The sequence below is a fragment of the Pseudofrankia asymbiotica genome (assembly GCF_001983105.1).
In the GTDB taxonomy this organism is placed as follows: domain Bacteria; phylum Actinomycetota; class Actinomycetes; order Frankiales; family Frankiaceae; genus Pseudofrankia; species Pseudofrankia asymbiotica.
Genome location: NZ_MOMC01000003.1, coordinates 115,344 through 158,332 on the forward strand (window position 1 = coordinate 115,344; position 42,989 = coordinate 158,332).

Sequence of the window (42,989 nt, forward strand, 5' to 3'; positions counted from 1 at the left end):
CGTCGCCGAGCTCCTCGCGCAGTTCGGCCGGCTGGGCGTCCTCGATCGCCTGGTAGGCCTCGTAGGCCTCCTCCAGCAGGTATGGCGCGAGCGACGCGTGCGTCTGCTTGGCGTCCCACGGGCAGCCGCCGGGTGAGCGCAGCCGGTCCATGACGGCGACCGCGTCCAGCAGGACACCGCCCGGCACGTCGTGCGTCCCCGCGACGACGCGCACCGCCTCCGGCCCGCCGCCCGCGCCCGCGCGCAGGGCGGCGTCGAGCGCGGCCGCGGGACCGGGCCAGCCGGCGGCCGGCTCGAGCAGCCACACCACCTCGTCCGTGCCGGCCGCCGCCGCGGCGGCGCGCAGCCGCGCCAGCGCCCAGCCGGCCCCCTCGGCCCGGTCGGACGGCTCCGGCGGGGCGAGTGCCTCGACGTCGACGCCGGCCGCGCGCAACGCGGCGAGCTGAGGGTGCGCCGGGTCGGCGCAGAGCACCGGGGCCCGGCGGACCAGGTCCCAGGCCTCGGCGGTGAGCAGGCCCGGCGCGACCCGGGCGCTGGTCGCGAGCAACGTGACCCGGGCCGGGCCGGGACCGGTCACTGCAGGCTCAGCTGCGGAACCGGCGTCGGCGTGGTCGCGATGGAGCCGGACTGTGCCAGCACCTGCAGGTCATCGACGCTCCAGGTCCCGAACCGGGGGCTCACCGAGACCCCCAGCTGGCGGGAGATCTTGACCAGCTCGGGGGTGACCTTGTCCGTCCGGGCGGTCCCCTTGACGATGTCGTGGGCCAGGAACGACCGCAGCTGCTCGAAGCTGAGCGGCAGGGACTTCACCCCGAACTGGGCCAGCAGCGCGTCGTAGGCCGACTTCGCGTCCGCGTCCGAGCCGACCAGGTCCGGCGCGATCCTGTCCGCGATCTTGGACTCGAGCGCGTCGACGTGTACCTGCGACCGCACGTCCTGAGGCGAGAACCCGAGCACCGCGACGGCGTCCTCGAAGGCCGGGATGCTGCCGGCCTGGGTCACCGCGAGCGCCTGGTAGTAGGCGTCGAAGTCCTGCGGAGTGAGCGTGATCCCCAGCTCGTGCGCCTTCGCCTCATCCAGCCTGAGCCGGATGAGGGTGTTCAGCGCGCGGCGCTGCACGAGGTCATGGGTGACCGGGCCCTGCTGGGACTCGCGCTGCGCGACCACATCGGGATGCGCGGCGGCGTACGCCTTGTAGGCGGCCACGCCACGGTCCGCGATGGCGCTCACGGTGGACGTGTCGATCCGCTGGTCGTCGACCTGCGCGGCGGCGCCGGCATGGCTCGTGCAGGCGGTCATCGCCACCGCCACCAGCGCGAGCGCGGCACCCAGCAGTGCCGCCTGAGTTGAGGACCGCCGAGTGCGCGAGGAAACATCATTTTCGCGCGCCCTCTGGCCCAACAGACGTGGTGACTTCACGGACGCAACGTTAGCTTCCGCACCAGGCCCGATGCAGCCGGCCCTGCCCAACACCCCGCCATTCACCGGCCCTTCACACCCGAAGAACCTGGGGCGCCGGCACTCCGGGGGCAACGGAGTCCCACGGAATGTGACGCGGCCGATCCCGCCCCAACGTCCGGCCACCACCGTCCGTCCGGTCTCCGGGCCGGGACTCGAGAGGCTGGGCCCGCGCGGCGCCCCGCCGCCAGCTCCCGCGCCGGGCGCCTACTTCCGGCCGCCTGGCGCTCCACCGGTGGCGACGCCGGCGGCGGTGGCGACGGAGTCACCGATGATCGCGGCGAGCAGGTCGGCGGCCCACGCGAGCAGCGCCCTGTCGCGCAGCGGCGGCGAGCCGATCCGGCCGGTCAGGCTCGGGGCCGGGACCAGCACCGTGCGGGTCGCCGCCTTGACGACGGCGCCCTTGTACAGCCGCTGCAGCCGCAGCGTCTGGCTCTCCCGCAGCTCCAGCGGGCCGAACCGGATCTGCTTGCCCGCCAGCGTGATCTCCGACAGGCCGTAGCCGCGGGCGAGCACCCGCAGCGAGGCGACGGCCAGCAGGTTCTCCACCGGCTCCGGCGGCGCGCCGAAGCGGTCGACGAGCTCGGCACGGACCTCGTCGAGGTCCGCCTCGCTCGCCGCGGCGGCGATCCGGCGGTAGGCGTCCAGGCGCAGCCGCTCGCTGCCGACGTAGTCGTGCGGCAGGCTCGCGTCGACCGGGAGCTCGACCTTGACGTCCGACAGCTCCTCGGGCGCCTGGCCCTTGTAGTCGGCGACCGCCTCGCCGACCATCCGCACGTACAGGTCGAAGCCGATGGCGGCGATGTGCCCGGACTGCTCGCCGCCGAGCAGGTTGCCGGCGCCGCGGATCTCCAGGTCCTTCATCGCGACGGCCATGCCCGCGCCGAGGTCGGTGTTCAGCGCGATGGTCGCGAGCCGGTCGTGCGCGGTCTCGGTCAGCGGCCGGTCCTGCGGGTAGAGGAAGTAGGCGTAGGCCCGCTCGCGCCCGCGCCCGACCCGGCCGCGCAGCTGGTGCAGCTGGGACAGGCCGAAGACGTCGGCCCGCTCGACGATCAGCGTGTTGGCGTTGGAGATGTCCAGGCCCGACTCGACGATCGTCGTGCACACCAGGACGTCGTACCTCTTCTCCCAGAAGGCGACCATCGCCTTCTCGAGCACGTCCTCGTTGAGCTGGCCGTGCGCGGTCGCGATCCGCGCCTCGGGGACCAGCTCGCGCAGCCGGGCCGCGGCCCGGTCGATCGACTCGACCCGGTTGTGGATGTAGAAGACCTGCCCCTCGCGCAGCAGCTCGCGGCGGATCGCGGCGGCCACCTGGCGCTGGTCGTAGGCGCCGACCGAGGTGAGCACCGGGTGGCGCTCCTCCGGCGGGGTGTCGATCGTCGACAGCTCCCGGATGCCCGTGATCGACATCTCGAGCGTCCGCGGGATCGGGGTGGCGCTCATGGTGAGCACGTCCACCGCCGTCCRCATCTTCTTCAGGTGCTCCTTGTGCTCGACGCCGAACCGCTGCTCCTCGTCGACGATCACGAGGCCCAGGTCCTTGAACCTGGTCTCGTTCGACAGCAGCCGGTGGGTACCGATGACGATGTCGACGGAGCCGTCGGCCAGGCCGGCGAGCGCGGCCTTCTGCTCGGTGGCCGAGTTGAACCGGCTCATCGCCTTCACGATCACGGGGAAGGCCGCGTACCGCTCGGAGAAGGTCTGGTAGTGCTGCTGGACGAGCAGCGTCGTGGGGACCAGCACGGCCACCTGCTTGCCGTCCTGCACCGCCTTGAACGCGGCCCGCACGGCGATCTCGGTCTTGCCGTAGCCGACGTCGCCGCAGATCACCCGGTCCATCGGGACCGGGCGCTCCATGTCCCGCTTGACCTCGTCGATCGCGGAGAGCTGGTCGGGGGTCTCCCGGAACGGGAAGGCGTCCTCCAGCTCGCGCTGCCACGGGTTGTCGGGGGCGAACGCGTAGCCGGGAGCGGCCATCCGGGCGCTGTAGAGCCGGATCAGCTCGCCGGCGATCTCCTTGACCGCCTTGCGGGCCCGGCTCTTGCGCTTCGCCCAGTCGGCCCCGCCGATCCGGTCGAGCGTCGGGCCCTCGCCGCCCACGTAGCGGGTGACCTGCTCGAGCTGGTCGGTGGGGACGTAGAGACGGTCGCCCTTGGCGTACTCGAGCACCAGGTACTCGCGCTTCGCGCCGACGACGGTGCGGGTGACCATCTCGACGTACCGGCCGACGCCGTGCGCCTCGTGCACGACCAGGTCGCCGGCGGCCAGCGCCAGCGGGTCGATGCCCTTGCGGCGCCGGCTGGGCAGCCGGCGCATGTCCTTGGTGGTGACGCCGCGGGCGCCGGCGAGGTCGGCCTCGGTGAGCACGGCCAGGCGCAGCAGATCACTGGCGAAGCCCGTGGACAGCTGCCCCTGGGTCACGGTGACGACGGACGGCACGAGCTCGGCGTCCTCGACGACGCGGGCGCCGAGGTCGGCCTCGCGCAGCAGCTCGGCGAGCCGCTGCGCCGGGCCGTGGCCGGCGGTGACCAGCAGGACGCGCCACGAGTCGTTCAGCCAGCCCTTGACGTCGGCGACCAGGCGTGCGGTGTCGCCGTGGTAGGCGGGCGCCGGGCGCAGGCTCGTCGCCACGGCCTCGTCGGGCGGGTCGAAGGCCGCGGCGGCCTCGTCGGCCTCCTCCCCGGCGTTCATCGCGCCGAACTGGCTGACGGTCCACCAGGGCAGGTCCAGCTCGGCGGCGCGGGCTCGCACGTCGGCGAGCGAGCGGTAGGCCGCCGAGCCGAGGTCGATGGGGGTGTCCGAGCCGAGCGCGGCCGAGCTCCAGGAGGCGGCGAGGAACTCCTGGCTGGTCCGGACGAGTTCGGCCGCCCTGGCGCGGATGCGCTCCGGGTCGCACAGCAGCAGCTGGGTGCCGGCCGGCAGCTCGTCGAGGAGCAGAACCAGGCTGTCGACGAGGACCGGCGCGAGCGCTTCCATCCCCTCCACCGGGATACCCGAGGCGATCTTGTCGAGCATCTCGATGAGATCCGGATGCTCGACGGCCAGCCGGGCCGCGCGGGCGCGCACGTCCTCGGTGAGCAGCAGCTCACGGCACGGCGGCGCGAACAGCGCGTACTCGCCGCCGGTCGCGCCCTGCTCGGCGGCCTTCCCGGCGTCGAGGGCGCGCTGGTCGGCCACCGAGAAGGGCCGGACGTCCTCGATCTCGTCGCCGAAGAACTCGACCCGCAGCGGGTGCTCCTCGGTGGGCGGGAAGACGTCGAGGATGCCGCCGCGCACCGCGATCTCGCCGCGCCGCTCCACCAGGTCGACCCGGTGGTAGGCGATCTGGACCAGCCGCTCGACGACGGCCTCGAGGTCGGCGGTGTCGCCGCGGCGCAGCAGCACCGGCTCGAGGTCCCCGAGGCGGGCGACCTGCGGCTGCAGCACGGCGCGCACCGGCGCGACGACGACCGAGAGTGGCCCGGCGGGCGCCGCGCGCCCGCCGGGCGCGTCATGCCCGTCGCCAGCCCAGGTCTCGGGGTGCGCGAGCCGGCGCAGCACCGCCAGGCGCCGCCCGACGGTGTCGGCGCGCGGCGAGAGCCGTTCGTGCGGCAGCGTCTCCCAGCTCGGGTAGACGGCGACGGCGTCCGGCCCGAGCACGCTGCCGAGCGCGTCGGCGAGGTCCTCCGCCTCCCGCCCGGTGGCGGTCACGGCGAGCACCTGACGCCCGGCGCGGGCCAGTGCCGCGACCGCGAACGGGCGCAGCCCTGGCGGCCCCGAGAGGTCTACCGGCACGACCGGGCCACCGGGGCTGCCGGGGCCACCGGCGGTCTCGAGGGCGTCCTGGACACGCAGCAGCGCCGGCTCACCGCCCGGTCGGGCGGTGAGGGCGTCGAGCAGCGGCGCGAGGGTCATCGGATCCGTCCCGGCCTCTTCCATGTCCGGCACGACCGCCGGATCCTGGATGTTGGTGTGCGCCCGCGCGGGCGCACGGTCTGGACTACAACACCGTCTCGGACTACAACGTCAGCCGGGCCGTGGCTTCTGCCGGCCTACGGCACCGGAACTTCGGGCAGCTCTGGGCGCACGGCCAAACGCCCGTCCGGCGGCCCGCTCGCCTGGCGGGCCTGAAGCAGACCGTCGCCCGGCCTGGATAAGGCCGTACCCCGTTCTGGTGCCCACCGCGCCCGCGAACGGCCGTCGGGCTTCCCGTCCGGTCCGCTGACCCAGATCCGCCGAGGCCCCCGCGCGCGACGGCCACCCGCGAGGATCACGAGGCCACGCCCGGCCAGAAGCCCCATAACAGCGAACAACTCCATGGTCAGCGTACGGGAGCCCCCAGCTGGCGGGGGCGGCTCGTCCCCCCACCGAATCCGCCGGGCGCGGCCACCCATCGAATGGGCGCACGCACGCTTGATGGGGTGGGCCGAAAGGTCGACGCGACGTACAGTCATCTGCCATCAGCTGGCCTGCCCGGTAGGGGCCCGCCAGTCTCACCTGACGTAAGGGTAGAGTTGTCCACAACGCGCCGTGGCCAGTCCACRCCAAGAACCGGTCGCGCCGACCTCTACCAGATCGGGGACGTCGCCGAGCGGGTCAACCTGTCGTTGCGCACCGTCCGCTACTACGAGGAGGCCGGTCTGCTGATGCCGGTCGGCCGCACCGCCGGCGGTTTCCGGCTCTACGACGAGGACGCCGTGGAGCGGCTTTTCCTGATCAAGATGATGAAGCCCCTCGGCTTCACCCTTGAGGAGATGCGATCACTACTCACCCTGCGCGACGAGCTCTCGCGTCCGGGCCTTGCCCTGGACGCGCGCGCCGCGCTGGAGGAGCGCCTGCGCACGTGGGTGGTGCTCGCCGAGGAGAAGCTGGCCGCCCTGCGCCAGCAGGTCGGCGTCGCGGAGGCCTTCGTCTCCGGCCTGCAGGACGACGCCGACCGGTCGCGCCGCGGGTAGCCGGCAACCCCAGCCCGGTACCACACGAGAAGAGCGCCGCGCGCCCCGAAGACGGGCGAGCGGCGCTCGTTCTCTTGGGTGGCCGGCTATTGGGTGGCCGACCAGAGCGAGCGGTAGGTCGCCGAGCCATTGGGCTGCTGCACGGGGTTCGTGAGCGACGAGTTCACGTTGTGCGGATCGCTGTCGTTGAAGTAGGCCTCGTAGGCGAGCATTCCGCTGTACTGCCGAAAGAGCCTGGCCATCTGCTGGATGTAGAGCGGGTTGTCGCCGCCCGCCTGGCCCGCCTGGCCCGCCGGGGTTCCCTTGTCGACCAGGCCCCATTCCGGTACCGAGAACAGCTTGTTGTGCAGCTGCGCGAAGTTGATCACGTAGCACGGCCCCGGCAGCAGCGGGCCGTCCTCGCACTTGGCGTTGAACGACGCGGCGTCGAAGCTCGGCGGGTACTGGTCGTAGGTGTCGAYCCCGATCACGTCCACGACGTCGTCACCCGGGTAGGCGGAGAACGGGTCGCCGCCGTTCGGCAGCGTGGTGCGCGCGTTGATCGTCCAGTCGATCCGTACCCGTGGGGCCACCGAGAGCAGGGCGAGGGCCTCGTGGCGGAAGCACTGGACCCACTGCTGGGGGTCGGCGGCCTTCCAGGCGAACCACTTGCCGTTGGCCTCCCAGCCGATGCGGACGAACGAGTMCGACCGTCCCTGCCGGTTCAGCCAGTTGCCGAACTGACGGAAATAGCYGTCGAAGGCGCCGGAGGCGCACTGCGCCATGTGCTGCTGGTTCCAGCCGTCGACGTTCTCACCGTTCTGCGGTTCCGGGAACATCGGCACGGAGACGACCCAGGTGCCGGGGAAGCTGCTGAAGTGGCTGGCACTGTCGCCGATCCACGGTCCGACGATCGATCCCCAGCTGTTACGGGCGGTGAACATGACCACCACGTCGTTGGGCCGGCCGCGGTAGTTCGCGAAGGTGTTCGCCTGACTGGTACTGCCGGCGGACATCCCGGTCGGCCACGGGCCGCTGGTCCTCGCGGGCTGAACTCGGGGCCGGGCGGGCGGCCCCGCGGGGGCGACGGCTGGCGCGGAGGTGGCCGCCGTGGCGGGAGCGGGGGCAGGGGCGGCGGTTGTCGAGGCGGCGGGCGCGAAGCCCGCGTCATCCTCGTGCTTGCCGGACTTGGGTGTCACCGCCCAGGCGGTCAGGCCCAGCACCAGGACGAGGCCGACCGCGATCCCCGGCAGCACGCGGCTCCTGAACCTCGCCCGGCCGCCCGAACGCTCTACCAGCCAGTCGTACCAGTGATGGGCCTCGTCACCGTAGTAACGCAGCTCCTCGCGTGCGTGCTCCCGAGTCGATCCACGACGGCGGGCCACTGACACTCACCTCCGTCGTGGTGTGGCGCCACCCAACTGGGGCAGGGTGAGTCAGTGGCGCCCGAAAGGTACCGAAACGTACTACGTATGCCGGCCGCGCCCCGGGGCGGCATGGCGAGATCAGTGCGCCGCGACACACCCGGACTCGCCGGATCTCGCGACACACCCGGACTCGCCGGATCTGAACGCGAGCACACACTGTGACCATCCCCAGGGCTTCCCTTGTTGCCGCCCAGATTGGTCGAGAGCGACAAGAAGAGGACGCTTCACACGAGCCAGTGGTTGCCAGCCCGGTACCCACACACGAGGCCTGGTGACGGACCAAGAAGGCATATCACCCGTTCCAGGCCAGCCGCGACCCGCCATGCGCCAAGTGAAGGTTCAGGCACGCGCCGTTGCGGATCCACCACTGTGCGATCGCACACACCCTCGGCGGCGGGCGCGTGGCATCCGTCAGGGGACCGCCCCAGCCTGCGCGGACCGAGAATTTCGGTACGGTACGGTTACTCCGGCAGCGTCCCGGACGTCACCGCGGTAGTGGGAGCAGCTGATCTTCCGGACTCGCCAGGACCCGCGGTCCCTGCCAGGGGAGCGGCCTCTGGCTCCCAGTGGCGGTCCGGCGGCCGTCCCGGCCACGACCGGCCAGGGCCGTGGCCACCTCGGCCAGTCAGCCCGACGTTGCCCCGGCCCGCTCGTACGCCGGCAGACCAACGCCCGGGAGCACGCCCGGGTCCGACTCTGGGAGAACAGACAGCCGTGACACCCCCGAGCTCGGCTTCCACGCCGGCCCGCACCGTCCCCGGCGCCGCGGACATCCCGGTCGTCATCCTCTGCGGGGGGATGGGCACCCGGCTGCGCGAGGCCAGCGAGAAGCTGCCGAAGCCGCTGGTCGACATCGGCGGCAAGCCGATCCTCTGGCACATCATGAAGACCTACGGGCACTACGGCTTCCGCCGCTTCGTCCTGTGCCTGGGCTACAAGAGCGACGCGATCAAGAACTACTTCCTGAACTACCGCGAGCAGGTAGCGGACTTCACGCTCCGGCTCTCGGACGACCACACCCCCACGTTCCACAACGCCGCCGGCGACGAGGACTGGGAGGTCACGTTCGCCGAGACCGGYCTGCTCAGCGGCACCGGCGCCCGGCTGGGCCGCGTCCGCGAGTACCTGGACGGCCCCCGGTTCCTGCTCACCTACGGTGACGGCGTCGGCGAGATCGACGTGGCCGCGCTGTACGAGGCGCACGAGCGCGGCGGCCGGATGGGCACCGTGACGGGCGTGCGGCCCTCCAGCCGGTACGGCGAGCTGGAGACCGATGGCGACGGCGTCAGGCTGTTCGCCGAGAAGCCCCCGCAGACGGGCTGGGTCAGCGGCGGCTACTTCGTCTTCGAGCGCGAGTTCGTCGACAAGTACGTCGACGACGACCCGGGGCTGATGCTGGAGCGCTACCCGCTGCAGCAGCTCGCCCGCGACCGGGAGCTCACCCTGTACCCGCACGACGGGTTCTGGATGGGCATGGACACCTTCCGGGACTGGACCGAGCTCAACCAGCTCTGGGACGCGGGCACCGCCCCCTGGCGGGTCTGGGCCGACTGAGCCCATACGTCACGGTGACTACTTCGGAGGCCCAGGGCACCACGCTCGGTGAGCGGCTGCACGGCCTGGTCGCCGCGCTGGGCGCGGCACCGGTGCGCAGCATCACCGGCGACGGCGTCCGGGCGACCCTTGAGATCGTCCAGAAGGCCGTCGCCGAGGGCCGGGGGACCGCCGAGATCCCGTTCGAGGTCCACGAGGTGCCCTCGGGCACGCCGGTGCTCGACTGGACGGTGCCCAAGGAGTGGAACGTCCGCGCGGCCTACCTGGTCGGCCCCGACGGGTCACGGGTGGTCGACATCGCCGACCACCCGCTGCACCTGCTGGGCTACAGCGTGCCCACCCGTGCCCGCCTGAGCCTCGACGAGCTGCGCCCGCACCTGTTCTCGATGCCGGACCGGCCGGACTGGATCCCCTACCGGACGTCCTACTGGAACGAGAACTGGGGCTTCTGCCTCACGGACACCGCGCTGCGCGCGCTGCCGGACGGCGAGTACGAGGTGGTCATCGACACCACCCTCACGGACGGCTCGCTCACCTACGCCGAGATCGTCCTGCCCGCGACCGAGCCAGCCCCGGCCGGTGGCGAGCCCACCGAGTTCCTGATCACGACGCACACGTGCCATCCGGCGACGGCGAACGACAACGGGTCCGGCATCGCGATCCTCACGGAGCTGGCCCACCACCTGGCGGCCCTGCCGCGGCGGCGGCACACGTTCCGGCTGCTGTTCATCCCGGGCACGATCGGCTCGATCACCTGGCTCGCCCAGAACCGGGACGTCGTCGGCCGGATAGGGCACGGGCTCGTGCTGACCGGCCTCGGCGACCGTTCCCAGCCCACCTACAAGCGCAGCAGGCGCGGCGACGCCGTCGTCGACCGGGCCGCCGCCGTCGCGCTCGCGGAGACCGGGCGGCCGCACCGGGTGGTCGACTTCTCGCCGTACGGCTACGACGAGCGGCAGTTCTGCTCTCCGGGCTTCGACCTGCCGGTGGGCCGGTTCGGGCGGGGCCAGCACGGCGAGTACCCCGAGTACCACACCTCGGCGGACAACCTGGACTTCGTCAGCCCGGAGAACCTGGCCGAGTCGTTCGGCCTGCTCACGCGGATCATCGAGATCTGCGAGCGCAACGCGGTCTGGCGCAACACGAGCCCGTACGGCGAGCCGCAGCTCGGCCGGCGCGGGCTGTACCGCGCGATCGGCGCGACGATGAACCGCCAGGCCGTCGAGATGGGCCTGCTCTGGGTTCTCAACCTCGCCGACGGGACACACGACCTGCTCGACATCGCCGCGCGCGCGGGCATCGAGTTCGACTCGGTCACCGCCGCCGTCGACGCGCTGGCCGGCGTCGGCCTCCTGGTTCCGCGGGACGCCGTGTCACCCGAGGGCACCCCATGAGCGTCCACGTCGCGGACGGTCCGGTCTGGACCGTGGTGCTGGCCGGTGGCGGTGGCACCCGGTTCGGCGGGCCGAAGCAGTTCTTCGACCTGGGTGGACGCCCGCTGGTCGAGCATCCGGTGCTGGCCGCGGGCCCCGTGAGCGACGGTGTCGTCGTGGTGCTCCCGCCCGCGCTGCTGGATCGTTGGCGGCCGGAGCCCGGCGCGGGCTCGCCGGAGGCACGGCCGATGGTACGGGTGACCGGCGGTGGCGCGAGCCGGGCCGAGTCGGTGCGGGCGGGTCTCGCGGCGGTGCCGCCGGCCGCGGGCGTCATCGTCATCACCGACGCCGCCCATCCGCTCGCCACCGCCGACCTGTACCGCCGGGTGGTGGACGCGGTACGAGGCGGCGCGGACGCGGCCGTCCCGGGGCTGCCGCTCACCGAGGTCGTCAAGGAGGTCGGCCCGGGCGACGCCGGGCGCGGCCTGGCCGACGCCCTGGTGGCGGGGCGCTCGCTGCCGCGCGAGACCCACCGGCTGGTGCAGACCCCGCACGCGTTCCGGGCGGATCTGCTGCGCGCGGCGCACGCCGACGCGACGGAGGCCGTCGAGGACTCCGCGATGGTCGCCGCGCTGGGCGCGGCCGTCGTCGTGGTGCCGGGCGAACCGATGAACATCCACGTGACGACGCCGGAAGAGCTGACGATGGCCCGGCGCCTGCTCGCGGCCGAGCCCGAACTGGCGGAGCCTGAAGGGGAATGCGATGAGCACGGTACTGGTCGAGTCCACGCTGTCCGATGACGAGCGGCGCGCCCGTCTGTACGCGGGCGACCTGTTCGTCTATGGGCCGAAGCCGGCGACGCTCGCCTTCGCCGAGTTCACCAGGGACCTGGTGCGGGAGGCGTTCGGCGACCTCGACCCCGAGACCGCGCAGTACCACATGGAGGTCGAGGACTACGCCGCGCTGCTCGCCGACCTGAAGCCGCGGTTCATCCACCACCCACGCTGCAAGGAACTGATCCGGGAGGTGCTCGTCGAGCACGGCGCCGACCCGGAGAAGACCTATTTCGACGTGCCCCGGCTGCGCACGTCGACCAGCGACGACTACCTCACCTCGGGCATCGCCTACGCGTTCCACCCGCACCGGGACACCTGGTACTCGGCGCCGTTCTGCCAGCTGAACTGGTGGTTCCCCGTGTTCGACATCGTCCCGGAGAACGGACTGGCCTTCCACCCGAAGTACTTCGGCCAGCCGGTCAAGAACGGTTCTTCCACGTACAACTACTACGAATGGAACGCGACCAACCGGGCGTCGGCCGCGAAGCACATCAAGAGCGACACCCGGGTGCAGCCGAAGCCGGAGGAGGAGGTCGAGCTCTTCCCGCAGACCAGGGTGATCGCCCCGTCCGGCGGAATGCTCATCTTCTCMGCGCAGCAGCTGCACTCCTCCGTGCCGAACACCTCCGGGCGCACCCGGTTCAGCGTCGACTTCCGCACGGTCCACCACGGCGACGTGCTCGGCCACATCGGCGCGCCGAACGCCGACTCGGCGTGCACCGGCACCACCATGCGCGACTACCTGCGCGCGACCGACCTCACCCGGCTGCCCGAGGACCTGTGCCTCGAGTACGACGAGGTCCCCCCGATGGCGGACGCGATCCTGGTCTACGAGGGGACGCGGTGACGTCCGAGCCGGGCCCGGAGCCCCAGCGGCTGGCCGGCCGGGTGGCGGTGGTCACCGGCGCGTCCAGCGGCGTCGGCCGGGCGATCGCGCTGCGGCTGGCCGCCGAGGGCGCGATCGTGACCGCGGTCGGCCGCGACAAGACCCGGCTGGACGCCCTGCCGGCGGCCGCGGCCGCGGCCGCTCAGGCGATGCCGGTCGGCACGGGCGGTGGCCAGCTGAGCCCGGCGCAGGTCGACCTGACCGACGACGAGGCGCGCCGCGCGCTCGTCGCCGGCCTCCTCGCCGGGCCGAGGCCGGACATCCTGGTCCACAGCGCCGGCGGCTACGCGAGCGGGCCGCACGCGGAGGCCCCGGTCGAGGACCTCGACGCGCTGTACGCGGCCAACGTGCGCGCGCCCTACGCGCTCACCCAGGAGCTGCTGCCCGCCCTGTGCGCGGGCGGAGGCGACGTCGTGGTGGTGAACTCGTCCCAGGGCGTGCGGGCGGGCGCGAACGCCGGCCAGTTCGCCGCCACCCAGCACGCGATGCGGGCCATTACGGACAGCCTGCGCCAGGAGGTGAACGCGGACGGGATTCGGGTATRCGGCATCCATCTGGGCCGCACCGCGACCCCTCGGCAGGAGGCCATCTTCGCCAGGGAGGRCCGGCCGTACGCACCGGAGTTGTTGGTCCAGCCACAGGACGTCGCGGCGGTCGTGGCGGGGGTGCTGAGCCTGCCGCCCGGCGCCGAGGTGACTGAGATCCATCTGCGGCCGGCGAAGAAGAGCTACTGATGTCCCCGAAGTCGGACAACAGTAGAGTGACGTTGCCGACTTCGCCCACCGGCGCGGCCAGTGCGCGGTCCATGCGCCAACCATGGGCTGACGCGCCCACGCGTCCGGAAACCGAGGTGTGCGGTGATTCACCGGTGGTCCAACGAAGGGCCGCCAACGGCGGCGGCGGTGGAGGTCGACCGCATGGAGCGTCGGAGCGTAGATGGTGAGCGAAAGTTGCTCATAACATTCCTCTGTGAGCAGTATCCGCCCATTGTCTGGGATGGCGCGGGCATCTACACAGCTGTACTCGCGTCGGCACTCGCCTCTCTCGGTCACGACGTTCATGTCATCTGCGCCCAGGGGCACCGGGTGGTCGACGAGGTGGTGGAGGGCGTCCACGTCCACCGCCGGCCGCTTCTGCGCGTCCCGGTCAGCCGAGCGCTCGGCAAGTACRCCCGCGTCCTGACCGGCCCGAACTACCCGCGTGACTCGATCTCACTGCGGCTGAGCCTGACCGTCTCGTACGCCGCCTACCTGCGCCAGACCGGCCTTCGGCCCGACGTGATCGAGACGCAGGACGGCGAGACCCGCGCGCTGATGCAGGTGGTCACCCGGTCCTGCCCGGTCGTCGTCCACATGCACGCGCCGACCATGCTGACGCTGCGGCTCGCGAGCCCGCACCTGTCCGTCCGCGGCCGGATCGCCGACCGCCTGGACAGGATCACCTCCGATCACGCGGCCGTGGTGACCTCACCCTCCCAGCTGCTGGTCGACACCGTCCGCCCGTACGGCTGGCTGCGCCGCCAGGACGTGACGATCGTGCCGAACCCGTTCGACGCGAGCCCCTGGGCGAACGTGCCGGACGTGGGCCGCACCGGTCCCGTCGTCGCCACGGTCGGCCGGCTCGAGCCGAACAAGGGTGTGGACATCCTGCTCGACGCGCTCGCCATGCTCGCCGCCCGGGACATCGACGCGAAGCTGATCCTCGCCGGCAGCTCGTCCGGCGAAATCGACGGTGTGCCCACCGGGCGCTGGCTGGAGCGACGGGCGCACGAGCTGAACGTGCCCGTCGTGTTCACCGGCCATGTCGGGCAGCGCGAGCTCGCCGACGTCTACGGACAGGCCCGGGTGGTGGCGGTGCCGAGCCGGTTCGAGAGCTTCTCCATCGCGGCGGTCGAGGGCATGGCCGCCGGCCGCCCGGTCGTGACCACCAGCCGGACCGGCATCGCGCCGTTCGTGGAGGAGTGGCGCGCCGGCGACGTCGTCCCGCCGGAGGTCCCGAAGGCGCTCGCCGACGCGCTCGCGCCCTACCTGACCGACCCGGCGCTGGCCAGGACCGTGGGGGCGAACGGCCGCGCCGGCGCCGCCCGTCTCGATCCTCTCCAGATCGCCCGTGACCGGGAGAAGGTCTACCAGGAGGCGGTCGCCCGCTTCCAGCAGGACAAGTCCTCCTCGACCTCCAAGCACTGAACCCGGCTGGCCGACGCCGGGCCTGGCTTGGGGCCGGCCAGCCGGCCCGGGCGAAGCCGGCCGCGCGGCCGGCGATGGGATCGGCGGCCGCGGCCGGCGGCGAGGTCGGCCGGCCGCTGTCGCGGGAGGAGGCCCGCGTCGCCTCGCTAGTCGCCGGGCGTGAAGTTCAGGTGTGAGAGGGCGCCGGATTCCAGGTAGAGCTCGAAGGGGCTGCGCGTGGCCGCGAGAAGCGACCTGGGCAGAGTGGCCCCGCCCGCGCGCGAGCCGCTGACCTGGCTGCTGTGCGCGGCGAGCGCGTACGCCTGGCGCGAGCGGTAGCCCTTCGCGCCGACCAGCAGCGGGCGTACCTCGCGGATCCGGTCCATCGGGTCACGCAGCATGCGCCGAGGGGTGTAGCCCTCCGTGCCGTAGCCACGCGTCCAGGGCCAGTGCGTCCACAGCCAGACGCCGTACTCGAGAACCTGGCCGCTGAACCCGGTCCTCTTCACGGCCTCGACCGCGGCGGCGTTCGTCGCGTCGTGGTCGGGGTGGCCCTCGCAGGACGTCGGGATGAGCAGCTGCTCCGGCTCCAGCTCCTTGATCAGCTCCGCGAGCCGCTCGGCGACCTCCTCGACATGCTCGCCGACCAAGGTGTCGGGCACGTCGAGGAAGCGGATGTCCGCCGCGCGCAGCCCGAGCCTGGTCCCGGCCCGGCGGGCCTCCTCCTTGCGCAGCGCGATGAGCTCGGCTGGCGGGAGGTACGCCGGCTCGGCCGCCGCGCCGTCACTGACGATCACGACGGTGACCTGGGTGCCGGCCTCACGCTTGCGCATGATCGAGACCCCGCATCCCAGCGTCTCGTCGTCCGGATGCGGGGCGACCACCAGGCACGAGGCGCGCGTCATCGCCCGGGTGATGTCCCGGCCGCGGCGCATCCACGCCCGCCGGTAGGCCGTGCGTGCGGGCAGCAGCGCCCCCTCGCGCAGCGCGGCCGGCCGAACCGCGGCCGTGCCTCGCCGGGCCGCCGCGGTCACGCGGCTCACCGTGCCGGCGTCGCCGGGCGGTGCTTCCGCGGAAGCGCCGGGCGGCTGGGTGGAGCCCTCGACGCTGGCGGCCTGGACATCCCGGCCAGGAGCCCCCGCGGCCCCGAGACTGCTCGCCCCGTCCATCACCACACCTCCTGGCGCATATGTGGATGGTCGTCAGCGTACCGAACGAGCATCCCGCTCCCCCGACCGGCCCGCGGACTGGCTGGTCAGGGCATTCCGCTCTCGCTCGGCCAGCCTAGGCGTGTGCGACGAAGTTGAACCGGCGGCCGGCCTCGAACATCCGCCGGAACTGGGAACGGGTGTACGGGCCTTCGCCGGTCATGTCGTAGATGCGCAGGCCGACGTCCCCGTCGAGGAGGTCGTACATCTGGTCGGGCGTCGTGCCGTACTCGCGGGCGGCCGAGCCGAACTCGAACACGACATGCGGCCGGGACCGGGTCAGCATCTTCAGACCGCCCTTCAGCACCGCGTGCTCGCCGCCCTCGACGTCGATCTTGAGGAGGGTGATCAGATGGTCGGCGGRCACGGTCTCGTCGAGGGTCTCGACGTCCACCTGGATCTGCTCGACCTCCTCCGTCCCCTCCGGCAGCCGCTCGCGCAGCCCGCTGTAGGCCGGACGGCTGCGCACGTACGCGAACGAGCTGGTGCCGGCCTCGTCGGACAGCGCCGCGCGGCGCACGACGACGGACGGGAAGTCGGCGCGCAGGCCCTCGTAGAAGTCCGGAATCGGCTCGTACGCGATGTGCTGACCGCGTGGCGCGTTGTGCACCATCACCCGCAGGACGTCGCCGCGGTGCGCGCCGACGTCGATGCAGTTGGCGTCCGCATGCAGCACGAAGGAAAGCAACAACGCGAGGTTCTTGTCGTCCTCCGCGTTTCGGCGCGCGGTGGGCAGGACATTCCGACGTACCACCTTGAGCGCGGGGCCAAGGCCGAGATCGTTCACCACTCGTCTGGCACTGCCCAGGTGTCGGTTGATCTGCTCCCCCATGATTCCGGGCCCTCCAGGTCTGACCGATATGACCAGGCATCGAGCGCCCGCGGGGCCACGAAGGTACCGATCTCAGTACTCTGCCGACTTGATGGTTCAAGCGCTGTCGACACAATCGGCGCACCCATGACCCAGCTGGCACACACGGGGAGGACGTTATCGTTACGGGAGAGATCCCGACATAGCGGGTCGTTCGGACTGGGCCGCCCGACGCTCACGCGCACGGTGCGTGAGCGTCGGCGGCTCGACCGCGGGTGGGCTCCGTCAGAAACCCCAGGTCACGAACTCGGAAAAACCCGGTCAGCCCGCGCCGAAGAGCTGCTGGTAACGCTTCGCAGACTTCGGGTTCAGTACCGGGTTGAGCAGCGCCGAGTGGACGTTGTCGCGCTCGGAGTTGTTCCAGTAGGACTCATAGGCGAGGACATCGGCATTTGCCCGAAATGTCTCGTACATCTTCTCGATGAAGAAGGGGTTGTCACCGCCGCCCTCGCTGGTGCTCACGACCCCCCACTCGGGCACGGAGAACTTCTTGCCGTGCGCGCGGGCCTCCTTGACGATGTTGCACAGGCCCGACGGGTTGTCGCAGAGGTCGTCCCAGATCTTCTCCGTGGGCGCCGGCGGGGACATGTCGTAGTAGTCGACCCYGATGATGTCGACGTAGTCGTCGCCGGGGTAGGCGGCCCAGACGTCGGTCCCGTCCGGCAACGTGTCGCGGTGCATGCTCATGGTCCAGTCGATCTTGACCTGGGGAGCGGTCGAGCGCAGCGCGGTCACCTCGTGCTGGTAGCAGGTCTTCCAGACCTCGACGTCGCGCGGGTACCAGTTGAACCAGTCGCCGTTGAACTCCCAGCCGAGCCGGACGATCGCGTCGGGCCGGCCGTACTTCTGCAGGTTCTGGCCGAGCTGAGCGAAGTACTGGTCGTAGGCGCCCGCGGCGCAGTCGTTCTCGTTCGCGCCGTCGACCGGCGTGCCGGTGCTCTCGTCAACCGGCCACAGCGGCACGGCGACCGAGATCTGGCCCGGCCACTTGTCCTTGGTGTACGCGTCCAGCGGCCAGTGCGGCGAGACCACGCTGCCCCAGCTGTCGCGCGTCACGAACATCATCGCCAGGTCGACGGGCCGCCCGGTCCACTGCGCCCACTGCCTGATGTCCGCCGGGTAGTTGGCGTTCGCGCCGGACGTCCAGCGCACGCCCAGGCCACCGAGCGACGCGATGGCGGGGCTGGGCTTGTCAGGCTTGTCCTTGTCCGAGCCCGAACACGCGGAGAGCCCCGCCACGGCGACCAGCAAGGCCGTGAGCACCACCCCCGCCCTGAGGGTCCGACCACGCGCCCGACGGCGCCCGGCCCCGCCAGCGGGCGGTCTCTCGCTGGCCGCGACCGCCGCGACCGCCGCGGACCGCCCCCCCGACGCCTGACCTGTGTCATGGCGCTCGCCCACGCGTTACCCCTTCACGACGGCAATGCCGCTCGGCAGCCCCCAGGACGCGTCGCGACTTCCACGCCGACGAGCCGGGCATCACAAGGACGCCAGGCCACCGGCAACCCTTACCTTACGTAAGCCTTGCTGACCTGGGTACCTATCTATCACCCAGACCTGACGATGCCCGCCCACCACTCGGTTCCCAACGGAGCGCATCCGTTGTGGGCGGCGCCCCCGCCGCCGGGCCACGGGCCAAGACGGCATAGAGTGAACTGCTTGATGGCGTCGATGCTCGTATTTGTGATGTCTGTCCGGGCAGTAGCCTGGGCGCCACCGTATGGGCCGAAACGCCCACTCAGCGCACCGTAAGTCGCCCGACAGCCGTGGACGCGGCCGCAACGTAGACGCCGCGGCAGCGGCCAGCACCGAGCCGGCCGCGCGGCGGCCGCAAGCGATGGAGTGGTAGTGGCAGACCGCGCAGGGTCGACAGGAGACGGYCGGACATGGTGACGACGCTGACCACCCGGATCCCGCGGACCTGGGTGATCCCGACTCCCGACGCGGCGCAGCGCGAGGCCGAGGCGGACCGGGCGACTCTCCGCGTCCTGACGATCCTGATGTTCTGCGAGCTTTTCCTGCAGCGGATCTCGATCCCCGTCGGGGGAACCGGCGTCTCCGTGGTGCTGCCGATAGTCCTGTTCGGCGTGCTGCTGCTGGTGGCCCGAGGCGGCCTGCGCGTTCACCTGGTTCGCACCCGGGCCTACCTGATCGCCATGGCGGCCTGCTGCACCGTCGCGTTCTTCGCGTTCGCACGTGGCGAGGACAACGTCTCGTTGAACTCGCTGTTGCTTCTGGTGGTCGTCTACCTGCCGTTCTGCCTGGGACTGTCACGCGCGCACAGCAAGGTACTCCTGCCCCGGCTGCTCGACCGGTTCGTCATCATGACCTCCGTGTTCGCCGGCCTCGCGCTGCTGCAGTTCGGGCTCCAGCTGGCCGGCTGGCAGTACTCGGACATCCTCGCCGACATCGTGCCGTCGCAGTTCCTGGCGCAGGACTTCAACACCTCGTATCCCGTGCAGTACGGCTCCACGCTCTACAAGTCGAACGCCTTCCTCGGGCTGGAGGCGTCGTACACCTCGCAGTTCCTGGCCATKGGCCTCGTCGTCGGAGTGCTGCGCAAGATGCGCTGGTGGCGGTACCCGCTGTACCTGCTGGCCATCCTCACCACCGTGTCGGGTACCGGCGTCCTGCTCCTCGGGGTGGCCGGCGTGCTGCTCGCGGTCCACAAGGGCGTCAGGTTCACCGTCACGGCGCTGGCCATCGTGGGGGTGATCGTCGGGGTGCTGTCCTTCACGCCGGCCGCCGACATCTTCGCCTCCCGGGCCACCGAGACCTCCTCCAGCCAGTCCAGCGGCAGCCTCAGGTTCGTCCAGCCGTACACCCGGACATGGGACGATCTCTCCCAGCATGCGGGCAAGGCTCTGGTGGGCCATGGGCCCGGCTGGTCCGACCGTGACTCGGCCGCCTTCTTCTCCAGGACCGGGCTGCCGCTGAACTACGCGCTCGTGCCCAAGCTGATCCTCGAGTACGGGCTGATCGGCGGCATCGCCTTCCTCATCTTCCTCCTCACCGCGTTCGTCCGTGGCTCGCCGTCGTTCGTCATGTCCGGTGCCCTGATGTTCTTCTACTTCGTGCTGTCGAGCAGCCTGCTCAGCCCGGTCGTCGGCTACCTCGTCCTCCTGCTGCTGAGCTGGTTCTGCGAGGACCTGCATCCGCTGGTGGCCCGCAAACCCGCCTATCGACGAGCCGTGATCCCCACGCAGCGGAGCTTCGCCGAGCAGCACTGACGCGCGTTCCTCCGGCTGGCCCCCGCCCACGCGGCGCGGCCCTTGAGCCCCTTCAGGCCCTGGCCTGAAGGGGCTCACTCGTCTTCGCGGGCAGCCCCCGCGAAAGAGATGTGGGCGGAAGGGACAGCCAGCGAGACTCCGCGGGGCCGCACAGTCCGCGTGGTCCGCAGGCATGCCCCCCCGCGGCCCCGAGCCCCAGGCCCCGGGCCCGGCGGTCAGACGGGCTGAAGCGCATGGCCGATGCCGGGGCGCCGCGGAACGAACGCACGTCCGCGTTTCCGTGGCTCGCGCGTCCTCGAGCCCGGCCTCGGCCGTCGCACCCGAGCCCGTGGCCCGTGGCCAGTGGCCAGCCTCGCTACAGGTGCCGTCACCACATGGCCGTCCCAGGACCCTGACGGGACCCTGACACGAAAGAAAAGCCCGGCTCCAGAGGACGTCTCGTCCTCCGGAGCCGGGCTTGGACCCGGGTCCTGGTTCCTAGTACTTGCTGCCGCCGCCGGGGCGGGCGTAGCGGTCGGTGGCCTCGGGATCGCCACCGCCATCGACGAGATCCCGGTCCATGGCGCCGCCGACGGTCAGGCGACCGCCGCCTCGGGCCTCCGACGCTATCGACGAGGGCCGAAAGCCGCCCCTCTCAGCGTGGATGATGCCGACGATCCGCTCGGCGAGCGCCGGCCAGTCCCGCGGGACCGACGCGAGCTCGTCGGTACGGGTGACCGGCGAGGTGATGACGACGACGGCGTCGGCCTGGAGCGCCGACGCGGCGGTCATCGGCAGGTCCGTCAGCGGCGGCGTCAGCAGCAGCACCAGGTCCACCACCGGGGCGCGGTCGGCGAGGATCGGCGCGAGCCCGCCCGGCCGGGACGCCCGCGACGGCGAGACGCGGTTGTAGAGGACGTGGCCACGGCCGCTGCCGGAGGAACGGGCGAGGCAGGTCGGCTCGTGCGCCCACCGGGGCAGTTCCCCGGAGGTCGCCCGCGGCAGCCGCTCCAGCATGGCGCGGACCTCGGAGCTGGGCGAGGCGTCCAGGACGAGCACGACCCCCTGGTCGTCGGACCAGCTGGCGGCGACGCCGGCGACCGTCTCGGCGGTCAGGTCCCCGGTGGCCGCCGGGGTAAGGGCCACGACCTTGACCGTGGGCGAGAGCACCGCCGCCATCGCGGAGACGATCGTGTCGATGCTCGGCGTGACCCCGGAACCGCCGACGATCAGCGGGGCGCCGAGGGAGTCGGCCGCCGCCCGGCCGTCCAGCACGGTGGGCCGGCGCAGGTAGCGAACCCAGATGACGGCGACGGCGACGAAGAGCCCGATCAGCGCGGCGATCAGGACGCTGGTGAACGGCTTGGGCGCGATCTGGCCCGCCTCCTGCGGGTCCTCGGCGAACCCGACGGGGGACGCCGCGACGGCCTGTGCCACCTTCGCGTCGGTAAGCTTCTTGGCCAACCCGTCCACCGTGGTGCTGAGAATGGTGTAGTTCGGGCTTTGCGAGCTGCTGGCCAAGAGCTGCGTCCGTGCGTCGCTCCATGCCTTCTGGAGCGCGTCGACGGTCGCCTKGTCACCGCCGTTGTACTTCAGCACCTGGGTCTTGTAGACGTCTCTGGTGGTGCTGACCAGTCTGTCGGCCCGGACCTGGCTGTCGGCTAGGGCAGTGATCGTGAAGTAGTAGCCGGAGTCGGCGGGGAGCGCGGAGACGTGCGCGGAGACGTAGCCGGGAGTCTGTTTCAGCAGCGTCGCGACCTCCTTCTCCGCCTGCGTCGACGTGGCCAGCTCCGCCTGCGTCTGCACCACCCGGCTGAGGTCGATGTTGCTGCCCGAGTCGGTCACGTTGGTAGAGAGGAAGATCCGGCCGGTCGACTTGTAGGTCGGTGTGACCGCCATGCTGGAGATCAGGCCCAGCGCCCCCGCGACGACCACGGCGATCACGATGTGGAACCAGCGGCGCCCTAGGACCCGCAGCAGTGACAACGCCGGCGCGTTCCCGCCGTCACCCGTCTGAGAACCAGCTGAGCTCACCGCTCCGCCTCACTTCCACTTGACGCGGTCGAGTTCCGCGATCCCGAGGGAGCCACCGAGAGGCTCCACATTGGCGCGCTCTGGCACCTCACGACGGCAGATACCTCACGGCTGTGGGGTACCTCCACGACGACGAACACCTCACGACGGCAGTTCTCTAGACCTTGAGGCCCGGAATGTGAGCATAGCCCAGCCAGCCGGGGCACAAATCGCCAGGGCGGCAACGCCCCGTCAATCCCCGGGAGTTCGCGCGTGGACGCCGGCCTACTTCAACGTGGCGTGCATCCACTCCTCGACGGACCGCGCCTCCGTCTCCCAGTCGGTGCCCGGAGCGAGCTGCCCCTGCTCCATGTGGGTGGCCAGGTCCGGGTCCGGCGCTACCAGGACGCGCCGGCTGTGCTCGGGCCGCGCCAGCGCGACGGCGTTGAGCGTGCTGCGCACCCCGGTCAGGGCGACCCGGCGGGCGAGCCGCTTCACGGCCGGATGCTCCTGCGGGTCGTCGAGCGGCTCCCCGGCCAGTTCCGACAGTCCGAACGGCCGGTAGCCCTGGTAGGTGAGGCAGGTGGCGTGGTCGAAGGCCCCGCCGACGAACGGCGCCGACCGCAGCAGCCGCTCGTCCGCGACGACCGTGTGCACCCAGGCACCGAAGGTGCTCGTGGAGCTGACGGCCCGGTACCAGCGCGACCGGTCGATCGCGACGGCCTCGTCGTCGCCCTCGGCGCGGTAGAAGGCCGCGATCCTCGGGTGGCGGCGGGTCGAGCCGGGAGCGAACCGCAGCCGGCTGTAGACGGTGAAGTAGTCGGCCTCGGGCAGCTTGCCCGCGGCGGCCACGACGCCGGCGAGGGCGTCGGCGGCATAGAGGTAGTCGTCCTCGGCGAACCAGACGAGATCGTTCGGGTCCCAGCCGCGCTCGCGGGGCAGGCGAAGCACGAACCGATAGGACGAACGGTTGCTGCCACACCTGATCGGCAGCACCTCGCCCGCGCCCGACATCATCCCCAGCCGTTCCGGCGGGATCGGCCCGTCGTTCGCGAAGACCACCTGGGTCGGAATATCGACATTCTCCACCGCGCGCAACAACGAGGCCAACGCGAGAGTCTTGTTGTAAAAACTCGGCCGGTTCTTCGCATTCTCAGAACCGACCGATCGGCAGACGACGTACAGCCGCATGTGGCTCACTCCACGCTCTGGTGCTTCGATGCCGGCGCGCCGCGTCCCGGGCCGGAGCGCTGGTCCCGGTCCCGCTCGCCGCGCCGGTCCCGCCGGTCACTGTGCTCCAGCCGGTCGCTCACCTGATCCGGCTGGTTCCCTCCGGTCCCGGTGGCTCTGGCCCCTCGATCTCCGGGGGCGTTCGTCTCGTCCCACTCACGCTCGGCGTCCCTGGCCGCCCGTCTGAGCAGCCGGAACCAGGCCGGCACCATGACCCAGTTGGCCACGATGAAGCCGATCACCGCCCCGGTCCCGCCGCCGAGGTACACCCCGAGGAGCGGGTAGAGCAGCAGCTGGGGGGCCATTATGACGTTCAGGCGGAAGGTGTCCTTGGCGCGGCCCAGGGCGATGAGCATGCAGCTCACCCCGACCGTGGACGCGGCGCCCGCCTGCTGGATGATCGACAGGCCGAGCAGGTGGTGCGTGTTGGCCCAGGTGTCGCCGAGCAGATGCTCGCCGAGCGGTGTCCCGCCGAATTTGATCTGGCCGAAGACGAGGAAGACGAGGCCCCAGATGATGCCCAGGGTCGCCACGGCCGCCGACAGCAGGTAGGCCGCGCGTAGCCGGGCGGCGGCCGTCATGTCCTTGCGTTGGGCGAACTCGGGAATCGCCCAGCTGACGATGCCGATCGCGAAGATCGTCGTCGGGCCGAGCAGGGTCTGCACGCCGCGCAGCGCGCCGACCAGCTCGATCGTGCCGATCGCGCCGATCACCAGCAGGGTCGCGTTCAGCGCGCCCTGCACGGTGACGAACTCGGCCGCCAGGTAGCCGTTGATGTCCCGGTGCTCGCGGACCCAGTCCAGGGCGCGGCCCGGCGCCGGCCAGAACCCGGCCTGCACCACACCTATCAGGGCGGCCACGGCCGCGGCCGCGCCCCAGGCCAGCAGCATCGGCGAGGCGAGCGCGACATGCCGGGTGAGCAGCACGGCGACGCCGGCGATCTGGACCACACCCCAGACGGCGTCGTTGGCCGCCGCGGCCGCCGGGCGGCCCTGCGCGAAGAACACCTGCCGCCACAGGTCCTGCACGAGCAGGCCCGGGAGCACGACCGCGAGGGTCAGCAGCGCCGAGCCGACCGCGCCGCCCATCAGGGTGCCGACCACCGCGCAGCCAAGGCCGACACCCACCCCGAGCACGAGCGCCGAGCCGGTGGCCTTCGCGGCGGCGGCCGAGAACACCGACGCCGGGGCGCCGGCGTACCTGATGCTCAGCGGCTGGCCACCGGTGGACTTGGAGAAGCCGATCACGACGGCGAACACCGCGAACGCGACCGAGAAGGCGCCGAACTCCGCCGGGACCACCTCCCGCGCCACGACGAACATCAGGATCGAGTTGGTGCCACTGGAGATGAGCTGGTCGAGCAGCGTCCACAGCGCCCGGCCGCGGGTCGAGCCCTTGGGCGCGGTGGCCGCCTCGCCGTCGCGCGCCCAGGTCGCGGGCGCCGCCCTGCGCGGCTCCTCGACACGGTCCAGGTCACGCAGGCCCAGCTCGTCCGCGTCGTCCGCCGGCGGGCGGCGCCGGTACCCGGCCGGGTCGCGGTAGAGGAACTGGGTGCCGTCAGCGTCGCGGCCACCGTCAGTGCCGGGCCGGCCTCGCCCGTAGAGCCGCGCCGTGGCGTCGGACCGCCCGGCCGCGTCCTGCTCCTCCAGCCGGCGGCGCAGCGCCGTGAGGTCGATCGTCTGGGTGAAGCTGTTCATGAAGCTGCTCTGGAAGGGCTGCGGCAGGCCGCGGTCCTCCCGCGAGCGGGCGCGGGGCTGTTCGCCCTCCCGCGCTCTGCTGGCCCCTGGCTGGCGGTGAGGCTCCTGACCGTCCCGCGGGCGACCCGCGGCGGGTCCCGACGGCGGGCGTCCCGCGGCCGGTCCGGCCGGCGAGCCGGGCTCCCCCGGGCGCCCGCCCGGCCCCCGCGCTGGCCTGGGCACGAACGACTCGGCGGGCGGCGGCGCGGAGGTGGGCGCGCCGCGGCGTGGCGGGGCACCGTGATCGCCCCCGGGGCGCGGGACGCGGGTACGCTCCGCCCGCGCGTCGCCGCGGGAGATCACCTCGGTCCGCTCAGTGACGGCCGGTACGTCTGGACGCGCCCGGCCGGTCCGCTCGGTCGCGGCCGGTACGTCGGGACGCGCTCGGCCGGTCCGGTCCGGACGGTCCGGGCGGGCGGGGTGGTCCGGGCGGGCGGGGTGACGAGGAGGAGAAGGCTCGGGCGGGTCGACCTGGGCAGGCCGGCGTGGCTGGCCTGGTCGAGAGGGTCGGTCGGGCCGGCCGGCGCGCGGATCATCGCCGCGGGCGTCGTTCCCGCGGGCAGGCGGCGGCTCCACCGGGCCGGCGGGCGGCGGCGGGCGGTGCCCCGCATGGCGCCTGGGCGCCGCCGCTCCTGGCGGTTCCGCCTCGGGCGTCCGGGGACGGTCCGCGGGAGCGGCCCGCCGGGAGTCGTCCGGCGGGGGGCGCCGGGACCGCTCCCGGTCGTCCTCGATGTCCAGGTCGGTCACGGGAAGGCACCGCGCACGGCGACAACCGGCCGGAGCGCGGGTGCCTTCGCCTTCGCCGACGCCTGGCCACGGGGGTGGAGGCCTTCCCCGGGCCAGCGCCACGGGCCCTCGGCGGGCCGCTCCTCGAGGCCGGCGAACACGGCGGCCCGCCTCGTCGTCCTCATCCGTGGCCTACAGGACGACCGGGCGCGGCACGGGGACGATGAACTTGCCGCCGCGCGCCGCGTACTCGGCCTGCTGCGCCATGATCTCGTTCTTCACGTTCCAGGCGAGCAGGAGCAGGTAGTCGGGCTGCCGCTCCTGGAGCGCCTCGGCCGGCAGGATCGGCAGCCGGGCGCCCGGCATGTACTTGCCCTGCTTGTGCACGTTGCGGTCGACCACGAAGTCGATCAGCTCGGTGTTGATGCCGGTCGAGTTGAGCAGCGTGGCGCCCTTCGCGGCGGCGCCGTAGGCCGCGATCGTCTTGCCCTGCGCCTTCAGGTCCGTCAGCAGCGCGCGCAGCTCACCCTGCAGCTCGCTGACCTCGGCACCGAAGCTGCCGTAGCGCTCGAACGAGTCCAGCCCCGCGGCGCGTTCCGCGGCCAGCACCCGCGCCACCGAGTCGTCCGGCGCCGCGGCGCCCGCCCGCCCCATCCGCCAGCGCAGCGTCCCGCCGTGCAGCTCGGGGAACTCGGTGACGCCGACGAGCTCGAGGCCGTGGCGGCGCATCAGCGCCTCGACCGCGATCGTCGAGAAGTAGCAGAAGTGCTCGTGGTAGACGGTGTCGAACTCGTTGTGCGCGAGCAGTGCGCCCACGCCGGGGTTCTCCACGCTGACGACGCCGTCGTCCTTGAGCAGGAGCGAGAATCCCTCGACGAAGCTGTTCAGGTCCGGCACGTGCGCCATCACGTTGTTCGCGATGATCACATCGGCGCGCAGGCCCTCGTCGACGAGGCGCTGGGCGAGCTCGGCGCCGAAGAACTCCTCGCGCGTCGGCACGCCGATCTCCCGGGCCGCCGCCGCCGGGCCTGGCGTCGGCTCGACGCCGAGCACCGGGATTCCACGCTCGACGAACGCCTTGAGCAGGTAGCCGTCGTTGCTCGCGACCTCGACCACCAGGCTGTCGGGGCCGAGGTTGCGGCTCTCGATCAGGTCGATGACGTGCTTCTCGGCGTGCCGGACGAGCATGTCGGAGAACGACGAGAAGTACGGATAGTCCTCGTCGAAGATCTGGTCGGCCGGCAGCACATGGGTGAGCTGGACAAGCGCGCAGCTCTCACAGAAGCCGACCTCGAGCGGGAAGCTCGGGTCGACGGCGTCCAGCGCGTCCGCGCGGACCAGCCGATTGGCGATCGGCGTCGCGCCCAGCGACAGGAACGGCCTCGGCCGCTCGCCCCCGCACGACCGGCACGACGTCACCTCGGTGGCCAGGCTCATCGGGGGCCTCCGGTCGCGCGACGGAGAGTCATGATCGCACAACCTTCGGCCGTGGCCGCTTCCCCTGCCATGCGTTCCCCTGCCTTGTGGATCCGGCCCGGTGGCCGGGCCGGACATACGGTCTCGCTGCTCGTCGTCGTGCGGCTCGACGCCAGCCGGAGCTGGTGTGTGAGCCTTATGGTCCCCATGCCCGGTGAGCGGGGCGACGCACCTGCCAGATATCCGACCAGACAGATGTGACGATCCCGCTAACTGACGGGCACAGGCAGCCAGCCATGCACATCAGCCACGCGTGTGGTCTGGACCCGCTCGCGCCGTCATGGTATCGCCCGCCTCGCGCTGGCCTGGGAAGGCACATGCCGGGGCACGCGGTCGAATCGCCCGGCGCGAGCCGCGACGAGGCGCCTACGCCCGCCCGACGCCCACTCCCGGCTGGGTGGCGTCACCCGTCAGCAAGGGCCACGCGCGGTCCTTGTCCGAGATCACGGCGACGGGCAGCGGCCAGTCGATGCCGAGCGCGGGATCGTCGTGTCGCAGACCCCGGTCGTGCCCTGGCTGGAACGGCACGTTCATCTGGTACGTGGCCTCGGTGTCGTCCGTCAGGGTCTGGTAACCGTGCGCGAGGCCCGCGTCGATGAACAGCGCGCGCCGGTTGTCCGCCGTCAGCTCAACGGCGACATGGCGCAGCCAGGTCGGCGAGCCCGGCCGGGTGTCGACAATCACATCGAGCAGCGCGCCCCTGGTCACCCGGACCAGCTTCGTCTCGCGCACCGGCTCGCCAGCCCAGTGCATGCCACGGACCGTACCGGCGCGCCGGTTGTAGGCGACGCTGCACTGGGCGACGTCGACCGCGAGCCCGGCGGCGGCGAACTCATCCCGGCAGAACGTCCGGGCGAACAGGCCGCGTTCGTCGGTGAACGCCTCGACGTCGACGACGAACACCCCGTCGATCTCAGTCGGCGTAATGATCATGATTTAGTAGGTCCAGAAGAGGTCGGCGTCGAGCTGCTTGGTGGCGATGAGGTACTGCAGCTGCTTGAGCCGGGTGTGGCCGCGGCCGGTGAACGTCGCCTCGTCGAGGTCGATCCTCGAGAACACGTCATGCAGCTGCTGGGCGCCGCGCAGCGCGTTCCAGTCGCACGAGAAGCCGGGCAGCTGGTCATGGATCTTGTCGAAGTTCACCCGGTAGCTGCGGTTGTCCCCGCCGCTGTCACCGAAGCTGAGCTTGCAGCCGGTGAACACCGTCGCCACGGCGTCGGCGATCTCCCTGACCTGGTAGTTCTGCGAGCTGTCGYCCACGTTGAAGACCGCGTTGTGCACGGCGTCGCGCGGGGCGTCGAGCACGCACCTGATCGCCTTGGCGATGTCCAGGCCGTGGACCAGCGGCCGCCACGGGGTGCCGTCGGAGGTCATCGCGATCTCGCCTGTCGTCCAGGCGASAYCGGAGAGGTTGTTCAGCACGATGTCGAACCGCATCCGCGGCGAGGCGCCGTAGGCGGTGGCGTTGCGTAGGAAGGTCGGCGAGAAGGTGTCGTCCGCCAGCGGGGTGACGTCGCGCTCGACCAGCACCTTGCACTCGGCGTACGGCGTCTGCGGGTTCACCTCGGACTTCTCGGTGACGTCCTCGCCGGTGGCGACGCCGTAGACGCTGCACGAGGACATGTACACGAAGCGCTCGACGCCGGCCTGCTTGGCCAGCGTCGCCAGGCGCACCGAGCCCTGGTGGTTCACCTTGTAGGTGACGTCGGGCGCCAGCGCGCCGAGCGGGTCGTTGGACAGCTCGGCCATGTGCACGACCGCGTCCACCCCGGCGAAGTCGTCGACGGTGAGGCTGCGCAGGTCCTTGTCCAGGGTGAGCGCGGTCCGGTCGGTGCCCCGGTAGAGCCAGCCGTACTTGTAGTAGCCGGTGTCGACACCGATGACGTCGTGGCCGGCGCGAAGCAGCTCGGGCGCCAGCAGGTTGCCGAGGTATCCCTCCGTGCCCGTGACGAGCACCTTCATGCGCGAGTCCTCCCGCTACTCCAGGGCGCCGCGGCTCGTGACCCGCCAGCCGCGCGGCCGGGTGACCACGGCCCTCTGGTCCGCTTTTCCCATCGACCGGATGCCCGGACACGCACCATCGCGGTCGCGCGCCGCTGGCTCAGGGCAGGGCCGATGCTCCGCTCAGAACGGTACCGACCACCGGCCCGGCCATCGCGACCGCCGCCCCGAAACGGGGCACAGGTCGCGAGGCCATCACGCTGCGCGGGCACCGACAGCCGCCCGTGTCCCACGCCGCTCGGCTCAGGAGAACCGGACCACGCGCCACTCGCGGCGGCCGCGGCGGACGAGGATCACCGAGCCGTGCAGCAGGTCGGTCGTGACGACCGTCGCCGCGCTGTCGGTCACCTTGGTGCCGTTGAGGAGGACGGCGCCGTTACCCACGTGCTCGCGAGCGTCTCGCTTGCTGCTCGCGAGACCGACGGCGATCAGCAGGTCGACGACCGGCCAGCCGTCACCCTCGAGCCTGGAAGCCGGCTCGGTGACGCTGGGCACGTCGGCGAACACGTCATCGAGCATCTCCGCGCCGATGGCGCGCACGTCGCCCCGGAACAGCGCCTCCGAGGCCGCCTCGGCCGCCTCCATCGCCGCCTCGCCATGCACCAGCGTCGTCATCTCGCGGGCCAGGTGACGCTGCAGCGCCCGGCGCGCGGGGGTCTCCGCGTGCTGGGCGAACAGCTTCTCCAGCGGCTCCCGCTCGGTGAGCGAGAAGAACAGCGCGAACCGGCGGGCGTCCTCGTCCGAGAGATTGATCACAAACTGGTAGAACGTGTACGGCGACGTGCGGTCGCCGGAGATCCAGACCGCGCCCTGCTCGGACTTGCCGAACTTGGTGCCGTCAGAACGCAGCAGCAGCGGGCAGGTGACGCCGTACACCGGGGTACGCAGCACGCGGCGCACGTAGTCGATGCCGGCCACGATGTTGCCCCACTGGTCGGACGCGCCCATCTGCAGCGTGACCCCGTGGTCCTCGCACAGCCGGCGGAAGTCGTACGCCTGTAGCAGCGCGTAGCTGAACTCGGTGTAGGACAGGCCGACGTTCGGGTCCTCCAGCCGGCGGCGGACCGTGTCCCGCCTGGTCATCTCGCCGACCGGGAAGTGCTTGCCGACGTCCCGCAGGAACTCGACCATGCCGAGCCGGCCGAGCCAGGCCGCGTTGTCGACGAACTGCGGCATCTGCTCCGGCTCGAGGGCGCGCGCGAAGATTTCGCGCATCAGCTCCTGATGAAGCGCCACGTTCGCGGCGACGTCCTCGGCGGACAGCAGTGTGCGTTCGACGGATTTCCCGGACGGGTCACCGATGAGGCCGGTACCGCCGCCGAAGAGCACCACCGGCGCCACGCCGGCCCGCGCGGCCCGGATCAGCAGCGTCATCGGCAACAGGTTGCCGATCGTCAGCGACGGCGCCGTCGGGTCGAAGCCGATGTAGACGCGTCGCGCACCGCTGTCGAGATGTTCCCGCAGCTCAGCGGGATCGGTGCTGTCGTGGATCAGCCCACGCCAGGACAGCTCATCCAGTAGTGATCCTGGGGACGACGGCCGCCGGACGTGCGAAGAAGAAGCATTTTCGCACGCCTTTTGGCCATCCAGCGCGCTCGTCATTCCCCCATGCTACCGAGCCACCACCGGCAAGATCACCGCGTCAGGGCCAGGCCGGCCCGCCGGGCGGGACCGGCGCCCCGCGGCGGCGCGACGCCGTTCTGGCCACGAAGGCGGCGATGCCGGCCGCGATGCCGGCGAGCACCGCGGCGGCGAGGCCGCCCACCCAGGCCAGGACTCCGGGAGCCGTCTCCCCGCCCGCCGCGGCCACGTCCGGAGGAACGCCGGCCGGGGCGCCGGGGGCCGGCGGCGTGGGTTCCGCGGCGCCGGTCCGGCCCTCGCCGGCCGTGCCGGCACCAGCGCCCAGCAGAGCGTCCTCGTCGGTATCCAGGGAACCAGGCTCGGGCGGCGACGGCGTGACCAGCAGCGGGTTGCTGGCGACGGGGAGCGGCACCGCGCGCAGCGCGGCCACCGGGTCGACGACGCCGTACCCGAACCACTCGTCACGCCCCGACGGGCCGTTGTCGTCCGCGGTCCTGACCAGCAGGTCGATCACGCTCGGCGCGTTGAGCTCCGGATGCTCGGCCCTGACCAGCGCGACCACTCCGGCGACGATCGCGGTCGAGTTGCTGGTCCCGTCGGCTGTCTGGGCGCCGGTCGGGGACAGCGCCACCGGGACCGGCGCGCGGATGCTGGGTGCCGGCGCCGCCAGCACCGCCAGCGGGCCGCTCGCGGAGCCGTCCCAGAACTCGCCGCGCGGGTTCGAGCCGGTCACCGCGATGACGCCGGGGATGTTCGCCGGCGAGTTGATCGCGTGGTCGGCCGGGTCGTGGTCGTCGGACTCGACGTTGCCCGCCGCGGCGACCACGACGACGTCGCGCGCGAGGGCGTAGCGCACGGCCGTCCGCTCGCCAGAGTCTGGGGGGCCGGAGGAACCGAGCGAGAGGCTGATCACCTTGGCGCCCCGGTCCGCCGCCAGCCGGATCGACTCGGCCACCTCGTCCGAGTCCGTCTCGCGGCCGGTGGAGATCGGGAGGATCTTCGCGTCGGGTGCCACGCCGGCGAACCCGGTCGGCTGGCCGTCCGGCCCGACGGGGCGGGCGGCGACGATGCCGGCCATTGAGGTGCCGTGACCGTCCGGATCGTCGTCGCGCAGCCCGTCCGGCGCCGCGTCGTCACCGATGCCCGCGCCCGGCAGGAGCTGACCGGCGAGCGCGGGCACGGTCGGGTCGACGCCGCCGTCGATGATGGCCACCACGACGCCGGCACCGGTGGAGATCTGGTGCGCCTCGTCGAGCCGCAGCGCGGCCACGTACCACGGGCCGGCCCCGCGCTGCGAGGCCAGCGCGGCCCCGCCGAGCCCCGGGGCCAGCAGCAGCCCGCCGGCCAGCGCCGCCGCCAGCAGCCCCGGCAGGGCTACCCGCCGGGACCGGCCGCCAAGGGAGGGCCCGTCTGGCGCGGGGGACGCGAGGAGAGATGCGTGAGCCGGGGGCCGGCCTGGAGGCCACGTGGGCGCGGGTGACACGGGCGCGCCCCCTTCGGCTAGCGGCGACGGCGCACCGCGAGCCGCGGACACCTCCTGGATTCCGGCAGTTTTCCACAACGCGGGCACTCAGGAGACGACTGGTCTGGAAGGTGACATCCCGCCCGGCAACGGACCACCGAAGCTTCGCCATCAGAGCTCACGCGAACACTCGGAAGCGACGTCCCCGCCGGATGGGCGGAGCCGATCCGGCACCCAGATCCGGTGCCCGAGGGCCGCGCCGTGACGAGGCGCGACGTGATGTGACGTGACGTGACGTGACGTGACGTGACGAGGCGAGGCGAGGCGCTCCGCGCCCAGGCCTTAGGGCTTCGGCGGGCCGACCAGCAGGCCCTTGATGTACGCCGCGTGCTCCTGCGCGGTCGCGTCGCGGCCGCGGGCACGGGACAGCATGGTCCGGCCGGCGTACCCCGCGACCAGCAGGGAACGCATCGCGTTCACCCGGCCCGGGGCGTTGTGCTTGCGCATGTAGCGGATCATCGACGCGCCACGCATCTGCAGCATCCACGTCTTGGCCGCGCCGGACCCGCCGGCGCCGTGCGGGACCAGGAGGTCGGTGCGCAGCTTCTGGTGCAGCCCGGCCTCCCGGATCGCCCGACCGAGCGCCATGTCCTCGTTGTAGACGTAGAACGTCTCGTCGAAGGCACCCAGGTCGAGGAAGGTCTGCCGGCGCACGGCCATGCAGGCGCCGGTCAGCCAGTCGGGCTCCATCGCCTTGCCGGGGACGGGCTTCGCGAACAGCGCCGACGACGGCGCGAGCTTGTGAGCGCCGAGGACGTGCAGCAGCACCCTGCGTGGGGTGGGCTCCCAGCCGCCGTTGCCGAGCTCCGGCTTGCCGTCGAGCCCCTTCATCGTCGCCGCGCTGGTGACCAGGGTGGGGTCCACGCGCAGGTCACCCACCAGCGCCTCGATGATCTCGACGGTCGGCCGGCTGTCGGGGTTGCCAAGGATGACGTACTCGTAGGTCGACGACCTGATGCCCATGTTGGCGGCCTTGGCGAAGCCCTTGCCACCGCCGGAGTCGAGGTAGCGGCCGTTCGGCCGGTCCGCCACCAGCTCGTGGACCCGGTCGGCGCCCTTGGCGTTGTCGATGATGACGACCGGCATGTCCAGGGGGAGGCCGGCGAGCATCTGCTCGAGCTGCCCACGGCTGTGGAAGCTGACGATGACGACCTCGTACGCCCACCGTGGATCGGCCACGGGCTCAGTCTGCCAGGCCGCCTTGGCGAACCCGTCGACGGCCGGGCCGTGCTCGCCCTTGGCCGCCAGGTCGTCGCTGACCCATGACGGCCGCAGGCCCGGCTCATCGCCCGGCGTCTCCTGGTACCTCGCCGCCGCTGGTCTGGCCCCGGCGGCCCCGGCGGCCTCGGCGCCGTGATCTCCCGCGGTGGTCCACTGGTCGGTCACCGTCACAACTCCCTAGTGCGCCTTCTGGCCGCCTGTCCCGCCACCGGCCTACTGCGCCGGCCCGTAGGTCCGTGCCTGTCCCTGAGACTGCTGAGACTGCGTGGAACCAAAGCCATCCCCGTATTCGTCCTGTTCTATCGCCTTGGGGTCGTAGATCCGGCCGGATCCGAAGCCCGGCGGCAGGAGGATCGGACCCGTCGCCGCCGCCTCGGGGCCGATGACCGGCTCGCCAGCGTCGAGGGCGCCTCGAGCGGCGGGCGCGGCGCCGCCTCCCGGCGCGGGCCGTTCGCCCGGCGTGGTCAGGGCCGGTGTCGCCGCCGGTGCCAGCCGCTCCGGCTTCGGCCAGACTGCCGGCCGGTCGTGCGCCAGGAAGCGGCGCACCCCGCCCAGCGCCACCGCCTGCAGGAAGAACACCTGCGCGGCGAGCCTCGTCGGGCCCGGTGGCGTCCTGCCCACCGCGAGCGCCCCGGCGCTGCCCGCGCCGACGAGGTTGCCAGCGAGGAAAAGCCGCGCGGCCCAGCTGTGCCGCGCCGCTGGCACGCTCATCGCGACCAGCGCGACGTGCGCCATCGGGCCGAACGACGAGCGCACCACCCGGTGCCCCCACAGCTGCGGGGTGACCAGCAGCGCGCCCGGCGTCATGGCCGCGCGCCGCCGCCACATCATGTCGAGGTTGCCGGCGACGATCCGCGTCCGCCGCTCCCATTCCTCGGCGTACGTCGGGCTCGACGTCTCGATCGAGTAGGCCTCGGGCTCGTAGATCACCCGCAGGCCGCTCTCGAGGACATCCAGGGCGAGCCAGGCGTCGTCGACCGCGGTGTCCCCTGGCAGCTGACGGAACGCCTCCCGGCGGAACGCCAGGAACTCGCCGACGACCCCGATCGTCGCGCCCGTCGCCGACTCACAGCGCTTGAGCCAGGACTCGAACTTCCAGTAGAAGCCCTGCGCTCCCTGCGGGTCGTCGACCTGCTTCTCGCCGGCGACGGCGCCCACGGTCGGGTCGCCGAAGTGCCGCATGCCGGCGCGCATCGCCCCGGGCGCGAGCGACGCGTTGGCGTCGGTGAGCAGCACGATGTCGTTGGTGGCCGCCGAGACGCCGCGGTTGACGGCGCGCGCCTTGCCCAGCCGCTCGCCGGAGGAGAGGACCCGCACCCCGGCGCGGCGCGCGGCGGTCGCGGTGTCCTCGTCGTCGGCGACTACGATGATCTCCATCGGGCCGGGGTAGTCGGCGGCCAGCAGCTCGTCGAGCTTGGTGCCGATGACCGCGGCCTCTCGGTAGGCCGCGACGACGACACTCACCGATGGCCATTCGTCCGGATCCGTCGGCGTCACCGGGGTAAGGCCCCGGCTTTTCAGCCCGATATAGACCGGATACAGAACGTGACCATAGAGGGTGGTCACCCCGAGAAGGGCGACGGTGGCGCCACGGCCGAGGGCCCGCACTCCTGCCATGACAAGTAACCGTAGCTGCCTTGGGTTACCAGGGATCGATGGGGGCGTCGCGCGTCGCGCCGCATACGGACAGATGTGTTTCGTGACACTCACGCCGGTCACCACGGCCCGACAACCGCCTGCGCGACCCTCGGCAAACGGCGAGATCATGACACTTCACCCAGCTCGCCCGCGCCCCACCTACAAGCGGCCATCTAGAACACTCCCAAAAGACAACAGACCGAGGAGGATGGGGCTGGCGGGTACCACCGGCCCGCGGGCTACAGTGAGCGCCGTGAGCGACGCCGAACGCTGGATCGTGGTCGTCGAGGAGCCGTTCCTGCCAGCCGACGCGGGTGGCCGGGTCGAGACCTTCGGCTTTCTGACCGCGGCCTCGAACGCGGGTATCCGCATGCAGCTGCTGGTTCCGACCCGAGACGAGCTCGACGTCGAGGCCTACGAGGCCGCCGTCCCCGGTGCCGCCGTCATCCGGCTGCCGCGGGACCCCAGCCCGTTGGCGCACCTGCGGGCGCAGCCGTACATGTACGCCTCCCGGCCGGTCGGGCCGCTGCGCAAGGCACTCCAGGCCACTCCGCCCCGAGCGGAAGCTGTGATCAGCTACAGCTACCGAGGGTCGCATCTCGGCGAGGAGATCGCCCGGATCTGGCGCCTCCCGCACCTCGTGCGGGCGCACAACATCGAGTCGGAGTTCTTCAAGGCCTTGGCGCGCAGCTCGTCCGGCCCACGCGCCGCCGCCTATGAGATGGAGTACCGCAAGCTCCAGCTGGCCGAGCGGACGCTGTACCACTCGCCACTGGTGACGGCGATCGGCGACATCTCGATCGAGGACCACCTGTGGCGCAGCGAGCGGGCCAGCGTGGCGACATTCCACCTGCCGCCGTTCATGCCGCTCGACGTGCTGACCCCGGGTGGCGTGTCCRCCGCCGCCGAAGCGGACGCGCCCCGACGGGCGCCCGCGACGCTGGTGTTCGTCGGCTCGCTCGACACGCCACCGAACATCGAGGCGTTGCACTGGTTCGTCGACAACTGCTGGGCCGCCATTCGGGCGCGCTACCCGGAGGCGGTGTTCCAGGTGGTGGGCCGCCGGCCGGAGCCTGGGCTCGCGGACTGGCTGGGCGGGATCGCCGGCGTCGAGCTCTATACCGACGTTCCGAGCACCGATGAGTACGTCTCGGGAGCGACGGTGTCCGTGAACCCGATGCGGTCCGGTTCCGGGGTGAACATCAAGGCCGTCGCGGCGATGRCTCTCGGCACGCCGGTGGTGAGCACCCGGACGSGCAGCCGGGGACTGAGCTGGGAGGCCGGCACCCATCTGTCCGTCGCCGACGAGCCGGCGTCGTTCGTCGACGCGGTCTGTCTCCTGCTGGCCGACCCTGAACGGGCGCGGCTGCTCGGCCGGTCCGGCCGCGCGTACGTGCTGCGCAACCTGGGCCACGAGGCCCTGCTGCGGCGCATGCGCGACCAACTGCCGGCCCATGCCGGGGCTTCGACGCCAAAGAGCTGAGCCCAGGGGTCCAAACCAGCACAGGGTCCAAGCCAGCCCAGGGGGGCCTAAGCCAGGGGGTGGAAGCGGTTCTGGGCGGGCTCCAGGCCCTCGCCCACCAGCGCCTCGACCGCGTCGGCGGCCCGGTCCACCAGGAACGGCACTTCCTTGCGCTCGGGCACGGCGAAGTCGCGCAGGACGAAGTCGGCCGGGTCCATCCGCCCCGGCGGGCGGCCGATGCCGAAGCGGACCCGCAGGTAGTCACGGGTCCCCAGCGACGAGGTGATGGACTTCAGCCCGTTGTGCCCGTTGTCACCGCCGCCGCGCTTGAGCCGCACCGCGCCGAACGGGATGTCGAGCTCGTCATGTACCACGATCAGCCGCGCCGGGTCGACCTTGAAGAACGCGCGCAACGCGGCGACCGGCGGCCCGGAGACGTTCATGTACGACCGGGTTCGCGCCAGCACGACGGCCTCGCCGCCGAGCCGGATCTGATCGGCGTCCGCGCGGGCCTTGTGGGAGCGCAGCCGGGCGCCGTGCCGCTCGGCGAGCATGTCGACGACCAGGTAGCCGGCGTTGTGCCGGGTGCTGGCGTACTCCGCGCCCGGATTGCCCAGCCCGACGACCAGCCAGGCCCCGCCGTCCTCGCCCGCCATCCCTTTTGCCCGCCGCTATCCGCCGTCGGGGCGCAGAGCGCACCCACGAACTTAGTACCAAGTAATACCGACTTGGACCAGGTAAGCCCGGGGCTGGGCGGCGTCAGCCGCCCAGCCCCGGGCGAGCCTAGGAAGCGGCGATGACCGTCGAGGGAGCCTCGACCGACTCGCCCTCCGCGGACTCGCCGAGCTCCGCGTCGTGCTGGGCCGCGGTCGGCTTGAGCAGCACCTGCACGACGACCATCTCGGCGTCGATCTCCAGGGTCACACCGTCTGGCAGGTCGAGCTGACCGGCGGAGATGCTCGAACCGGGCTCGAGGCCGGCGACGCTGACCTCCAGCGAGTCCGGGATCGAGGTCGCCGGCGCGCTCACCGACACGGTGTTGTTCTGGACGTCGATGATCGCGTCCGGGTGGGGGTCACCGACGACCAGGACCGGTACGTCGACCGTGACCTTCTCGCCGCGGCGGACGAGAACCAGGTCGACGTGCTCGAAGGTTCCCCTGATGGGGTGACGCTGGATGTCCTTCGGGAGCGCGAGCTCCGTGGCATCACCCAGGTCGAGAGTGAGCAGGACGTTGGTGCCCGCGTCGGTCTTGAACGCGTGCAGCAGCTCCCGGTGGGACAGCGCGACGTGGCGCGGCGGTTGGCCGTGACCGTACAGGACGGCCGGAACCTTGCCGGCCCGACGGGTGYGACGAGCGCCGCCCTTCCCGAATTCGGTGCGCGGCTCCGCGACGATGCGGACCTCGGACATGGCGGTGCTCTTCCTCTCACGACTGGCTCAGCTGCTGGCGGGGCCTGGACGACGACAGGATCTCGTGCCATGGGCAGAGCGTCTGTATGTCTGAGTCTGTTGTCTGGAAGCAGAKCCAGACTCAGACGCCGCCGTCGTCATCAGGATCGCGGCTCTTCACAGTACCCGACGCGTGTCTACCTCCCGTCTGTCCCCTCCCCACAACACCGTCGGCGATGCCGAGAGATTTCACCCGGCCCGGCGCGCCGCCCCGGCGCGGTCAGCGCCGGATAGGTTCTGCGGGGAAGGCAGGCCTCTCGGAAGGAGCCCCCGCTGTCCACCGAGCTGTCCCCCGGACCCACCGGACTCGCGCGAGCCGGTGCCGCTGTGACCGTCCGCGCGCCGGCCAAGGTCAACCTGCATCTCGGGGTCGGGCCGCGCCGCGCCGACGGGTACCACGAGGTCATCACCGCCCTGCAGGCCGTCTCGCTGTACGACGAGCTGACGGTGTCCACGCCGCCCGGCGCCCCGGGTGAGGCCCGCGGCCCTGAAGAGGCCTCGGCCGCGGCCGAGGGCACGCCGGCCGTCGCCGCGACCGTCGAGATCGCCGGCGAGGGAACCGCCGCGCCGGGCGGCGCCGGCGCGGCCGACGACGTGTCGGTGGTGCCCACCGACGCCGACAACCTGGCGGTCCGTGCGGCGCTGCTCGTCGCCGAGGCCGCCGGCATCCGCGGCGCACGGATCCATCTGGCGCTGGCGAAGGGCATCCCGGTCGCGGCGGGGATGGCCGGCGGCAGCGCGGACGCCGCCGCCGCGCTGGTCGCCTGCGACGCGCTGTGGGGAGCCGGACTGTCCGCCGGGACGCTGGCGCGGCTCGCCGCCCGCCTCGGCAGCGACGTCCCGTTCCCGCTGACCGGCGGCACGGCGCTCGGCCTCGGCCGCGGCGAGCGGCTTTCCCCGGTCGCGAGCGCCGGCGAGTACCACTGGGTCTTCGCGCTCGCCGACGGCGGCCTGTCGACACCCGCCGTCTACCGCGAGTTCGACCGGATCGACGACGGCCGCACGGAACCGACGCCGGCCGACGCGGTGCTCGCCGCGCTGACCACCGCGGACCCGGCCCAGCTTGGGGCGGCGCTGGTCAACGACCTGCAGGCGCCCGCGATCCGGCTACGCCCGGCGCTCGGCGACGTGCTGGCCGCTGGCCGCGGGCACGGCGCGCTCGGCGCGCTGGTCTCCGGTTCGGGGCCGACCTGCGCCTTCCTCGCCCGCGACGCCGAGCACGGCGCGCTGCTCGCCGCCGGGCTCGAGGCGAGCGGTCTCGCGCGCGCCGTGCGCCGGGCGACCGCCCCGGCCGCCGGCGCGACGATCGTCACTGCGCCGCCGCCGAGCGCCATCCCGCCCCCGGCCGCCCGTTCCTAGCCGGCGGGTGGGGGCGGCGTTGTCCGCTCGGAGAGCTCAAGCCAGCGCTCCTCCAGGGCGGCGATCTCCGCCTCCATCTCGCCGACCTTCCTGGTGATGCGCAGGACGCCGTCGTAGTCCGACGGATCGTGGCCGGCGAGGTCCGCGTGCGCGGCGGCGACCTGACCGGCGAGGCGGTCCAGGCGCCGCTCGGCCGCCGTGAGCTCCTTCTGCGCGGCGCGCAGCTCGGCGCCGGACAGCCCCACCGGCGCGGCCGGGGCGGCCTTCCCTGCGGCCGAGATCGCGGCCGCCGCCGACGCCGCGGGCTGTGCCGGGATCCCACCGCTCTCCCGTAGCCGCAGGTACTCGTCCACGCCGCCGGGCAGGTGCCGCAGCCGGCCGCCGAGAATCGCGTACTGCTGGTCGGTCACCCGCTCCAGGAAATACYGGTCGTGCGAGACGGCGATGAGCGTGCCCGGCCACGAGTCCAGGACGTCCTCCATCGCCGCGAGCATGTCGACGTCCAGGTCGTTCGTGGGCTCGTCGAGCAGGAGGACGTTCGGCTCAGCCAGCAGCACCAGCAGCAGGTGCAGCCGCCGTCGCTGGCCGCCGGACAGGTCCGCGACCCGGGCCGACAGGTGCTCGCGGGCGAACCCGAGGCGCTCCAGCAGCTGCGCCGGGGTCAGTTCCCTGCCATCGATGACGAACGTCGTCCTGGTGCGCGCGAGCACCTCGCGCACCCGGTCACCGGCGATCTCGCGGAGCTGCCCGAACTCCTGGTCGAGCACGCCGACCCGGACGGTCTTGCCGGTCTTCACCACCCCGGAGCCGGGCGTGATGGTCCCGGCGATCAGGCCGAGCAGGGTCGACTTGCCCGATCCGTTCGCCCCGAGGATGCCGGTGCGTTCGCCGGGACCTATGCGCCATTCCACGTCGCGCAGCACGGGACGCCCGTCGAAGGAGACCGACGCGTCCAGCAGGTCGATGACGTCCCTGCCCAGCCGTGCCGTCGCCAGGCGGGAGAGCTCCACCCGGTCGCGCGGCGGCGGGACGTCGGCGATGAGCGTGTTCGCGGCCTCGATGCGGAACTTCGGCTTGGACGTGCGCGCGGGGGCGCCGCGGCGCAGCCAGGCCAGTTCCTTGCGCATCAGGTTCTGCCGTTTGGCCTCGCTGGCCGCGGCCTGCCGGTCCCGCTCGACGCGCTGAAGCACGTAGGCGGCATAGCCGCCCTCGAACGGCTCGACGGTCTGGTCGTGCACCTCCCACGTCATGGTGCAGATCTCGTCCAGGAACCAGCGATCGTGCGTGACCACCAGCAGACCGCCGGTGTTGCGGGCCCAGCGTCGCCTGAGATGGTCGGCGAGCCAGGTGATGCCCTCCACGTCAAGATGGTTGGTCGGCTCGTCCAGGACGATGACGTCCCATTCGCCCACCAGCAGCACGGCCAGCGCGACACGGCGTCGCTGCCCGCCGGAGAGCTCGCCCACCTTGGCTTCCCAGGGGATGTCCGCGATCAGCCCCGCCATGACGTCGCGCACGCCCGCGTCGCCCGCCCACTCGTGCTCCGGCCGGTCACCGACGACCGTCTGGCCGACGGAACACGCGTGGTCGAGCGTGTCGGCCTGGTCGAGCACGCCCACCCGCACGCCGCCGCGGCGGGTCACCCGTCCCAAGTCCGGAGACACCTGGCCCGAGAGCATCCCCAGCAGGCTGGACTTGCCATCGCCGTTGCGCCCCACGACCCCGATCCGGTCGCCCTCGTTCACGCCGAGCGTCACCGAGTCGAAGACGACCCGCGTCGGATACTCCAGGTGTAGGGCTTCCGCTCCGAGAAGATGGGCCACCTTCTCAGCCTATGGTCGAGCCGGTCCGGTGCGGTGAGCGCCCGAACCAGCCCGATGCGCGGAACCGGTCAGTTGGAGGGGGCCGTCGCCGGCGAGGTCGCGGCGATCTTCGTGAGGCGTTCCGAGGTTGGCCAGCGGACGTCGCGGACCAGGCGGGTCAGCTMCATCGCCTTGATGATGTAGAAGCTGGAGTCGATCTGCCAGACCTTCACCCCGTGCCGGGCCGACGTCGGCTCGGCGTGGTGCAGGTTGTGCCACGACTCGCCCATCGACACCAGGCACATCCACCAGACGTTGCCGGACCGGTCGCGCGACTTGTACGGGTGCCGGCCGGCGACGTGGCAGATGCTGTTCACCGACCAGGTGGTGTGGTGCAGCAGCGCGACCCGGACCAGGCCGCCCCAGAAGAACGCCCGCAGGGCCGCCTCGAACGAGCCACCCCACAGGCCGCCGACGAGGGTGGGCAGCGCCAGGCTCAGAAACGCGCAGATCGCGAACGTCCGGCTCACGAGGACGATGTCCCGGTCGTCGAGCAGGTCGGGGGCGTAACGGCGCTGGTCGGTCTGCTCGACGTCGAAGAGCCAGCCGATGTGCGCGTGCCACAGTCCCCTGGTCAGCGCGCGCGGGCCGGGGCCGTAACGCCACGGCGAGTGCGGGTCGCCCTCCTGGTCGCTGTGGGCGTGGTGGCGGCGGTGGTCGGCGACCCAGCGGATGACCGGGCCCTCGATGGCCATGTTGCCGCACACGGCGAGCGCGATACGGACGGGCCGGGAGGTCTTGAATCCGCGGTGGGTGAAATACCGGTGGAAGCCCACCGTGACGCCATGCCCACTGATGGCGTACATCACCGCGCCGATGACCACGTCGTGCCAGGTGATCCATCGGTCCCAGAGCAACGGGACGGCCGCGACCAGCGCCACGAGCGGCACGATGATGATCGTCGCGAGCACCACCTGCTCGGTGCGGGCCTTCGCCATCCACCGCGGAGCACTGGTGTGCTCGCTGCGAGTGGCGCCCGCGTCCTCCCGATCCGGTGGGCTGGAGTCAGTCGGCGGCACCGTCTCGGTCGTCGCGGTCATCGCGGCATCCTGTCTGTCGCGGGAGGTCCACACACCTGGTCCTCTTGGCCTCACGGTAACGGTCGCCCGGGTGCGTCGCCCCCCGCGACGGCAACCGTGACGCAAACTCTTTCGGTCCTCCTGTGGCCTCTTACTACCCGTCCGCCAGACGGTTACCGCTCGCCGAAAGTTTCGTCCGCATCGTGACGTTCTGTGCCCGATCCATGCACCCGACCGGGGCCTGCCGGTCCAGAAACCGGAGCGCTCGTCAACACCTACCCGCAGGTAGCCCAGACAACCAAGCCCCCACGTCACCGTTTAAAGACGCGGAGCGCTCAGCACCTCGCTCCAGAGCCCCAAGCCACCCCACCCGAAGCACCGACAACCAGACCCGAGAAGGCAGACAAGCACAAGCCCTCGCCCAAACACGGCCCCGTCGCAACGGAGGTCCAGAGACGAAGCCTCCGGACCAGACGCTCGACTCCGAGGCAACATCACGACCGCCGCCAAAGTCAACCAAAGGCCGGCAACCCCCACCGCCCAAAAAAACCAGACCCAACCACAACGGGGGCAAGGGGGCGAAGCCCCCATACCACGGATCCAGGCTCCGCCAACGGCAAAGGCCGCCAGGCCCGCAAACAGAAACACCAACCACGGATCAGCATCAGCCACGACGGGGCCCAGGGGGCGAACCCTCCCTGGCGTGGGGTCCGGGGCTCGGCCCCGGGGCAACATCACGTGGGAGCCCGGGAGCAAGCCGCAGGCTTGCGAACAGGAGTCACCCGATCGCG

At 71.9% G+C, this 42,989-nt stretch carries 32 protein-coding genes (1 of these 32 only partly in view); 10 read left to right on the top strand and 22 right to left on the bottom strand.

Annotated features, from left to right (window positions below):
* The 3 genes from BL253_RS01215 to mfd all read right to left on the bottom strand — a co-directional run.
* A protein-coding gene (locus BL253_RS01215) for a nucleoside triphosphate pyrophosphohydrolase (protein ID WP_076812619.1) crosses the window boundary here: on the bottom strand, positions 1-577 show its beginning. The gene continues 662 nt to the left of window position 1, outside the view; only the first 577 of its 1,239 coding nucleotides appear in the window; the start codon lies at positions 575-577; its stop codon lies beyond the left edge, outside the window.
* Positions 574-1,299, bottom strand: a complete 726-nt coding sequence (locus BL253_RS01220; RefSeq protein WP_076812743.1) for a SurA N-terminal domain-containing protein — start codon at positions 1,297-1,299, stop codon at positions 574-576. Before BL253_RS01220 ends, BL253_RS01215 begins: the two co-directional genes overlap by 4 nt.
* Before the next feature lie 366 nt (positions 1,300-1,665).
* Complete coding sequence (mfd, locus tag BL253_RS01225; RefSeq protein ID WP_076812745.1) at positions 1,666-5,352, bottom strand: transcription-repair coupling factor; 3,687 nt, start codon at positions 5,350-5,352, stop codon at positions 1,666-1,668.
* 599 nt (positions 5,353-5,951) lie between these two features.
* Here mfd and BL253_RS01230 point away from each other — a divergent pair.
* Entirely contained in the window at positions 5,952-6,392 is a 441-nt protein-coding gene (locus tag BL253_RS01230) for a MerR family transcriptional regulator (RefSeq protein WP_076812622.1), read from the top strand.
* 86 nt (positions 6,393-6,478) lie between these two features.
* Here BL253_RS01230 and BL253_RS01235 read toward each other — a convergent pair whose 3' ends face one another.
* The gene (locus tag BL253_RS01235) at positions 6,479-7,756 is read right to left on the bottom strand and encodes a glycosyl hydrolase (RefSeq protein ID WP_076812624.1); all 1,278 of its coding nucleotides are present in this window, start codon (positions 7,754-7,756) and stop codon (positions 6,479-6,481) included.
* 756 nt (positions 7,757-8,512) lie between these two features.
* On the opposite strand from BL253_RS01235, the gene BL253_RS01240 reads away from it, so the two are divergent.
* The 6 genes from BL253_RS01240 to BL253_RS01265 all read left to right on the top strand — a co-directional run bounded on the left by BL253_RS01240 (position 8,513) and on the right by BL253_RS01265 (position 14,633).
* Positions 8,513-9,352 carry a glucose-1-phosphate cytidylyltransferase gene (locus BL253_RS01240; protein ID WP_076812627.1) on the top strand — a complete coding sequence of 280 codons (840 nt, stop codon included), beginning with the start codon at positions 8,513-8,515 and terminating at the stop codon, positions 9,350-9,352.
* Between the two features lie 14 nt (positions 9,353-9,366).
* On the top strand, positions 9,367-10,746 hold the full coding sequence (locus BL253_RS01245) for a DUF4910 domain-containing protein (protein WP_076812628.1): 1,380 nt from the start codon (positions 9,367-9,369) through the stop codon (positions 10,744-10,746).
* Positions 10,743-11,525: an IspD/TarI family cytidylyltransferase gene (locus BL253_RS01250; protein ID WP_076812631.1), complete on the top strand. Its 783-nt coding sequence runs from the start codon at positions 10,743-10,745 to the stop codon at positions 11,523-11,525. The genes BL253_RS01245 and BL253_RS01250 overlap by 4 nt, the downstream gene beginning before the upstream one ends.
* On the top strand, positions 11,488-12,408 hold the full coding sequence (locus BL253_RS01255) for a phytanoyl-CoA dioxygenase family protein (protein WP_076812633.1): 921 nt from the start codon (positions 11,488-11,490) through the stop codon (positions 12,406-12,408). The genes BL253_RS01250 and BL253_RS01255 overlap by 38 nt, the downstream gene beginning before the upstream one ends.
* The gene (locus tag BL253_RS01260; RefSeq protein ID WP_076812635.1) at positions 12,405-13,181 is read left to right on the top strand and encodes an SDR family oxidoreductase; all 777 of its coding nucleotides are present in this window, start codon (positions 12,405-12,407) and stop codon (positions 13,179-13,181) included. Before BL253_RS01255 ends, BL253_RS01260 begins: the two co-directional genes overlap by 4 nt.
* 216 nt (positions 13,182-13,397) lie before the next feature.
* Entirely contained in the window at positions 13,398-14,633 is a 1,236-nt protein-coding gene (locus BL253_RS01265; RefSeq protein WP_338013675.1) for a glycosyltransferase family 4 protein, read from the top strand.
* 146 nt (positions 14,634-14,779) lie between these two features.
* On the opposite strand, the gene BL253_RS01270 is transcribed toward BL253_RS01265, so the two are convergent.
* From BL253_RS01270 to BL253_RS01280, 3 genes are all read right to left on the bottom strand, one after another.
* Complete coding sequence (locus tag BL253_RS01270) at positions 14,780-15,781, bottom strand: PIG-L deacetylase family protein (protein ID WP_081437889.1); 1,002 nt, start codon at positions 15,779-15,781, stop codon at positions 14,780-14,782.
* Positions 15,782-15,896: 115 nt separating this feature from the next.
* The gene (locus tag BL253_RS01275) at positions 15,897-16,652 is read right to left on the bottom strand and encodes an FkbM family methyltransferase (RefSeq protein ID WP_076812638.1); all 756 of its coding nucleotides are present in this window, start codon (positions 16,650-16,652) and stop codon (positions 15,897-15,899) included.
* 300 nt (positions 16,653-16,952) lie between these two features.
* Entirely contained in the window at positions 16,953-17,954 is a 1,002-nt protein-coding gene (locus BL253_RS01280; protein ID WP_241834405.1) for a glycoside hydrolase family 26 protein, read from the bottom strand.
* 623 nt (positions 17,955-18,577) lie between these two features.
* Here BL253_RS01280 and BL253_RS01285 point away from each other — a divergent pair.
* Positions 18,578-19,921: a hypothetical protein gene (locus BL253_RS01285; protein ID WP_076812643.1), complete on the top strand. Its 1,344-nt coding sequence runs from the start codon at positions 18,578-18,580 to the stop codon at positions 19,919-19,921.
* Between the two features lie 477 nt (positions 19,922-20,398).
* Here the strand turns inward: BL253_RS01285 and BL253_RS01290 are convergent, their stop codons facing one another.
* The 11 genes from BL253_RS01290 to BL253_RS01340 all read right to left on the bottom strand — a co-directional run bounded on the left by BL253_RS01290 (position 20,399) and on the right by BL253_RS01340 (position 35,023).
* The gene (locus BL253_RS01290; RefSeq protein WP_076812645.1) at positions 20,399-21,934 is read right to left on the bottom strand and encodes a Wzz/FepE/Etk N-terminal domain-containing protein; all 1,536 of its coding nucleotides are present in this window, start codon (positions 21,932-21,934) and stop codon (positions 20,399-20,401) included.
* A gap of 264 nt (positions 21,935-22,198) precedes the next feature.
* Complete coding sequence (locus BL253_RS01295; RefSeq protein WP_076812647.1) at positions 22,199-23,104, bottom strand: hypothetical protein; 906 nt, start codon at positions 23,102-23,104, stop codon at positions 22,199-22,201.
* A 5-nt stretch (positions 23,105-23,109) separates the two neighbouring features.
* Positions 23,110-24,840: an MATE family efflux transporter gene (locus BL253_RS01300; RefSeq protein ID WP_076812650.1), complete on the bottom strand. Its 1,731-nt coding sequence runs from the start codon at positions 24,838-24,840 to the stop codon at positions 23,110-23,112.
* Positions 24,841-25,622: 782 nt separating this feature from the next.
* Positions 25,623-25,790, bottom strand: a complete 168-nt coding sequence (locus BL253_RS42140) for a hypothetical protein (protein ID WP_158230319.1) — start codon at positions 25,788-25,790, stop codon at positions 25,623-25,625.
* A gap of 7 nt (positions 25,791-25,797) precedes the next feature.
* Entirely contained in the window at positions 25,798-27,042 is a 1,245-nt protein-coding gene (locus BL253_RS01310; RefSeq protein ID WP_076812656.1) for a class I SAM-dependent methyltransferase, read from the bottom strand.
* 405 nt (positions 27,043-27,447) lie between these two features.
* Positions 27,448-28,014: a dTDP-4-dehydrorhamnose 3,5-epimerase family protein gene (locus BL253_RS01315; RefSeq protein WP_076812659.1), complete on the bottom strand. Its 567-nt coding sequence runs from the start codon at positions 28,012-28,014 to the stop codon at positions 27,448-27,450.
* A 3-nt stretch (positions 28,015-28,017) separates the two neighbouring features.
* Positions 28,018-29,043: an NAD-dependent epimerase/dehydratase family protein gene (locus BL253_RS01320; RefSeq protein ID WP_076812661.1), complete on the bottom strand. Its 1,026-nt coding sequence runs from the start codon at positions 29,041-29,043 to the stop codon at positions 28,018-28,020.
* 282 nt (positions 29,044-29,325) lie between these two features.
* The gene (gene tyrS / locus BL253_RS01325) at positions 29,326-30,684 is read right to left on the bottom strand and encodes a tyrosine--tRNA ligase (protein ID WP_241834406.1); all 1,359 of its coding nucleotides are present in this window, start codon (positions 30,682-30,684) and stop codon (positions 29,326-29,328) included.
* 40 nt (positions 30,685-30,724) lie between these two features.
* A complete protein-coding gene (locus BL253_RS01330) occupies positions 30,725-32,146 on the bottom strand; it encodes a S8 family serine peptidase (protein WP_081437890.1) in 1,422 nt (473 codons plus the stop codon).
* Between the two features lie 321 nt (positions 32,147-32,467).
* Positions 32,468-33,364, bottom strand: a complete 897-nt coding sequence (locus BL253_RS01335) for a glycosyltransferase family 2 protein (RefSeq protein ID WP_076812760.1) — start codon at positions 33,362-33,364, stop codon at positions 32,468-32,470.
* Positions 33,365-33,619: 255 nt separating this feature from the next.
* Positions 33,620-35,023, bottom strand: coding sequence for a glycosyltransferase family 2 protein (locus BL253_RS01340; RefSeq protein WP_076812664.1), 1,404 nt, complete (start codon positions 35,021-35,023; stop codon positions 33,620-33,622).
* 274 nt (positions 35,024-35,297) lie between these two features.
* Here BL253_RS01340 and BL253_RS01345 point away from each other — a divergent pair, with 274 nt between their 5' ends.
* On the top strand, positions 35,298-36,527 hold the full coding sequence (locus BL253_RS01345; protein WP_076812763.1) for a glycosyltransferase family 4 protein: 1,230 nt from the start codon (positions 35,298-35,300) through the stop codon (positions 36,525-36,527).
* A 47-nt stretch (positions 36,528-36,574) separates the two neighbouring features.
* On the opposite strand, the gene pth is transcribed toward BL253_RS01345, so the two are convergent.
* Positions 36,575-37,162 carry an aminoacyl-tRNA hydrolase gene (gene pth / locus BL253_RS01350; protein WP_076812667.1) on the bottom strand — a complete coding sequence of 196 codons (588 nt, stop codon included), beginning with the start codon at positions 37,160-37,162 and terminating at the stop codon, positions 36,575-36,577.
* Between the two features lie 127 nt (positions 37,163-37,289).
* Entirely contained in the window at positions 37,290-37,919 is a 630-nt protein-coding gene (locus tag BL253_RS01355) for a 50S ribosomal protein L25/general stress protein Ctc (protein ID WP_076812669.1), read from the bottom strand.
* Between the two features lie 366 nt (positions 37,920-38,285).
* Between BL253_RS01355 and BL253_RS01360 the strand changes: the two genes are divergently transcribed.
* Positions 38,286-39,317 (top strand): 4-(cytidine 5'-diphospho)-2-C-methyl-D-erythritol kinase, encoded by a 1,032-nt coding sequence (locus tag BL253_RS01360; RefSeq protein WP_076812670.1) that lies wholly within the window; start codon positions 38,286-38,288, stop codon positions 39,315-39,317.
* Here the strand turns inward: BL253_RS01360 and BL253_RS01365 are convergent.
* Complete coding sequence (locus BL253_RS01365) at positions 39,314-41,140, bottom strand: ABC-F family ATP-binding cassette domain-containing protein (RefSeq protein WP_076812673.1); 1,827 nt, start codon at positions 41,138-41,140, stop codon at positions 39,314-39,316. The genes BL253_RS01360 and BL253_RS01365 overlap by 4 nt on opposite strands.
* Before the next feature lie 68 nt (positions 41,141-41,208).
* Positions 41,209-42,219, bottom strand: a complete 1,011-nt coding sequence (locus BL253_RS01370; protein WP_076812676.1) for an acyl-CoA desaturase — start codon at positions 42,217-42,219, stop codon at positions 41,209-41,211.
* Positions 42,220-42,989: the final 770 nt, after the last annotated feature.

Coding starts and splice junctions, on each gene's coding strand:
- BL253_RS42140 (WP_158230319.1), bottom strand. CDS start 25,790: ATGAGGACGACGAGGCGGGCCGCCGTGTTCGCCGGCCTCGAGGAGCGG.
- BL253_RS01250 (WP_076812631.1), top strand. CDS start 10,743: ATGAGCGTCCACGTCGCGGACGGTCCGGTCTGGACCGTGGTGCTGGCC.
- tyrS (WP_241834406.1), bottom strand. CDS start 30,684: ATGACGAGCGCGCTGGATGGCCAAAAGGCGTGCGAAAATGCTTCTTCT.
- BL253_RS01220 (WP_076812743.1), bottom strand. CDS start 1,299: ATGACCGCCTGCACGAGCCATGCCGGCGCCGCCGCGCAGGTCGACGAC.
- pth (WP_076812667.1), bottom strand. CDS start 37,162: ATGGCGGGCGAGGACGGCGGGGCCTGGCTGGTCGTCGGGCTGGGCAAT.
- BL253_RS01295 (WP_076812647.1), bottom strand. CDS start 23,104: ATGCGGCTGTACGTCGTCTGCCGATCGGTCGGTTCTGAGAATGCGAAG.
- BL253_RS01315 (WP_076812659.1), bottom strand. CDS start 28,014: ATGATCATTACGCCGACTGAGATCGACGGGGTGTTCGTCGTCGACGTC.
- BL253_RS01270 (WP_081437889.1), bottom strand. CDS start 15,781: ATGGACGGGGCGAGCAGTCTCGGGGCCGCGGGGGCTCCTGGCCGGGAT.
- BL253_RS01340 (WP_076812664.1), bottom strand. CDS start 35,023: ATGGCAGGAGTGCGGGCCCTCGGCCGTGGCGCCACCGTCGCCCTTCTC.
- BL253_RS01300 (WP_076812650.1), bottom strand. CDS start 24,840: ATGAACAGCTTCACCCAGACGATCGACCTCACGGCGCTGCGCCGCCGG.
- BL253_RS01310 (WP_076812656.1), bottom strand. CDS start 27,042: ATGAGCCTGGCCACCGAGGTGACGTCGTGCCGGTCGTGCGGGGGCGAG.